The organism is Streptomyces sp. NPDC057697 (genome assembly GCF_042799335.1).
In the GTDB taxonomy this organism is placed as follows: domain Bacteria; phylum Actinomycetota; class Actinomycetes; order Streptomycetales; family Streptomycetaceae; genus Streptomyces.
On the sequence record NZ_JBHVJA010000004.1, the window covers coordinates 171955 to 227968 of the forward strand.

The following is a 56014-nucleotide window of genomic DNA, read 5'->3' on the forward strand; positions in this document are numbered from 1 at the left end:
GTCTTGGCGGCACGGCGCGTGACGCCCCAGCCGCCGAGCAGACACGGAACCACCCCGGACAGCACGCTCGCCCCGACGTGCCAGAGGTGGAATCCGGCCGTGGCCCCGTGCAGGTCGAGTCCCGTGGTCGTCCACTGTGCGAGGGCGGTGCTCGCGACGACAGGGGCCAGCGGTACGGCCAGCGCGCCGGCCGCAGCGCCGAGCACGACCAGTTCCGTGCGCAGAATGAATCTGATCCGATGGCGAGGGATCCCGAGGATCGCCCACAGGGCATGATCGCGTCGCTGGGTCGTCAAGGTCAGACCGACGGTGGATGCGACGATGCCCACGGCGGCAAGCACGGTGAAGAAGACGATGTTGCCGCCGAGCGCGATCGACGCGGAGACCATCCGCGCATCACCCGCCGCCCGCGCTGTCGAGACGGCGGTGAACATGGCGATGACCGAGCCCGCTGCGCATGCCGCACCGACCACTGCGCACAGGAACGTCCACAGCCACATGGACGCCTGCATCCGAATGTCCGACAGGACAAGTCGCATCACGACGCCTGCTCACCCGCTTCGTCCTCCGACTGCGCCGCGAGGACGGCATCGCTCACCGCGTGGGAGTCGCCACCAGGAATGACGGCGTGCACTTGCCCGGACCCCAGCACCACGACCTGGTCAGCACGTGCGGCCGCATGAGGGTCGTGTGTGACCATGAGGACCGTGGTTCCCTGCGCGGGAAGTGCCTGCAGCCAACTGAGCACGACGTGACCCGACTTGAGGTCGAGCGCGCCGGTCGGCTCGTCGGCGAAGACGATCCGCGGCTGATTCGCGACGACCCGGGCCACCGCGACGCGCTGGCGTTCACCTCCGGAGAGCCGGTCGGGGCGCCGCCGCGCGTGCTGCGCGATACCGAGCCTCGACATGGCGTCGCCGACCCTCGACGCGGGCACCCGATGGCCGGCGAGTCGCGCCGGCAGGGCAATGTTGTCCTCGACCGTCAGCGAGCTGACGAGGTTGTACTCCTGGAAGATGAATCCGACGTTCTCACTGCGGAATGCGGCCTGCTTGCGAGGGGGGAGCGACAGGACATCCGTTCCCAGGACCTCGATGGAACCCGCGGTCGCTTGCTCCAGACCGGCAATGCAGAGCAGAAGCGTCGACTTGCCCGACCCGGATGGGCCGACGATGGCCGTCAGCCGGCCTTCGGGAATGTCCAGGTCGATATCGTGCAGGACGCGCGCCGTCTCGCGTCGACGGCCCGGAACGGGGAAGTCCATATGAAGGCCGCGCAAACGGATGCACGGCACGGGAGCAGCGGCTGAGATAGGCATGCATCGAGCTAAGCAGGGCACGGCGGGAGCCACACGGGTGCCTGCACTGCTAAAAGGTAGACCTAGGTCTACCTTTTACGCGACCCACGGTATGTGACAATGGCGGTCATGGCGCAGATTCGTATTTCCCGGAGGATGCTGACGGAATGCATCGCGGCAATGGCTTTTCCGATTCTGCTGCTTTCCGTTCTCGTTGCGCCGGTCTCGGCCCCGGTGGTGGCGGAGGCGGACCGTTCGAGAGCCCGGTGGTGCGGCGTCGAGACGATGCCCCTGAAACCCTCTGACCAGAGCTGGGCCCAGTGGGTGGCACCCCGGCTGCGTTCACGGTCGATGTGGCACACCGACCTCCCGGTTTTCGTGACCGCCGTGCTTCTGTCCGCGCTGTCACTGCTGGTGGCCTTCTTCGGATTCGTCGGCGCTGCCGTTCTGGTGTTCTCGCCCGTCTTCTGGCTTTTCGGCATCGCCGCGCAGGTCGGTCCATTCACCCCTGAATCCGTTGGGGAAACCCTTCTGGCGATGCCCGCAGGCATCGTTCTCGGCGCGGTCACCACTACCGTACTGACCGGCACATCATTTCTTCGCGACCTTCTCCTGCGCGCCTTCTCCAGGAGCCGGGATCCGGATCTGCTCGCGAAACTGGAGGAGCTCCGGACCAGTCGGGCTTCGCTGACCGCGGCCTTCGAATTCGAGCGACAGCGCATCGAACGCGATCTGCACGACGGCGCCCAACAGGAACTCGTCGCCGTCGTCATGCGTCTCGGGATGCTGGAAGCCACGGCCACGGCCACGACCGCAGCCGCCGACCAGGAACGAATCGTGCGGCTGGCACGGCAGGCCCAGGCTCACGCGGAGCGCGCACTCGAACGGCTGAGGGACACGGTGCGCGACATTCATCCCCGTGAACTGAGCGACCTCGGTCTCATCGCCGCCGTCCGGGAGCTGGCCGCGCGATCGCCTTTGCGGGTCGAATTGAACAGCACCGGCGATGACGCCCCGCTTTCGTCACCGACTGCGACCGCCGTATACTTCATGGTGTCCGAAGCCCTGACGAACATCTCGAAACACGCAGGTGTGGGAAGCGCCCGGATCGACCTACGATGCGCCACGACCGACGTACACGTGCGTGTGCACGACGATGGTGTCGGCGGTGCGAGAATCCATGCGGGCTCCGGGCTCGCCGGACTGCGCGAGCGAATGCGAAGTGTCGGCGGGAATCTCGAAATTCTCAGCCCACCGGGTGGCGGGACGCTGGTTGTGGGGTCCGCCCCCAGCCAACCCCCATGGTGATAAACAGAAGCAGGACGTTCCCCGGGGAGGGGGCCATGAGAATTGTTCTGGCAGACGACAGCGTGCTGATAAGAGCCGGCATCCGGGAGATTTTGACCTCCCACGCTCATGATGTCATCCGCGAATGCGAGGACGCCGACGAACTGGTTGCCGCAGTCGACGCGCTGGTGCATGCCGGAACCGCCCCGAACATGGTGATCACGGATGTCTGCATGCCCCCCAAGAACACCGACGACGGACTGCGTGCCGCGATCGATCTGCGCTCCCGGCACCGGGACCTGCCGGTGTTGGTCCTCTCCGCCTACGTCACGGGCCCCTATGTGAGGGAGCTTCTGAACGGCCCGGGTGCCGACGGAGCCGTCGGGTACCTGCTCAAGGAGAAAGTGGGCAGAGTCGCCGACTTCCTGCGAGCCGTCGAGACGGTCTCCGCAGGTGGCGTCGTGATCGACCCCGAGGTTGTCCGCCACGTCACCCGTGCGGACTCGCCACAGGGGCCGCTTGCCCGGCTCACCGCTCGTGAAAGGGAAGTGCTCGCCCATATGGCCGAAGGGCGCTCCAACGCAGAAATCGCGAAGGAGCTGTTTCTTTCCGGCGCTGCCGTGAGTAAGCATGTGGCGAACGTTTTCGTGAAGCTCGGCATGCCTCCCGACGAGGACAACCGACGCGTCAAGGCCATTCTGGCCTGGTTCGAATACAACTGAGGACTGGCCCCCGGGCACCGTCCAGCAGCTCCCACAGCTCCGTGAGCCCCGCGCCGGTGCCGCAGGTCCCAGGAGCGCTCTCAGCACGTTTCGGCCCCCCGAATCCTGGTCCCTTCGGGGCCCGTCGGACACTCCCGGCGACGACTCCCTCAGCGCCCGCCGGAAGGTGTCCAGGTGGATCGCCGGCGCCACCGGCACATCGACGAGCGCCGGCGCCGACCGCTCGGACGGGAACAGCGGCGCGTGCGGGTCGGACGGGCCGTCGGGGAACAGCCCCGGATCTCCTCGCCCTCGCCCTTCACCAGGAACCGCCCCCTGCCCCTGGTCCCAGAACACCTCGCCCAACCGGACCTGGCACAGCTCCGAGGCCCGCACACCGGAGAGGTACGCGGTCCGGCGGGTTCTCGGCGGACGCCACCATGCCCGCCTCGACAAGGATTCTTTCGTCGCCGGCTCCTGAGTATCAGCCGCATGTGTGTGGAGCTCGACGAATCGGTCTTGTCGCTCGATGTTCAGGATGAGACCGCAAAGACGGCGCGGCGATACGGAGGTACCCATGGCGGAGACAACCGCGTCGTCGGTGATCACGGAAGAGGAGACCTGAACGCCGAGCCGGATCAGAGGGGCAGCCCGGGCCTCCCGCGACGGGCCCTGCCCACCACGACCGGACGCGGCACCGGAATCATGAACTTCGGCGGCCAAGCAGCCGGCGTAGTAGCCCCATTCACGATGGGCCGGCCGGCGGACACGTTCTTCTGCAGTGCCGCATTCGGCTTCCTCGTCATCACCACGCTGCTGACCGCAGTGACCGCACTCCGGGTGCCGCGGGTCGAACAATCCACTTTCCTGACAGCCGTCGCGAAGCAGCCAGCCCGTACTCGAAAGACAGGATTCCCACCATGGTCAGCGAAACCGAACTGGTCGCCAGGATCACCAGCCGCGCGAAAGACATCGGCGTCCAGGTCTGGCTGCATGCGGCCGATCTGGACGGCGCACGGCAAGTGGGCATCGACGCCGCGGAACCGGTGGTCACCGCATCCGTGTTCAAGGTCCCTGTCGGGCTGGAACTCGCCCGGCAGGCGGCCGATGGCGCCGTCGATCTCGCCGAGCGAGTCACGGTGGCACCGGGACGCTCGACCTCCGGTTCGTACGGCCTCGCCACGTTTCACCAGGAGGTCACGATGTCCTGGCACGACCTGGCTGTGCTGATGATCGGTGTCAGCGACAACATCGCCACCGACCTCATCCTCGAAAGGGTGGGCAAAGCTGCGGTTGCCGAGTCCTTGGAGCGACTGGGGCTTCCGCAGACGGCGATCCCGCACGATTGTGCGGAGCTGTTGCACACGATCGAGGAAGACCTCGGGATCGAATACCGGGACGACGAGCGGATCCTGGCCGCGTTGCCGGCCGAACGGATCCGCGGGCTGCGCGCACTGACTCCCGAAGCGACCTGCCGGACCAGCGCACAGGAGGCCACTCGCCTGCTGGGACTGATCTGGCGCGACGAAGCCGCGCCTGCTGCGGCCTGCGCGGATGTCCGGCGCTGGATGGAACTGCAAGTGTGGCCGCACAGGCTGCGTTCCGGCTTCGGCGACGAGGTCAGGATCAGCGGCAAGACCGGCACCCTTCCCACGGTGCGCAACGAGATCGGCGTGGTCGAGTACCCCGACGGGGGCCGGTACGCGGTGGCCGTTTTCACCAGGGCCGTCGACGCTCGGTCGAGGGTCCCCGCGCGCGACGCCTTCATCGGATTTGCGGCCGCCCAGGCGGTGGACTGGCTCCGGCAGCGATGAGCGCCGAACACGCACATACCGGCGATGCGCACTGCGGCACCCGGCCTCCTCGCCCCAGCCACGAGACCCCAGCCACGAGACGCGTCGCCGGTCCTGCACCGGCCCGTCAGCGCACCGGTCGGGCCGGGCGGAGTCTGAGCATCGCGGCGAAACGCTGCTCGGCGTCGTTCAGACTGATCCCGGCGATCTCTGCCACTCGTCGGAGCCGAAACCGGAAAGTATCGGGTGCGCATCGAGCGAGGCCGCAGCGGACAGCCAGGCCATCCAGCCAGGCAGACAGGGCAGCGGCATGAGTCGTACCGTCTTCCCGACCATACGCGCGCAGTCGTTCAGCCGGCCCGGAGAGAAAACCTCTCTCATCGCTCAGTACGTCCGCCATCTCCAGCAGGAGCGCTTCGACCTGGACGCGTCTACCGCTCCGACCGCGAGGCCGCCGACGCCCTTGACCCGTTCTGCATCGAAACCGGAATCGCCCTCGACCACCACTGGCACCTCACACCTGGTGGCCGGGCCCATCCGGCTCCCTCGTATCCGGGGTAAGAACTCCACGCCTGTCCGTCGAGGGTCCGTCGCCCGCACGAGATGACCGGGCAGAGCAACCTGCGTACGCGCGAACAGCAAGCGACCCGTCCGCCTCCGCTGGGCACACGCCTGATCCGCGGTCACCCGAGGAAGATCGGCTCACGTCGGCGCAAGCTGCCGCCAGGGAGGACCGTCCTGGCCGTGCCGCGGTACGACCACTGGCTCGGCCGAGTCACGGCGTGGCGCGCTGTCGCCGGGCCCTGCTTCGGTGTGCGGTTTCCTCGACCATCGCTGCCAGCATGTCCGTCGCAGCGCCAGGATGCCGGTTCCTGGCGGTCGCGAGCGACAACGACCAGGTCAGGTTGTCACTGCCCGGTCCGATGATGCGCAGCGTGGGGCCCGGATGGTCATAGGCGTCGGGCAGGATCGCCACACCCAACCCTTCGCGCACGTACGCCGTGGCCACCTCGGCGTTGGTCACTTCGATGGAGATGCGGCGGGACTGCCCGGCCGCGGTGAACGCACGGTCGACGATCGATCGGCTGCCGTAGCCGATCGGGAAGTCGACGAAGACGTCCTCGGCCAGCTCGGCCAGGGCCGCTGCTCCGCGCCCCGCCAGGGGATGTGCCGGGGCCACGACGAGGTGCATGCCGACGGATAAGAGCGGGGTCAGCCGCAGGCGGTGACCGGCGGGACCGGGTTCGGACAGCAGGGCCAGATCGAGACGGCCGGCGGCCAGGTCGTCGGCGAGGTCGCGGGAACCGCCCGGCCGGTGGCTGAGCCGCACGCGCACCCGTGGATGATCCGCGTGCATCCGGGCCAGCGCGGCGGGAAGATCGATGTCGGGCAGCGAGGACGTCACCCCGACACGGACCTCGCCCTGGATCCCGCCCTGTACCTCGTCGACGGCGTCGATGGCGGCTCGGGCCGCCGCGAGTGTGTCGAGGGCCCGGGGAAGCAGGACGTGACCAGCCTCGGTCAGGGACACCTCGCGGGAGGTGCGGTGGACGAGTTCGGCCCGCAGCTGCCTCTCCAACGTCTTGAGTCCGGCCGAGACCGCGGATTGCACCACGTGCAACCGTGCCGCGGCCCGGGTGAAGTTCCGCTCCTCCGCCACGGCGACGAAGTACTCCAGTTGCCGAAGCTCCAGACCGATCACGATCGTTGATTGTAATCAGCGCCGTTCGTCGTTGGACGCGAACGGCGCTGAGGACGAGGCTCGGTGGCATGGGAGAAACTGAACCGAGAGCAAGCGTGCGCAACGGCCGGGTTCTGATCGTCGGTGCCGGGATCGCGGGACCGACCCTGGCGTTCTGGCTCGCCCACCACGGCTTCACCCCGACGGTGGTCGAGCGGTCGCGGCAGGTGCGCGGGGGCGGTCAGGCGATCGACGTGCACGGCAGGGCCGTCGACGTGCTGACGAAAATGGGGCTGCTCGACGCCGCGCGCGCCGCCCGGACCGGTATCCGGGGCATGGACTTCGTCAACGCCCGCGGCCGGACCGTCGCCCGGACCACCGCGTTCAGTCTCACGGGCGGAGCCGCGGACGACCCCGGCATCGAGTTGATGCGCAGCGACCTGGCAACGTTGCTGCTGGACAGCACCCGTGCCACCACCGAGTACGTCTACGGTGATCACCCGGTGGCACTCGAACAGACCGGCACAGCGGTCACCGTAGGGTTCGCGAGCGGCTCGGTCCGGGAGTTCGACCTGGTGGTGGGCGCCGACGGCATCCGGTCCGCCACCCGGTCGCTCGCGTTCCCGGCGGACAGCCACCGCCTGCACCGGCTCGGGCGCTACATCGCCATCGGGGACGTCCCGAACTTCCTGGGCTACGACCGCTGGGAGACCTTCTACGCCGCGGGACCGGATCGTCGGGTCTGCTACTTCGCCGGCGCGGGTTCCACGCGCGTGATGTTCACCAGAACCGACCCGGACCTCGACGTCGACCAGTACGACGACGAGGGCCTACGGGCGCTGCTGCGCTCCCACTTCGCCGGTGACGGCTGGCAGACCGACCGCCTGCTCGACGAGATCACGGCCACCCCCGATTTCTACTTCGACGATCTGCGCCAGGTCCACATGGACTTCTGGCACCTCGGACGGGTCGCGCTCGTCGGAGACGCCGGCTACTGCGCCTCGCCCTCCTCCGGTCTGGGAACGACCCTGGCCGTCGTCGGCGCCTACGTCCTGGCCGGTGAACTGGCCGCCGCCCACGGCGACCACCACCTCGGGTTCGCCCGCTACGACCGGCGGATGCGGCCCTTCGTCGCGGACTGCCAGGAACGCGCGCGCCGCGGCGGGAACCTCTACGTCACCCGCCCCCGATTCTGGCTGCAGATGCAGCAGATCAGGCTGTCCAACCTGCCCCCGCTCCGACGCGTCATGACCGGTCTCGCCGCCGGCAGTAAGGAACGCATCGGCATGGGCATCACCCTCCCCGGCGACGACCGGAACACTGGGTCGCCGATCCCGTGACGCCCGGTACTGCCCCAGCTCGCGCGGTACCCGCAGAACTCGGGCGGACATGGGGACACCTGCCCGGCGGTCGCCGCCGTAGCGCATTGATCAGCTCCCGGTCGGCGCTGGGCCGAAGCACCGCCTCGGTGGGTACGTCCCTCTTCCCGCTGAACGGCAGGCCCCCGACGGCATCCACGAGGCGTTCCCGAGGCTCGCCTGCCGTGTGGTCGCCGGATCCCTGCCCAACCGCTCGGCCGGTTCCTCGTCCGTCATGGCCCGCGTGCGCGTGAGCCGGATGATGCGGAGCCGAGCCCGGAGGTCCCGCTGAAGGCGTGGGACGTGGCGGTGGGCGATGAGGCAGAGGGCGGGGCCGAGGCGGTGGAAGGCTTCGTGGACGCCTCCGCGTCGTCCGGCGGATGCGCGGGCGCGGCGGAAGCCGTGCGGCCGCCGGGGTCGCACGACCGCGTCAGAGCGGACGGGGCAGCCCGATCGGGTTGGGGAACGGCAGCAGTTTCGCCCCCAGCACCTGCCGGGCCGGCAGCTCCAGGGCGGCGAGCAGTTCGTCCGCCGCGCTCTCGGCGAGGGGGTGCAGCAGCCGGGCGGCCAGTCGGTCGGTGGTGTCCTCGACGAGATCCCGTTCCCGGTGGCCGCGCGGTGTGGCGGCCGACTCCGCGTCGATCAGCCCGCGCGAGCGCAGCCGTTCCTCGGCGTCCGCCCACTCTGCCTCGCTCCAGCCCCGGTCGAGCCGGATCCCCTCGCGCGGGACCCGGTCCGTCGCGGCGGCGAGCACCAGCGCCTCGGGCGCGTCGAGACCGTGGTCCGCGAGCGCCGCGACATGCGCGTCGCCCCGGAACTCCCGTAGCGCGGTGGTGAGTTGCCACAGGCTCTCCACCGGATCGGTGCGGTCGCACAGCGGGCGGTTCGCGGCGAACAGCGGACGGGCGAGCGGGGACGCGTCCGCCACCATCGCGGCCAGTGGCGGAACGAGCCGTCCGGCCAGGGAGTCGATGCCGGGAATCAGGCGGCGCAGCGCACCCGCGGCGAGCCGGGCGCGCAGCTCGATGAGCCGCTCGGGGGTGACGACCCGCCATGCGCCGGGCAGCGACCGGGCCACCATCCCCGGCGCGAAGACGCCCAGGGCTGCGGTGGCGGCCTCGGGTCCGATCCGGCCCATCGGGGCCGTACGGGTGGCGAAGTACCCCATCCAGAAGCCCTTGAGGCCCACGGACCGGCCGATGCCCCGGCACTCCTCGTCGAAGTAGACCACTGCGTGGAGGGGCTCGGTGCGCAGCCACAGGGTGCGGGGTCTCGACTCCATGGGGCCAACCTAACGCGCGGTACGGCGGTCACGCCCGCCCGCGCGCCCCGGGGCATCGTCGGCGCGGCGGCTCAGCCGTCGGCGCCGGAGTGCCGGGCCACGATCGCCGCGGCGTCGGTGCCACGCGGCAGGATGCCGTACTGGTGGCCGCGGTCCTCGCCGAGCCGGGCCGCCACGAACGCCTCGGCCGACGGCGCCGGCGCGTGGCGCAGCATCAGCGAGGCCTGGAGGGCCAGCGCCATGCCCTCGACCGAGGCGCGGGCCCGGGTCTGCGCCGCGAGCGGGTCGCGCAGATCCTCGGTGAGCTGTCGGCGGACCCGGCGCACATGGGTGTCCAGGACGGGACTGGCACCGGCCGTGATCTCCAGCTCGGCCCAGAAGGCTTCCAGCGACCGGGGAGTCCGTCCGATGCCGCGCAGCACATCGAGGGCGATGACATTGCCCGAGCCCTCCCACACCGCCATCACCGGCTGCTCGCGGTAGCGCCGGGCCAGCGGCCAGTCCTCCGTGTAGCCGTTGCCGCCCAGGCATTCCAGCGCCTCGTAGGCGTGGTGCGGTCCGCGCTTGCAGATCCAGTACTTGGACACCGCCGTGGCCAGCCTGCGGAACATCTCCTCGGACTCGCCGCCACCGCTCTCGTAGGCGTGGGCCAGGCGCAGCGAGGTCCAGGTCGCGGCCTCGGTCTCCAGCGCCAGGTCGGCGAGGACCGCCGTCATGGCCGGCTGGTCGGCCAGCCGGGCGCCGAAGGCGCTGCGGTGCCGTGCGTGCCAGATCGCCTCCGCGACCGACTGGCGCATGCCGGCGGTGGTGCCGAGCACGCAGTCGAGCCGGGTGTGGTTGACCATCTCGATGATGGTCGGCACGCCCCGGCCGGGCTCGCCGACCCGTACCGCCCAGGTGCCGTCGAACTCCACCTCGGAGGAGGCGTTCGACTTGTTGCCCAGCTTGTTCTTCAGCCGCTGGATGCGGACGGTGTTGCGGGTGCCGTCGGCCAGGACGCGCGGCACGAGGAAGCAGGTGAGTCCGGCCTCGGCCTGGGCCAGCACCAGGAAGGCGTCGGACTGCGGGGCGGAGAAGAACCACTTGTGGCCGGTCAGCAGATGGGCCCGGCCCTCGGGGTCGGAGGCCAGGGGCACGGCCCGTGTGGTGTTGGCGCGTACGTCGGAGCCGCCCTGCTTCTCCGTCATCCCCATGCCGAAGGTGAGCCCGGACTTCTCGCCCGGGGCGATCAGCCGGGGGTCGTACGCGCGGCTGAGCAGGCCGGGCAGCCAGTCCCGGCCCACGTCCGGGTCGCGCTGGAGGACCGGGACCACGGCGTGCGACATGGACATCGGGCAGGCGTGGCCGGGTTCGATCTGGGCGAACAGCATGAAGGAGGCCGCCCGTGCCACCGCCGCCCCGGGCTTGGGGTCGGCCCAGCCCGCGGTGTGTGTGCCGTGCGCGACGGCCGCGCCGATGATCTCGTGGTACGCGGGGTGGAAGTCGATTTCGTCGACGCGGTTGCCGTACCGGTCGTGGGTGCGCAGCACGGGCGGCGAGGTGTGGGCGAGCTCCGTGGCGGTCTGGAAGTGCTCGGAACCGACCAGGGCGCCGATCTCGTGCAGCTCCGGTTCGTGCCAGGCCGCGCCGAAGGTACGGACGGCCTCGGCGAGCGGGAGGTTGGTGCCGTACTCGTCGAGGTCCTTCCGGGGCGGTGCCTGGTTGGTGACCTCGTGGGTGGGGTGCGGTGCGGGGGCTCCGGGTTGCGGCTCGGTCCGGTGCTGGGTGACGGTCATGGCGTTGGTCCTGTCCTGGATCGGCCGGTCGGCGGCCGGGAGTGGCGGGGGAGGCGGTACGGCGGGGCGTGCGGCGCGTGTTCAGGCGCCTTCGGCTCCGACCGCTCTGAGGCACAGCGCGGTGATGCTCTCCACGACCGGCCCCGGGTCGGTCCGCGCACCGACCGGCGAGAGCGGCCCGAGCAGTGCCTCGCCGACCGCGCCGATCACGGCGGCGGCCGACAACTGGGCGTTCTGCGGGGGAAGTTCACCGGTGGAGATCCCGGCGACGATGACCGTCTCGGCCAGTGCGTGGTAGCCGCGGCGGTAGGTGAGCCGCTCCTCCTCGACGAGCGGGTCGACCGGCTCGGCCAGCAGGGCCCAGGCCGTGCGGGGACTGCGCAGTGCCCGGTACGAGAAGACCTCGACGAGCGCGCGCAGCTGCTCGGTGACGCCGCTCCGTGCCTGCACCGCCTCCCGCACCGCGTCGAGCTCATGGCCCGCGACATGCCGGAAGACCGCGGCGAGGAGCTCCTGCTTGGAGGCGAAGTGGTTGTAGACGCTGCCGGTGGCGACACCGGCCCGCCGGGCGAGCGCGGAGATGCTGGCCGCCGGGTAACCGCCCTCGGCGAGCAGCTCCCGCGCGGCGTCGAGGAGCCGTTCGCGATGGGCGAGCCGGGTCGCCTCCGTGCGGGCGGTGGATCGGTAGGCCATGATGATCTGAACCTCGATTCATATCTTCTGCTGTCCAGCCAACCACTGTTGTCCGCCGGGTGCAACGGCATGCGCGGAACCGTACGGGCCGGGACGGGAGCCACGCCGTCGCGCGGAGCGGGCGGGCGGGCCGCCGTCCGGCGGACGTGGCGCGCCACGGGCGTGCCACGGGTGCGATGCCCGCACGTCGCCCCGGGTTCACCGGATGGTTCCGGAATCAAGCAATCCTCCTGGTGGCGGCCCCACGCTCCGGCCCCGGACCGTCGCCGCCCCGCACGAAGGAGAACGACGCGTCATGTCCCACCCCGTACCCGAATGGGCCGACCCCCGGGTCCCCGCGGAATCGCTCGACCCCCAGGGCCTCAGCCGCCGGGCACTGATGCGCCGCGCCGGCCTGTTCGGCGCGGCCTTCGCCGCCGCCTCGCTGCCGCTGCCCGCTCTGGCCGACAGCCGAGGAGGTCACTCCCACGGGCACGGTCACGGCCACGGGCGCGCCCCGGACCTGGTCTATCTGGTCGGCGACCATCACAACCACTCCGTGTACAGCCACGACGCCAAGTACACCTTCTCCCAACTCGCCTCCGCGGGGCAGAAGTTCGGTCTCGACTGGATGGTCTTCACCGAGCACAGCAACATCGGCCACGCCGAGTTCGGCGCCGCGCAGGAGCACCGGGAGATCCTCAAGGCCCGCGCCGACAACAAGCGCATGCTGATCTTCCAGGGGCTGGAGTGGTACATCCCCGGGGCCGAGCACTGCACCGTCTTCTCGCCGCCCGGACGGCACGAGGTCGACCTCCTCACCCGCTTCGAGGAGGCCTTCGACGGCAAGCTGCTCGGCTACACGGCCGGTGCCCCGTCGCACCCCGACACCCCGCGCAACGAGGCGCACGCCGTCAAGGCCCTCAAGTGGCTGGCCGAACAGCGCCGCACCCGGTACGTCGACGACGTGCTGGTGCTCGCCAACCACCCCATGCGCCTCGGCATCGACTCCCCGCACGAGATGCGCGCCTGGCGCGACGCCGCCCCCGAGATCATGATCGGCATGGAGGGTGCCCCCGGCGCCCAGGCCGGAGCGATCCCGGGCTGGCACCCCGACACCAACGTCCGGGGCGAGTACAGCAACGCACCGTCCGCCGACTCCTGGCCCGGCTACCCGCGCGAGGCCTATGTCACCTACGGCGGGTTCGACTGGGCCACCGCGACCGTCGGCGGCCTGTGGGACGCGATGCTGGCGGAGGGCAAGCTCTTCACGATCACCTCCAACTCCGACGTCCACCGCGTCGCCCAGGACACCTGGGTCAACGGCGACTGGCCGCCCGGCCGTGACTTCGACAACACCGGCCACCTCCCCGACCCGTACAACACCACCGAACCGCAGCCCGGCGGCGACTTCTGGCCCGGCCAGTTCAGCCGTACGCACGTCGGCGTCACCCGGTACGGCTACCGGGACGTGATGGAGGGCCTGCGGGCCGGCCGCGTCTGGGTCGACCACGGCCATCTCATCGACGGCATCGACGTCAAGGTGCGCGGCGAGCACGGCAACAGCGCCACCCTCGGCGGCCGGCTGCGCGCCCGGCGCGGCGAGCGGCTCACCCTCACCGTCACGGTGACCGCCGCGTCCCGCCGCAACCCCTACGGTGTGCTGCCCCGCCTGGAGCACGTCGACGTGATCCGCGGAGCGGTCCGCGGCCCGGCCGCCGACCGGGACGACTGGCGCGCCCCCGACACCCGGCTCGCCCACACCGCCGACGTCTCGGGCCGCCGTGGCACCTACACCCTGCGCATCCCGGTCGGCCGTGCGGACGAGCCGTTCTACCTGCGGCTGCGCGGCAGCGACGGCAAGCGCCACGGCAAGGGCTTCCTCGGCGCGGCGATCGACCCGCACGGCCCCCTGCCGCACGAGCCGGGCCGGGGCAACCCGTGGCTGGACACCTGGTTCTACACCAACCCGGTCTTCGTCGACGTCGTGCGCTGAACCGGTACGGACGGCCGGGGCGGCCCGGAGGCGGCCCCGGCCGAGCTCAGGCCCCCAGCGCGGCGGAGACCACGGCCCTGGCCTCCTCCTGCACCCGGCCGAGATGGTCGGCGCCCAGGAACGACTCCGCGTAGATCTTGTACACGTCCTCGGTGCCCGAGGGGCGGGCGGCGAACCAGGCGTTCTCGGTGGTCACCTTGATGCCGCCGATCGGCGCGCCGTTGCCGGGAGCCTCGGTCAGTACGGCCGTGACCGGCTCACCGGCCAGTGTGTCGGCGGTGACCTGCTCGGGGGAGAGGCGGGCCAGCACGGCCTTCTGCTCGCGGTCGGCGGGGGCGTCGATCCGGGCGTACGCCGGCTCGCCGAACCGGGCGGTGAGTTCCGCGTAGCGCTCGGAGGGGGAGGCGCCCGTCACCGCGAGGATCTCCGAGGCGAGCAGGGCCAGGAGGATGCCGTCCTTGTCGGTCGTCCAGACCGATCCGTCGCGGCGCAGGAACGAGGCCCCGGCCGACTCCTCGCCGCCGAACCCGAGCGAGCCGTCGGCCAGCCCGTCCACGAACCACTTGAAGCCGACCGGCACCTCCACCAGCGCACGCCCCAGCCCGGCGGCGACCCGGTCGATCATCCCCGACGAGACCAGCGTCTTGCCGACGCCCGCGGAAGCCGGCCACTGCTCGCGGTGCGCGTACAGATAGTCGATGGCGACGGCGAGGTAGTGGTTCGGATTCATCAGTCCGGCGTCCGGCGTCACGATGCCGTGCCGGTCGGCGTCGGCATCGTTCCCGGTCGCGATCCGGTAGCGGTCGCGCTGCCCGATCAGCGAGGCCATCGCGTACGGCGACGAGCAGTCCATCCGGATCTTCCCGTCCCAGTCCAGCGTCATGAACCGCCAGGTGGGGTCGGTCAGCGGATTGACCACCGTCAGGTCGAGCCGGTGCTGTTCGGCGATCCGGCCCCAGTACGCCACCGAAGCGCCGCCCAGCGGGTCGGCACCGATCCGCACCCCGGCCGTCCGGATCGCGTCCAGGTCGAGCACCGACGGCAGGTCGGAGACATAGGTGCCGAGGAAGTCGTACGTCCCGGTCGTCGACGCCGCTCGCGCGCGGGCGTACGGCAGCCGCCGCACGTCCTTCATCCCGCCCGCGACGATCTCGTTGGCGCGCTCCTGGATCCAGCCGGTGGCGTCGGACCCGGCGGGGCCGCCGTTCGGCGGGTTGTACTTGAACCCGCCGTCGCCGGGCGGGTTGTGGGACGGGGTGACCACCACACCGTCGGCGAGACGACCCTTCCGGCCCCGGTTGTGACCCAGGACGGCGTGCGAGACCGCCGGGGTCGGGGTGTAGCCGTCGGCCGGATCGACCAGCACGGTCACGTCGTTGGCGGCGAACACCTCGACGGCGGTGACCCGGGCCGGCTCCGACAGCGCATGGGTGTCGGCACCGAGGAAGAGCGGCCCGTCCGTGCCCTGCCGCGCCCGGTACTCGCAGATCGCCTGGCTGGTCGCGGCGATGTGGTCCTCGTTGAACGCGGTGGCCGTGGACGACCCCCGGTGGCCGGAGGTGCCGAACGCCACCCGCTGGCCGGGCTCGGCCGGGTCCGGGTGCAGTGTGTAGTACGCCGTCACCAGCCGGGCAACATCGATGAGATCCTCCGGCCGGGCCGGCTGTCCAGCTCGTTCGTGCGGCATCTGCCACTCCTCCGTATCGGTCGGTCGTTCGGTCGTCCCCCGCCACATTTTCGCGGGTGGCGCGCACCGCACCGCGACTGCCCCGCCCGGAGGGTGCCCGAATCCCGCTGGTGGTTCCGGCGGGTCCCGGCATAGGTTCGTCCACGATCACGGAGAGTTCACCGAACCGGCGGGGTTTCCGGCCGGACCAGGGGGAGAAGAGATGGCACCGAACGATGCCGCGCCGGACGGCCGGATCCTGCTGCGCGAAGCCACCGCCGAGGACGCCGGACCGCTGACCGGGCTCTTCCTCGCGTCGCGCGCCGTGTCCATGCCGTACCTGCCGAAGGTGCACAGCGACGAGGACACACTGGCCTGGATGACCCATGTCGTGCTGCCGGAAACGACGGTGCGGATCGCCGAGACCGGCGGCGGGGAGCTCCTGGGCTTCGCCTCACTGGACGGAACCGAGCTGGAACACCTCTATCTCCACCCCGACGCGCGGCGCCGGGGCATCGGCTCCCTGCTCCTGGCCCACGTCCGCGAACTCGCGGGCGAGGAACTCACGCTGTACGTCTTCCAGCGCAACACGGACGCCCGCGCCTTCTACGAGCACCACGGGTTCACCGCGATCGCCTTCGACGACGGCGGCCGCAACGAGGAGAAGGAACCGGACGTCAGATACCGGTGGACGGCGAACGGCTGATCCGCTCCACCACCGGGGAGGGAGATCCGGGCGGGCCGCAACGCCCGCATGGCGGCCCGCCCGGCCCGGACGCGCGGTCTCGCCGGCGCCGGGGAACCGGCGACCCCGCGGGGCCGCGCGCCGAGCCGCCGCACCCCGTCGGACCGGGCACCTCCACGGCCGCCGGGACCGTCCGTCCGGGCGGCCGGTCCGCCCGCCGGGCCGCGGCAGGATCGCGAGGGGCCGGGCCCTGCGGCAGAGTGGGCACATGGACGATCTGAATGCCCTCGCCGACGAGCACCTGACCGCGGCCCGAGCCTCCGCGCACGGCCGCAGCGCCCACCGCCTGCTGCACGAGGAGCCTCTGAGACAGACCGTCATCGCGCTCACCTCGGGCTCCGCACTCGACGAGCACAACGCCCCCGCCGCGGCCTCGCTCCAGGTGCTCCGCGGCCGGGTCAGGCTCACCGCGGCCTCCGGCGACGTGGAGCTGAGCACCGGCGGCCTCCAGCCGATCCCGCAGGAACGGCACGGGCTGCTGGCCCTGGAGGACTCCGTGGTGCTGCTGACCGCCGTCAACGACTGACGGCGCCGCTCCCCGCCCGGGTGGCCGGGGCCGTCCGTATCCGTTCCAGGACCCACAGCACCAGGCTGCCCGCGGCGAGCGCGCCGCCCAGGAGACAGACACCGTTCCAGCCCGCCCGCGACCAGACCACCGAGGCGAGCGCGGCCCCGGCCGCCCCGCCCATGAAGAAGAGGGTCATGAACGCGGAGTTGATCCGGTTGCGGGCCTCCGGGCGGAGCGCGTAGATCACGTTCTGACTGCTGTTGAGTCCCGCCTGCTGGGCGATGTTCAGCAGGATCACCCCGACCGTCAGCCACAGCGGCGAGGACTCACCGGCCAGCAGCGGCAGCCAGGCGAGCGTCAGGAGCGCGCCGGCCGTACCCGACACGGCCTGCACCCGGCCCCGGTCGCCGAGGCGGGCCGCGATGTTCATGCCCACCACCCCGATGACGCCCACCAGGCCGAACAGACCGATGGCGGCCGCGTTCCAGCGGAAGGGCGGCCGGGTCAGCAGGAACGTCAGCGCGGTCAGCTGCACGCTGTAGGAGGCCATGGAGAACGCGCCGATGGCCGCCCGCCGACGGAGCAGCGGCTCCTGCCGCAGCAGGGCCAGCGTGGAGCGCAGCAGCGCGGTGTACGGGATCGCGGCCGCGCCGCCCGGCTCCTCGGGCAGCCGGGGAAGACGGCGGTGCAGCAGCACCGCCATGACGGCCATGAGCAGCGCGTTCACCCAGTACACGGTCCGCCACCCGCCGAGCTCGGACAGTGCCCCGGCGGCCAGCCGGCCGAACAGCCCGCCCAGCAGCACGCCGGACATGACGACGCCGACGATCCGGCCGCGCTCGGCCGGAGCCGCCAGGGCCGCCGCGAACGGCACCACGACCTGGGCCCCGACCGAGGCCAGCGCGGTCAGCAGGGTGCCCGCGATCAGCAACGGGCCGGTGGGAGCCGCGGCCGTCACCAGGAGGAAGAACGCGGTCAGGGCGAACAGGCCCACCGCGAGCCGCCGTCGGTCCAGGACGTCCCCGAGCGGGACGAGCAGGATCAGCCCCAGCGCGTACCCCGCCTGGGCGGCGGTCACGATCAGCCCCGCCGCGGTGACACCGATGTGCAGATTCACCTCGATGATGTCCAGGAGCGGCTGTGCGAAGTAGTTCCCGGCGCAGGAGAGGGCGGCGGCGAGAGCCATCAGCAGAACCGGGCCGCGTCCGAGCGACGGCGGAGCGGGCACCGCGACGCGGGGTACGGCCGGGCCGCGGGTTTCGTGAGTGGAGTGGACCATGTGCCCCAGCCTCCGGGATCGGACATCCATGAGTCCAACACATGTTTTTCATTCCATCGATCGTGGTTCACGATGGATGGATGGAACTCCAGCAGATGCGGTACGTCGTCGCGGTGGCGGAACTGGGCAGCTTCACGCGCGCCGCGAAGCGGTGTCTGGTCGTCCAGTCCGCGTTGAGCCATCAGATCGCCCGGCTGGAGAAGGAGCTGGGAGCCCGGCTCTTCGACCGCACCAGCCGCCGGGTGCGGCTCACCTCGGCGGGTGAGGTGTTCCTGCCGGAGGCCCGGCAGGCGTTGGACGCGGCGGAGCGGGCCCGTGCCGAAGTCGCCGCGACCGCGGGAGAGGTCAGCGGGCGGCTCGCGGTGGGGGTCATCCCCACCGTCTCCGCGGTCGACATCCCGGCCGCGCTGCGGACGTTCCACCTGAGCCACCCGAAGGTGCGCATCGTCCTGCGGGAGGGGGCGAGCAAGGACCTCGTCCAGGAGGTGCGGGACGGGACGCTGGACGTGGCGTTCCTGGGAGTACTGCCCGGCTACCGGCCGAAGGGCGTGAGCGATCACCAGCTCGCCACGGGCGAACTGGTCGCCGTCGTGGCACCGACGCACCCCCTGGCCGGGCAGCGGGAAGTGGGACTGGACCGGCTGGCGCGGGAGTTGTTCGTCGACTACCCCGACGGCACCGCGGCCCGTGCCCAGTCGGAGGAGGCGTTCGCGGCGAGGGGCCTCACCCGCGAGGTGGCCTTCGAGGTCAACGGCACCGACTTCATCGTCCGGCTGGTCCGCAGCGGGCTCGGCGTCGCCATGCTGCCGACCGCCTTCGCGGCAGAGCTGACCGGGGTCCGTGTGCTGTCCGTCCACGACGCCCCCGCCCGCACGGAGCGCCTGGTCTGGAGCCGGTTCCGCCCCACCCCGGCCGCCGCGGCGTTCCTCACGGGACTCGGCGTCGAGCCCGGCACCGGGACCGGATGACCGACGGGTGCCGGGCGCGGCCCGGCGGCGGTGAGCGGCCGGACGCGGGAACAGGCGCGGGGGGACCGTGACGAGGGCCGCCGCGAGGCCGGGGACCGGGCGACCAGGCCGACGCGTGCCCGCGGGCGGCGACCTCCTGCCGGAGCCGGGCGACCGCGCACCTGGCGGCTTCGCGCCATCCGGGCCGAACGGGCCACTGGGTGGGGTGTCACGGGGGTCCGGTGGGCAGGTACTGGTGCAGGACCCCGGAAAAGGCGGGGTACGGCGACCGGTGGCGAGGGGCGTGTGACGTGAGCGAGCGGACCGAATGGCAGTTCTCCGACGACCGTGGGCAGTTGTCGACTTCCGGGCGGCGCCCGGAGCGGGTGCTCGCCTACGTCCAGGCCGGGGCGACCCTGTGGGACCACGGGATACGACCGAGCGCGATATTCGGCTCCGACCACGACGACCGGACCGTGCCGGACACGGCGAAGACCGGTTCGCTCCCGGTCTCCGAGGTCGCCTACCTCGGCGCGGGCAGCACCCTCGACGTGGACACGCTGCTGAGCGGTGAGCCGGACCTCGTCGTGGCGGTCAGTTACGGCGGCGGACACGTCTACGGGCTCGCCGCGGAGACCGCCAAGCATCTGGAGGAGCACGTCCCGGTCGTGGTCATCGACGTGGGACAGGCGCGCGGACTCACCGAGATCGGGGACCGGTTCGCCCAGCTCGCCCGCTCGCTCGGCGCCGAGGAGCCCGAGGTGGCGACGGCGGAGCTGGACGCCGCGCGGCAGCGGCTGCGCACCCTCGCCGCCGCCGGGGACGGGCCCCGGGTCGTCGCCCTGTCCCCGGCCGGACAGGAGCAGACCCACCTCGCCCGCCCCCGTATGTGGCCGGAACTGCGTGCGCTGGCCGGGCTGGGCGTCGACGTCGTGGAGCCGGCCGAGGGGCCCGGCGCGAACTGGTCCACGGTCGGCTGGGCGGAAGCGGCGGCGCTGCGCCCCGCGGTGGTCCTCGCCGATGTCCGGGTCAATGCCACGCCCCTCGGTGAGCTGCGGACGAACCCGCACTGGTCGGCGATGGAGGAGGCCGCCCGGGTGGTGCCGTGGAACCCGGAGCCGGTGTGCAGCGCACGGGCCCACGCACGTTTCCTGACGCTCGTGGCGGACGCGCTGGAGGCGGCCGGGAGCTGAACGCCGGGGCCCACGGGCGCCGAGGGCGGTGTGCGGACGGTCCACCCCTCCCGTTCCCGTGGCTCCGGACCGGGGCCGCGGCCTCCGGGTCCGGCATGACTGCCCCCTGGTGTTCATGATCCGGGGGCGTCACGGGCCCGGAGGCACCGAGGGCTGCCTGCGTGCGCCCTGAGCACCGGCTCCCCCCGAGCCTGAAGAGCTCTTCGTACCGTGGACGTGGCAACTCGGCGCCCTGGCGAGGCGGGACGAGGGCGTGAGGCAGGGGCCCGTACCTTATCGGCACGGGCGGCACCGGCGGCGTCGACGCTCTCCACGGCCCGGACGCCGTCGCCCAGCCCCCACCTCGCCCCGACACCCAGTGACCCCGCACGCCCGGCCGCTCCCCGTACGGACGTGTCCGATCGCGCGGGACGTGCCTGTTCGCCAGGCTGGTCAGGACCACCCCGCGCCGATTCCGTACGTCCCCGAGGAGCAGGCATGCAGCAGGACAAGCACCCTTCCTACGGTCCCGTCGTCTTCCGGGACCGTTCGGCGGGCTACGCCTTTCTGACCCGGTCCACCGCATCGAGCGAACAGACGATCGACTGGGATGACGGCAACAGTTACCCCGTCATCGACGTGGAGATCTCCGCCGAGAGCCACCCCTTCTTCACCGGGAAGGCGCGCGTCGTCGACTCGGAGGGACAGGTCGCCAAGTTCGAGCGCCGGTACGGGGGCGAGAGCGGCTCCTGACCGCGCGAGGACCCGAGCCCCCGGCCCCGTACGAAGGGGCCGGGGGCTCCGTCCGTTCTTCTCCCGACACCACCGGCGACCGGCTCCCGACACCACCGGCGACCGGAGAGGAACGGGTCGCGCCTCCCGGTCCCCGATCCGGGCCCGGGGCTGCGGACGGCCGGGCTCCTTTGCGAGGATGGCGGGCGGATCGAAGCCTTCGGCGGCAGTCGGCAGTCGGCAGTCGGCAGTCGGCGACGTGGCCGATGGTCGCCGCAGCCGGGGCAGGCACGGGCTCCATGGGTGCGGAGGCCGCGCCGCCTGCCAGGACAGCTCCGTCACCGCATCGTAGGAGACCCCATTCCCATGCTCGACAGACTCGACCTGCTGGTCATCGGCGAGTGCGTCGCCGACATCGTCCGGCTGCCCGGCGCGCCCGACCAGGTCCACCCGGGCGGCAGCCCGGCCAACGTCGCGTACGGGCTGGCCCGGCTCGGTCACGGCGCCACGCTGCTCACCCAGCTCGGCCCCGACGACAACGGAGGGCTGATCAGGGACCACCTCGCCGGGGCCGGGGTCGAGGTCCGCACCGACGACGCGACGGCCCCGACCCCGTCCGCCGCCGTCACGCTGGACGGGGCGGGGCGGGCCACGTACACCTTCGAGATCGGCTGGACGCTCGGCCCGGTCTCCCTGGACCGGTCGCCCCACCATGTGCACACCGGTTCCATCGCGGCGGTGATGGAACCGGGGGCGTCCACCGTCCTCGGTGCCGTCGAGTCGCTGCGGACCGCCGCGACCGTCAGCTACGACCCCAATGTGCGGCCCGAGCTGATGGGGGACCACGACCTGGCCGTCCGCAGGGTCGAGCGGTGCGTCGCGCTCAGCGACGTGGTCAAGGCCAGCGACGAGGACCTGGAGTGGCTGTATCCGGGCCAGGAGCCGGAACGGGTCGCCGAACGCTGGCTGGCCACCGGTCCCGCGGTCGTGCTCGTCACGCGGGGCGGCGACGGGGCACTGGCCGTACTGCCCGGCGGGCGGGTGACGGTCGACGCGCTGTCCACCGAGGTCGTCGACACGGTGGGGGCGGGTGACGCCTTCATGTCGGGGACCCTGCACGCCCTGGCCGCACACGGGCTGCTCGGCCCGGACGGCCGGGAGCGGCTGCGCTCGCTGGACCGGACCAGGACGGCCGATGTCCTGCGGCACGCGGTGGCCTCCGCCGCGGTGACCGTCGCGCGGGCGGGCGCCAACCCGCCGGACGCGACGGAGCTGGCGGCGGCACTCGACCGCGGTTGAACACCGCCGGGCCGAGAGGGGGAGTGCCCGAGGACCCTCCTCAGCCGGGCGCCGTCAGACGCGGGCTGCTGTCGTCGTCGAGGAACTCCACGACGGCGAGCACGAACAGCGCGCACAGCGCGGTCCAGACGATGACCAGGTCCGTCGGCCGGTCCCACACCACCAGGACCACGGCGGCCACCACGACCACCGCCCAGTTCAGCGGGCGCCTGGCCCGGTGCACCCACCGGCCGACCGGGCCCCCGGTGAACCCGGCGGCGTCCCGTACCGCGCCGATGCCACCGCTCCACATCGCGTCGACCCGGGTGGCGGCGCGGCCCTCGCCCGTGAGCCACGCGGCGAGGGCCACCACGACGCCGAGCGTGACCACCAGGCGGACCAGCGCGCGCATCCGGCCGACCAGGGCGTCGAAGACCGAACCGGCCGCCGGCTGCGACACCTCGGAGGGCAGACTGTCGAGATAGAAGGCCCGGCCCAGCCAGACAGCCAGGCCGAGCACCGCCGCACCGGCCGCCATCGCGAGCGCCGCCGTGACCAGCGCCCGGCGTCGGCGCACCGCGAGGAGCACCCCGCCCGCCGCGAGGACGAGCGTGACCGGCGGCAGCCAGAAGCCGATGAGCTGGAGGGCCCGGAACCATTTCTTGGCCTTGCCCACGGAGTCCGAGGTCAGCACCGTGAAATCGGTGTGGATCTCGGGGAGCTTCGCAGCGACGCCCAGACCCCGGTCGACGAGCCGCTGCTTCACCCGGTCGATGACCGGTGCGAGATCGACGGTGACGGTGTCGGCGGTGAGCTTCACCGCCCCGCCGCCGCTGCCGGACAGCGCCTTCAGGGTGGCCGACTGGGCGGCGCGGTTGAGGTCGGTCCAGATCCTGGCGAAGGCGTCGCCGGCCACGAACCTCTCCGTGGTCCCGTGCACGAAGTTCGAAATGCCGGTGGTGAGGGGGCCGTTCAGCTTCGACAGGGCCTTGTCGAGCACCGGCCGGTCGGCGGGGGAGACATCGGCCAGGAGGGTCTTCACGTTCAGGTGCCGCATGACGGCACCGGTGACGCGATCGGTCACCGCGGCCTGCACATCGGGGTCCGAGGCGAGCGGCGACATCATCGCCACATAGTGGTCGGTGTCGCCGATCTGGCTCTTCGCCCAGGTGGAGACGATGCTCAGCGGCGTGAGCACGGCTGCCACCAGGACGAGCAGCGCGGCGAGGACCGAACGGGCGCGCGGCCGGTGCCGGGCCGGGGCACGGGCCTCCAGCTCGGCCACCCTGCTGCGCAGCGCCGCCAGTTCGGCACCCTGGTCCGGGGGCTTCGGCCGATCACGGTCCGGTTCCATCTCCCCAGGGGACGGCCTGCCGCCGCGCCCGGCGCGGCGGAGTGCTGTGGACGGGTGAACGCGGTCACCGTGACGTGCGGTCCCGTTGGGCCCACCGGACGCGGCGATGACCCGTTCGGCTCATTGGCCGCATCCTCACGGGGGCTACTGCCGTTCGACAACCGGTAGACCTGATCGATTACGGAGGAGGGGGCGGACATGACGCGGGTCGACGGGGACGTCGCGGTGACGGGGCTGGGGCTGGTGACCCCGGCGGGTTCGGAGGAGCGCACGTTCTGGGAGGGGCTGTGCGCCGGGGTGTCCATGGCCCGCGGCTGCGAGGAACTGGCAGGTCTGCCGGTCGACTTCGGCTGCCCGGTGGACGGGATCGACCTGGACGAGGCGGTCGGCGGGCGTTCGGTGTGGCGGATGGCGCGGTTCGTGAAGATGGCGCTGGTCGCCGCCCGCCGGGCGGTGGCGGACGCCGGACTGTCGCCGGAGCGCTGGGACGGCGACCGGGTCGGGGTGGTGCTCGGCGTCGGCGTGGGCGGGGTGTCCGTGCTCGTCGACAACGTACGCAGGCTCGACGACGGCGGGGCGGGCGCGGTGTCGCCGCTCCTGGTGCCGATGATGATGCCCAACGCGGCCGCCGGGGAGGTGGCCATCGCGCTGCGGGCCCACGGCCCGAGCCTGGCCTCGGCGACCGCCTGCGCCTCGGGGGCGACGGCCCTCGCGATCGCCCGCGACCTGCTGCTGGACGGCCGGTGCGACGTGGTGGTGGCGGGCGGTGCGGAGGCCGTGCTGACCCCGCTGGTGGTGAGCGCCTTCGCCGGGATGGGGGCGCTCTCGCTGCGCACCGGCGATCCCGCGGGAGCGTCGCGGCCGTTCGCCGCGGACCGGGACGGGTTCGTGGTCGGCGAGGGCGCCGCCGTGCTCGTACTGGAGCGGACGGGCCACGCCCTCGCCCGGGGCGGTCGGCCGCGCGCCCTGCTGGCCGGGTCGGGGTCCGGCACCGACGCCCATCACCCCACGGCCCCGGACCCGGCGGGGCGGGGCGCGCGCAAGGCCGTCGAGGCCGCGCTGGGCGAGGCGGGCTGGGCGGCCCACGAGGTCGACCACATCAACGCCCACGGCACCTCGACGGTGCTCAACGACGCGATGGAGACCGCGGTGATCTCCGGTCTCTTCCCCCACCGCCCCTCGGTGACCGCCCCGAAGGGGGTGCTCGGCCACACCCTCGCGGCGGCCGGGGCGATCGAGGCGGCCGCCACCGTCCTGACCCTGGAGCACGGACTGGTCCCGCCGATCGCCAATCTCGACGCGCCGCCGGACGGATCGCCGCTCGACTGCGTGGTCAAGGAGCCCCGGATCCAGCGGGTCGAACGGGCGCTGAGCCACTCCTTCGGCTTCGGCGGACACAACGTCGTACTCGCCTTCCGCCGCGTCGACGCGGACGGCCGGTGACCCTCGGATCCCGGTGTCCTCGCCATTGCTTGATCGTTATATTTTCATGACCGCAACGATCGACAGCCCCTCCTCCGAACGGTCCACGGACCTCCTCACCGCTGTGCTCCTCGGCACCGACTTCCGCCGGGAGCACGGTTTCTGGCAGCGGCTGATCAGTACGAAACCCTTCCGCCGCCCCGGCGACCGCACCGCCGAGCAGCGCCTGGCTCTCACCTACGAGCGGCTGCGCGTCCTCAACGACTGCCTGGACAGCGCCGCCCGGCTGGCCGCCGACCCACGCGCCCTCGCCGCCCTGCACGAGTGGCTGGGCCCGGTGGACCCGGCACTGACCACGGTGGCGGGCATCCACTACAACCTGTTCCTCGGCAGCCTCCTCGACCACGGGGGCGACGGCGACCGCGACCTGTCGGACTACCTGCGGCTGCGGCGCATCGGCACCTTTCTCTGTACGGAGGTGGCACACGGCAACGACGCCGCGGCCGTCGAGACCACGGCCGCGTACGACCACGAGCGCGATGGATTCGTCCTGCGCACCCCGCACGCCGGGGCCCAGAAGTTCATGCCCAACACCGGTCCGGCCGGCGGCCCCAAGACCGGGCTGGTGGCGGCGCGCCTGCTCGTCGGCGGCGTCGATCACGGGGTCTTCCTCTTCCTCGTCCCCCTCACCGACGCCGCGGGGGCCCGGCCCGGAGTACGGATCCGCAGCCTCCCCACCCGCACCGGGAGCCCCGTGGACCACTGCCTCACCGCCTTCGACCAGGTCTTCGTGGGACGCGACGCGCTGCTCGACGGGGATCACGGACGCATCGGCGCGGACGGGCAGTTCAGCAGCGCCATCGACAACCGCAGGCGCCGCTTCCTCGCGTCGATCGGGCGCGTCACCTCCGGGAAGATCTCGATGACCGCCTGCGCGGTCGGCTGCGCGCGCGCGACGCTCGCCGTCGCCGTCCGCTACGGCGGCCACCGCTACATCTCGGGCCCCCGGGGCTCGCGGCAGGTCCCGGTGATCGCCCACCGCAGCCACCACGGTCCGCTCGCCACCGCCATGGCCACCGTCTTCGCGATGAGCCTGCTGCACCGCAGGGCCCTGGACCGCTGGGCGGGGGGCGAGCAGCCGGCGGAGGCGGAGCGGCTGGTCGCCGTCGCCAAGGGGTGGATCACCTGGCAGGCCAGGACCGTGATCGTCGAGTGCCGCGAACGCTGCGGGGCCCAGGCGCTCCTGGAACACAACGGCATGAGCGAGCTGGTCACCGGGGTGGAGGGCGCCATCACCGCGGAGGGCGACAACCTCGCCATCCACGCCAAGGCCGCCGCGGAGATGCTCTTCTCCGCCGCACCGGCCGGTCCGCGGGCTGCCCCCGGAGCCGGGCCCGGCGCACTCGACGACCCGGAATTCCACCGGAGGCTGCTCGCGGAGCTGGAGCGGATCTGGTTCGACCGGGCCCGGGAGCGGATGGGCCTGGCCCCCCACGGCGACCCGCTGGCGCGGTGGAACGCGGCGTCCGGACCCGCCCTGCGCGGGGTCGAGGCCCACGCCCAGCGGCAGGCGGCCGAGGCGTACGCGGAAGCGGTGACCGCGCTGCCCGACGGACCGGCCCGCGAACGCCTCGACGAGCTGCGACGGCTCTTCGCGCTCGACCGGATCGCCCGCGGCGGCGGAGACCTGCTGGCCGCGGGCCTGCTGACCGCCGACCAGGTCGAGGAACTGCCGGGTCTGGTGGAGCAGCTCATCGCCGTGGTCGCCCCCCGTCTGCCCGGCCTCGTCGAGTCCTTCGCGCTGCCGCCGGAAGTCCTCGCCGACTGGCCCATCGCCCGTTCCGACTACGTGGACGCCTACGACGATCCGGAAGCACCCTGGCACGGCGACGCGGGCCCGGTCGCGGTGCGGGACGAGCGGTGAGAGCCATGACGAGAAAGGGAACAGCTGTCCGGGGGTGCCGGGTCAGGGAGGCCGCCGGAGCTCTCGGAGTCCGCGTGGTCCTGCTGGCCTACTGGGGTACGGCGTCCGTCCTGGCGCGGTGGTGCGGGGAGCGCGGAGAAGACACTGCCGAATCGGTTCGGCACAAGGCGTAACTGGAGGCACTCCACCCAGTTGATTCGGCGTCGGGACGGTGTCCCCATCGGCCCGGCAGCCGGCCCGAACGATGGAGAGAAGGCTCATGAGTACGATTCATCCCAAGATCACCGAGGTTCTGACACACACCTTCAAAGTGCCTGTCGGCGAGATCCACCCGGGTTCCACCATGGACAGCCTGGAGATGGATTCCCTCGCCGTCGCCGAGTTCGCCGTTCTGATCCGGGAGACGGCCGGCGGCGACCGGGACTTCGACCAGCTCGCCAAGGACGCCACCCTGGCCGACATCTCGCGGTTCATCCACGCGGCGGCCCACGGCGGGGCGCGGCGGGTGGGCGGCGCGGCAGTGATGAGCAACGCCCGATGAACAGGCCGGCCATCGCCGTCACCGGCCTGGGCATGATCACACCGGTCGGCAATGACACCGAGTCCACCTGGGCCGGCGTGTGCGCGGGCGTGTCACCGGCCCGTACCGTCGCCGAGCTCGAAGGGTGCGCGATCGACTTCGCCTGCGTGGTCGACGGCATCGACCTGGACGCGGCGATCGGCGGCCGGGCGTCCTTCCGGATGGGGAAGTACGTGAAGCTCGCCGTGCTCGCCGCCCGGGAGGCGGTCGCCGACGCCGGGCTCGACCCGGCCCGGTGGGAAGGGCCCCGGGTCGCCGTGGTCGTCGGCACCAGTAGCGGGGGCTCCGCCTCGCTGACCGAGCAGGCCATCGTGTTCGACCGGCTCGGAGCCGGGGCCACCTCGCCCTCGGGCATCCTGCTCACCATTCCGAACATGCCCGCCGCCGAGATCGCGATCCAGCTGCGGGCCACCGGACCCAGCATGGCCCCGTGCACCGCCTGTTCGTCCGGGGCCACCGCGCTGTCCGTCGCCCGTGACCTCCTGGTCACCGGGCAGTGCGACATCGCGATCGCCGGGGCCACCGAGTCGATCGTCTACCCGGTCGCCATGGCCGGATTCGCCAGATCCGGGGCCGGGGCCCGCGCGGACGGCGACCCGGCCGGGCTGTGCCGGCCCTTCGCGGCCGACCGGGCCGGTCTCGTCATGGGCGAGGGCGCGGCCGTCATGGTGCTGGAGCGGGCGGACGACGCCCAGGCCAGGGGCGCGGCACCACGGGCACTGCTCGCCGGTACCGGCGCCACCACCGACGCCCACCACCCCATCAGCCCGCACCCCTCCGGCGCGGTCGCCCAGGCCGCGGTGGAGGCCGCGCTGCGCGACGCGGGCTGGGCGGCCGAGGACGTCGAGCACGTCAACGCGCACGGCACGGCGACCCCGGTCAACGACGCCACCGAGGCCGCCCTCATCGCCCGGGTCTACCCGCACCGACCGCCCGTCACCGCTCCCAAGGGCGTGCTGGGCCACTGCATGGGGGCGGCCGGAGCGATCGAGGCCGGGCTCACCGTCCTCACCCTCCAGCGCGGAGTCGTACCACCGATCGCCAACCTGGACGCCCCGGCGCCCGAGTTCGACATCGACTGCGTCACCAAACAACCGCTGCGGCAGCCCATCCGGCGCGCCGTCAGCCATTCCTTCGGCTTCGGCGGACACAACGCCGTGATCGCTCTTCAGCGTCCGTAGGCATCCGGCCAGGTGGTGCGACGGGGAACACAGCCCGGCGTACCACCGGCCACACCCCTCATGAGCTGGGCAGAAGCCCGTGATAGCTTGCCGGAGCCAGTCGAACTCCACGTAAGGGGTCAGGGAATCCGGTGCGAAACCGGAACTGACGCGCAGCGGTGAGGGGGACGGGCGGGGCCAAGGCCACTGGGACCACCCTCGGGTGTCCTGGGAAGGCGTCCCGTCCGAAGGAACCCGAGTCCGAAGACCTGCTGGCGGCCGCGACCCGGCACCGGGCCACGGCATTCCGTACAGCGGGCTCCGCGTATGAGCCCTCAGACGCAGAGGGACCCCGTGCCGTCCATAGCCAGCCCCGTCCGCACCATGGCCCTGCTCTCGGCGGGAATCGTCCTGCTGACCGCCTGCGGAGGCGGAACCGACGAGTCGGCCGCGAAGCGCGGCCGCACCGACGGATACCCGGTGACGCTGAAGAACTGCGGGCGCACCGTCACCGTCGACGCCGCGCCCCGGCACGCCGTGTCGGTGGACCAGGGATCGACGGAGATCCTGCTCTCCCTCGGCCTCGCCGACAGGATGGCCGCCACCGCGACCTGGTCCGACCCGGTGATGAAGGGCCTGGAGAAGGCCAACGCCGGGGTGCCCAGGATCTCGGACAACCGGCCGTCGTCGGAGAAGGTCCTCGACCAGGAGCCCGACTTCATCAGCGCGTCGTTCGCGTCCACGCTCGCCAAGGGCGGCGTCGCACCGCGCGAACAGTTCGAGGCACTCGGCGTCCCCACCTACGTCTCGCCCGCCGACTGCACCGGCAAGGACAACAGCGGCGGTGGCGACGGCGCCCGGACCGCACCCCTGACCATGGACGGCGTCTACCAGGAGGTGCACGAACTCGCCGAGGTGTTCGGCGTGCCGGAACGTGGCGACGCGCTCGTCGCAGGGCTGCGGGCCCGGGTGAAGAAGGCTGCCGAGGGCATCGACGCTTCCGGGACGAGTCGCCTGTACTGGTTCTCCGACTCCAAGGCCCCGTACCTGGCCGGCTGCTGCGGAGCACCCGGGATCATCACCAAAGAACTCGGCGCGAAGAACGTCTTCGACGACACCCACGAGGAATGGCCCCAGATCAGCTGGGAGACGGTGGCCGACCGCAACCCCGACGCGCTGGTCATCGGCGATCTCTCCCGCAAGGCCCAGACCGCGGAGAGCGCCGCCAAGAAGATCGAGTTCCTGGAGTCCAACCCCGTCACCAGGAACATGGACGCCGTCCGGCACAAGCGGTACATCCTGCTGAGCGGCCAGGCCATGAACCCGACCATCCGGACGGTCGAGGGCGTCGAACGCGTCGCCGCCGGGCTGCGCCGCTTCGGGCTCGCCGGATGACGGCGACCGAACGGGCCACGGCGGTGGCCGGGCCGCCCCTTCCCGGCAGCCCCGTCCGCACAGCGGGCGCCGGACGGCGACTGCGCGGCGGGGCGCTGTGGGCCGGTGGCATCGCGCTGCTGGTGCTCTCCGTCGCGGTCGCCGTCACCATCGGCCCCGCCCGGATATCGGTGGCCGACGTCTGGTCCGCGGTCGCCTCTCATCTCGGCCTGGGCCGCTCCGGGCTCTCCCCGATCAGGGACGGGATCATCTGGAACCTGCGCATGCCCCGCACCCTGCTCGCCGCCGTGTGCGGTGCCGGGCTCGCGGTGTGCGGCACGGTCATGCAGTCCCTGCTGCGCAACCCGCTCGCCGACCCGTTCGTCCTCGGTGTCTCCTCCGGGGCGTCCACCGGCGCGGTCGTGGTCGTCGTCCTCGGCGTCGGCGGGGGAGCGGTGTCGGTCTCGACCGGCGCGTTCGCCGGGGCGCTGTGCTCGTTCGCCCTCGTGCTGCTGCTCAGCCACACCCTGGGCGGCACGACAGACCGGGTCGTGCTCTCCGGTGTCGCGGCCATGCAGCTGTTCTCCGCGCTCACCTCCTTCGTCGTGATGACCTCCGCCGACGCCGAGCAGACGCGTGGCGTGCTGTTCTGGCTGCTCGGCTCGCTCAGCGGCGTCGGCTGGACCGATGTCTGGATCTGCGCCGCCGTGCTCGTCGTGACGCTGCTGGTCTGTCTGGGCCACGCCCGTACCCTCGACGCCTTCGCGTTCGGGCAGGACGCCGCCGCCGCGCTCGGCGTGCACGTCGGGCGCACCCGGATCGTGCTGCTGTGCACGACCGCGCTGCTGACCGGCGTACTCGTCAGCTCGGCCGGTGCCATCGGCTTCGTGGGCCTGGTGCTGCCGCATGCCGCCCGCGCCCTCGCGGGTTCCGGACACCGGCGGCTGCTGCCGGTCACGGCGCTGGCCGGGGCCGTGTTCCTGGTCTGGGTCGACACCCTCGCCCGGACGGTCCTCGACCCGCAGGAAGTGCCCGTGGGCGTGGTCACCGCGCTGATCGGCGTGCCCGCGTTCGTCCTGGTCCTCCACCGCACCCGGAGGACCGCATGACCGGGGCGCCCACCGGCGGGCTGCGTGCCGAACGGGTCAGCCGGACGGCGGGCGGCCGGCTCATCCTCGACGGGGTCGACCTCGCCCCGCGGCCCGGCGGCACCCTGGGGCTGATCGGGCCGAACGGCTCCGGCAAGTCGACCCTGCTGCGGGTCCTGGCCGGGGTCCTCGCCCCGGGCACCGGGGTGGTCACGCTGGACGGACAGCGGCTCGACGGGATCGGCCGCCGCGCGGTGGCCCAGCGGGTCGCCATGGTCGACCAGCACGCCGTGACACAGGTCGAGCTGAGCGTCCTGGACGTGGTGCGGCTCGGGCGCATCCCGCACCGCAGGGCCTGGTCGGCGCCGACCCCGGCGGACGAGGAGGCGGTGCGCGACGCACTCGCGCGGACCGGCCTCGCCGACCGCGGCGACCAGTCCTGGCACACCCTTTCCGGCGGTGAGCGCCAACGCGTCCAGATCGCGCGGGCACTGGCCCAGCAGCCGCGCGAGCTGCTGCTCGACGAGCCGACCAACCACCTCGACATCCAGCACCAGCTGGAACTCCTCGCGCTGATCGCCTCGCTGCCGCTGACCGGTGTGATCGCCCTGCACGACCTCAATCTGGCCGCGATGTTCTGCGACCGGATCGTCGTCCTGAAGGCGGGGCGCGCGGTGGCCGCCGGAACCCCGTCGGAAGTGATCACCGAGGAACTGATCGCCGACGTTTACCGGGTCACGGCGCGCGTCACACCGGACGGCCCGGACGGGCGGCCCTCGGTGCGCTTCCTGCCGGGACGTCCCGCAGGGGCGTAGGGTCTTTCGTTCGGATCGGGCCGGATCAGGGAGCGGGGTCCGGTGCCGCGCATCGCACGGCCGACGCCCACGACCGACGCCAACGCGGCGAGGTGCGGCACCGGCGCACGCGAGCCCGGCGTGAGCCGAACGAGAGGTCGCAGTGAGTGGATCGAAAATCCCGTCTGCCCGGCGGAGCCCGGCACACACGCTCGCCGTGCTGTCGGGGTCGCCCCGATGCCTCCGGTACCGGGGCGGCCCTCCATCTCGGGGTCGCACGCACCGGACGCCGCCGGGCCCCCTTCGGGCGGACGACGCCACTTTCGACACACGCCCTGGCCGTTCGAAGGCGTGCCCCGGCAGGGGCGAGGGCGGACCCCGGCACCGTGCGGGTCCGCCCTCGTGATCCGGGCGCGGCCGTTCGCCGCGCCGTGCGGCAGGGGGTCAGCGGCGACGTCCCCGGCCGAGATCGCCGCCGGTGTCCTTGCCGCCGATGTCCGTGCCGTCCGCGTAGTCGATCTGCTCCTTGCGGAGTTCGGCGGAGACCTCCTTCTGCTCGGTGACCTTCTTGGTCTCCATGCGGATCCGCTCGACGGGCACGGTCTCCTTGCGCGTGGTCGCGCGCTCCGCGTGCAGGGTGACCTCCACGTCCTGCTCACGGATGGCAGGGTGTTCCGCGGCCCTCTCGCCGGGCTGGAGGGGTTCACGGATCAGGCGTACCTCCTCGTGCGTCACGGGCACCGTCCTGGTGACGTTCTCGGTGACCACGTACTTGTGCAACCGGGCCGTGCCGCTCTCGTACTCCTCGGTGCCGACGCGCAGTTGCTCCTCGGAGCGGATGATCTCCTCCTTGCCGCCCAGGTCGGCGGAGGACCGCTCGGCGCCCGCTCCGGCGCCGGCGAGGGGCCGCGAGGTGGCGGCCGCCCCGGTGTCGCGGTGCTTGCCCATGCCGGTGCCGCCGGTCATGCCGGGTGAGGTACGGGCCGTGCCGGAGGCGCCGGTGCCGGTCATGGCCGACTTGTCGGACCCGGTGGTGCGCCCGGTGCCTGCCGCGCCCATGGCACCGGCGGCCCCCGCCGCTCCCATGGCCGTGGTGCCCGTGCCGGACGTCGTGTCCGCGCGCCCGCCGAGCTTGGCGCCGGTGTTCCTGGCGAGGCCGTAGTGCTTGTAGAGCTCCTCCTCCTCGGCCACGGACAGATGCGCGTCCGCGTCCACCCGGGGGGCTTCCTTGACGCGGTCCTTCGGATGCGAAATGTGCAGATCGGATCCCACGCGGCGGGCCCCGGCGAGCGGAACGAAACTCTCCTTCATGCCGAACAGGCCGGTCTTCACCGTGATCCAGTCCGGGCGGCCGGTGTTGTCGTCGACATACACCCGGCCCACACTGCCGACCTTCTCGCCATCGGTGTCGTACACCGTGAGGCCGTCCAGCTCTCCGGAATCCGTGAAACCGTCAGCGGCTCCCATAACCGATTCCTCCTCGTCCGGGCGCGTCCTGTGGCTGGGGCCATCAGAGGAGGCGCGTCCGCATTCCATCGCGCCTCACCCGGATGGACGCTGCAACTGCCGGGGCCGGGGTGGCCGGCGGCCGTATGCCCGGCGGTTCGGCGGTGACCGCCTGCCGCGGTGGTGGGGCGCCGCGTTCTCGCGTTAGCCCATTCGGGTGAGGCGAGAGCGGCTGTGTGCCGTTCATCCGCCCGCCGACGCACCGTCGCCGTAGGGGGGCGATTGCCGGGAGACCTCCGCCCCCCATCGGCCGCAGCCGCAGCCGCAGCCGCATCCTCCACCGGAATCGCAACGGCTTGCGATTCCCCGCGCACCGGTCGGTCGGCGGACACCGACGAAGGGGACCGGCCCCGGGACGGAGCACCGCACGGTCCCGGTCCCGGGGCGAGGCTCCCGGCGCCCCGCACGCGTACTCCCCTCACGGCGCGGACGGACGGTCCGGCTCCGGGCCGTCCGTGCCGGGGGCCGAGCACCCGAGCGGGACGGTCCGCACCGGCACATATGATCGACGGGCCGTATGCCGACCGTCGTCCTGCCGTGCCACCGGGGGTGCCCCATCCGTTCCGTACGCAGCCGACTGCCCGCACAGCGCGGTGAACTGCTGGCCCGGCAGGAGGGCGGTGCGGAACTGCACCATCTGGTGTGGCGGCTCGGGCCGGGGTGGCGGGTCTGCGGCAGCGCCGTGCTCGGCGGCGGCATCGGCCCGCGCGGCTGGATACTCAACGCCCAGGTGCCCGGAGGCTATCCGCGCTTGGACCCCGACCGGCACCTCGCCGAGATCGCCGCCGCCGAACGCCTCACCGGACCCGGCGCCGGACTGATGACGGCCGCCGATGTGACCGCGTACACGGTCGCGGCCGACGAGGGCGTGACGGCGACCGCCACCTGCGGACTCGGCGTACGCGGCTGGGCCGCCGCCCCGCTGGACGGAACCGACGGGCCGCCCCGTCCGGGGACGGTCAACATCGTCGTCACGCTCCCCGTGCCGCTCTCCGACGCCGCGCTCGTCAACGCCGTCGCCACGGCCACCGAGGCCAAGGTGCAGGCCCTGCTGGACGCGGGCCTCGACTGCTCGGGCACGCCCACGGACGCCGTCTGCATCGCCGCCCCCGCCCCCGGACCCGCCCCCGCCGAACCCTTCGCGGGGCCGCGTTCGCGCTGGGGCGCACGACTCGCCAGGGCCGTGCACGCTGCCGTGCTCGAAGGCGCGCTCCGGCAATCCTGGGACACCACAGTGCCGCGAGCCGAATCGGGCGCGGCCGACGAAGGGAGCCCCTCATGACATCGAGTGGAGCCGGAGCCCGCCCGCAACGGCCGGTCGTCGCCGTTCTCGGCACCGGAATCATGGGAGCGGGAATGGCCCGGAGCCTCCTGCGCGCCGGACTCGACGTACGCGCCTGGAACCGCACGCGGTCCAAGGCCGCCCCGCTCGCCGCCGACGGCGCCACGGTCACGGAGACGGCCGAGGAGGCGGTACGCGGCGCCGACGTGGTCCTCACCATGCTCAACGACGGGCCCGCCGTCGCCGCCGCACTCGCCGCGGCGTCCGGAGGAGTGCACGCCGGCCAGATTCTGCTCCAGAGCTCCACGGTCGGGCCCGAGGCCGGCGCCGATCTCGCCCAGCGCGCCGCGGACCTGGGCCTGGTCTATCTCGACGCGCCGGTGTCCGGCACCAGACAGCCCGCGGAACAGGGCGCGTTGACGGTCTTCGTCTCCGGTCCCTCCGCCGTTCGCGCGACGGTCGACCCCGTGCTGGACGCGATCGGGCAGCGCACGGTATGGGTCGGTGAGGTCCCGGGAGCGGCCTCGCGGCTGAAGCTCGTGGTCAACACCTGGGTGATCACCATGGTCAACAACATCGCGGAGTGCCTCAACCTCGCCGAAGGGCTGGGCGTCGACCCCCGGGCGTTCCTCGACGTGATGAAGGGCGGCCCGCTGGACACCGCCTATCTCCAGGCCAAGTCCGCCGCCGTCCTCTCGGGCGACCTCGCCCCGAGCTTCGCCCTGTCCACCGCGCTCAAGGACACCCGCCTCATCCTGGACGCGGCGCGGTCGTCCGGGGTGCGGCTGGACCTGGTGGAGGCGTCGGCCGACCGTTTCGTGCGCGCCGAGGCGGCGGGGCACGGGGGCGAGGACATGATCGCGACCTACTACGCGGGCCGCGCCCCGGAGAAGGACGGCGGCTGAGCCCGCACGGACGGTACGGCACCGGTCCCGGCCGGTGCGACAGCCGTGGGCCCGGCGGCCGTCGCACCCGCCACCGGGCTCACTCCTCCACGAACATCCCGCTGCGGAGCTTCCGCAGGATCCGGCTGATCAGCCGCGACACATGCATCTGGGAGATGCCGAGTTCCGCGCCGATCAGGGACTGCGTCATCTCCTGGCCGAAACGCATGTCGATGATGCGGCGCTCGCGCTCGTCGAGGCAGCCCAGCAGAGGCGCGAGCACATGCAGGTTCTCGACCGTCTCCAGGGCGGGGTCCGGACCGCCCAGGACATCGGCGAAGGTGCGACCCGGCGCGTGGCGCCGCCCCGCTTCCGACGGATCGGCCGGCATGTCCAGCGAGCCCGCCGCGTATCCGTTGGCCGCCACGATGCCCTCGGTGATCTCCTCCTCGCTCAGCCCCATGTGCTCGGCCAGCTCGGGGACCGTGGGTTCGCGGTCGAGTTCCGTGACGAGCGACTCCTTGGTCTTGGCCATGTCGACCCGCAGCTCCTGGAGCCGGCGCGGGACGTGCACGGCCCAGGTGGTGTCGCGGAAGAATCGTTTGATCTCCCCGGAGATGTACGGGACCGCGAAGGAGGTGAACTCGACCTCGCGGGAAAGCTCGAACCGGTCGATGGCCTTGATCAGACCGATCGTGCCGACCTGGACGATGTCCTCCATGTCGCCGCCGGCCCGGTTGCGGAAACGTCCCGCGGCGAACCGTACGAGGGAGAGGTTCATCTCGATCAGGGTGTTCCGCGCGTACTGGTGGGCGGGAGTCCCCTCCTCCAGGTCCTGGAGGCGGGCGAAGAACAGCCTGGACAGCTCGCGTGCGTCACTGGGCGCGATCTTCCCCGCGTCCTCGATCCACGGCAGGTCGCCGATCTCCCCGTCCGACGCGGCCTCCGGTGCCTGGCGGGCACTCTCCACTCGCTCCGCACCGGTGTTCCGCGCAGTCTGCGCCGTCATCTCGTCACGCTCCCCTGGTCGTAGCCCATGAGGTGTAAGCGCCTGCCCCCGGATGGAAGTCCCATGCGGGAAAGCGGAAGTTGATCGGATCACATCCGCGTCGATGGCCGAGAATCGTCGTGATCCCCCGTCATGTTCCCGCGGGTGGAAGCGCGGACAGCGCAACCGCCCCACCGGTACGGGGGAGCCCGGTGGGGCGGTCGCTCAACAGACTGCCACAGCAGACGGGCAAGGAGGACCGACCGGCGCATATCCAGCGGTAGTTGAGTCGAAATCGACGGTGCCGCGACATCGGCGTCGGGGGCCCGGCGCCCTTGGACGAACAGCGCCCCGCCTCCGTTCGACGGGCCGGGACGCCCCGGCACCACCGGTTCCGCGGGGCCCGGCTGCCATCATGAAGGAGGACCGCATACATGGCCGAGAGGGGCACGGGTGATCTCCGAGCCGGAATTGGTGGGCGAGTTCGGCGAGGGCGGGACGGGCGATGTGGTGGGCGGCCCCGGCCCGGGGCCCGCGAGGGAACCCCGCCCGCGCCGCCCGTGGCTGTGGGCGCTGAGCGGAGCCCTGGTGGCCTCGGCCGTATGGGCGGGCGCCGTGTACCTGTACCCCTTCGGCGACCGGAAGCCGGACCTGCACGGCTACCGGCTGGACGGAGATCCGTGCCCGGACATCCGGCTGAAGGCGGTCGGCGCGGCGATAGCGCCGAAGGACGACACGTCCAGGCTCGATCCGGAACTCCTCGACGGCTCGGTCCTGGACCGGGCGGATTGCTACATCTCCCTCGGGTCGACGGCCGCCGGGAAGCCGCTCGACAGCCGCTGGTCCGTCGACTACACCGTCGAGATCACGGTCGTGCTGCACAAGAGGACCGACCCCGCGGCCGAATTCGAGGCGACGCGCGGAGTGACCGATTCCGGTATCGGCACCGATGTGAAGGTGGAGAGCGTTCCGAACCTCGGCGACAGCGCGTACGTGCTGACACAGGACGACGGCACCATGGAACTGCGGGTGCGGGAGGGCGGCGCGGTCTTCTCACTGGGCCTCTCCTCCTCCGCGCAGTTCATCGGCGTGAACGGCGAAGTCCCGTCCGATGACGGACCGGACACCTCGGATCTGTCCCCGTACCAGTCCGCGATGATCAGCGACATGCGTGATCTGATGGCGGGCCTCAAACACTGACACCGCCGCCGTCCGGCACCACCCGGCCACGGTTCCCGGCCACGGCGGGTGTCCGCCGCATCGTTGCGGTCCCGTGAACCCTCCGGCCCCGGGGAATACCCGTTCGGACGAGGGACTTCCTGCTGCTGTGGGGACCGGGGCGGCCCGGCCGCCCGTCCCGTGAAACAGGAGAGGAAGCCCATGTCCAAGGCATACGTGTTCACCCGCAACGGCGGACCGGAGGTGGAGGCCCTCATCGACCGGGACGCGCCGGTACCGGGCCCCGGGGAACTGCTCGTCGCGGTCCGGGCGGCCGGGGTCAACCCGGTCGACTGGAAGCTGCGCGAGGGATACCTCAGGCCCGGCAGCGCGCCGCAGTCCTTTCCCACCGTCTTCGGCAGCGAGGCCGCCGGGGTCGTCCGGGCCGTCGGCCCGGACGTCGAAGGCTTCGCGATCGGGGACGAGGTCTTCGGCAACCCGGTGAGCGGCGGCTACGCCGAGTACACCCTGCTGCCCGTCGCGGTGACCGCGCACAAACCGGCCGGGCTGTCGTTCACCGACGCCGCGGCGCTGCCGGTCGCGGCCGCCACCGCGTACGACGGCATCCGCCAGCTGGGCCTCGCTCCCGGCTCGACCCTGCTGGTCACCGGCGCCGGGGGCGGCGTGGGTTCCGCGGCGGTCCAGCTCGCCCGGCACGGCGGCGTCCATGTCATCGGCGTGGCGAGCACGGCCAAGAAGGAGTTCGTCGAGTCGCTCGGCGCGGTGCACGTCGCATCCGGCCCCGGACTCGCCGACCGGGTGCGGGCGGCGGCCCCCGACGGCGTGGACGCGGTCTTCGACCTGGTCGGGGGCGACACCCTGAGGGCGGCGGCCACCCTGCTCGCGGACCCGGCCGCGCTGATCAGCGCCGGGGGCAAGCCGCTGGCCGAGGAGCTGGGCGGGGCGGCCGTCGTACGGGCCCGCACCGCCGCCGTCCTCGACGAGGTGGCGAACCTCGCCGTGACCGGCGCCCTGCGGACCCATGTGACCCGGACCTTCCCGCTCGACGCGGCGGCGGACGCGCTGCGCGCGGTGGAGGACGGACACACGCTCGGCAAGATCGTGATCGAGGTGGGCGCGTGACCACGTCCCACGCCACCGACGGCGCGCACCCGCTGGACAGCCCCGTCCGCTCCGCGCTGACCGGCCCGCACGCCCATTTCGCCGAGCGCCGCGGCCGTGTCCTGCGCTACCCGGCGGACGTCGCCCCCTGGGTCGCGATGCCGGACGCCCCGGAGGCCCGGGACTGGGACGACGCGGCGGCGCTCGCCGGACCCGGCGGCGCCGTCACCGTCACCGCCTTCCGCGAGCCGCCGCCGGACGACTGGGAGAGGGTCTTCCACGCCGAAGGCGTCCAGCTCGTCGACGCCGGGGTCGCCGCGGAACCCTTCCCCGAGGCCGTACGGCTGGGACCGGCCGATGTGCCCGAGATGCTCGCCCTGGTCGAGCGCACCCGGCCGGGACCGTTCCTGCCGCGCACCGTCGAGCTCGGCACCTACCTCGGCGTACGGCGTGACGGGGTGCTGGTCGCCATGGCCGGTGAACGGCTGCGTCCGCCGGGCTGGAGCGAGATCAGCGCCGTCTGCACCGACGAGTCGGTGCGCGGACAGGGGATCGGCACCGGGCTCGTGCGCGCCGTCGCCCACGAGATCAGGGAGCGCGGCGAAACGCCGTTCCTGCACGCCGCCGGCGACAACACCAACGCCCTGCGGCTCTACGAGACCATGGGCTTCGAGCTCCGCCGCCGGACGTCCTTCCTCTCGGCGCTGGTGCCGGCGTGGCTGCCGTCGCCCGGCGGCGACCGCGACGCCCGCGCGGCGGCCGTGCGCTGATCCGCGTACGGGACCTTCGGCCCGGACACCGGGGGCCGAAGGTCGCGCCGTGCCGCGCGTCGGGACCTTCGGCGCGGCCCGAGGGGCCGTAGGACTCGTGTGCCGCCCCCTCGGCACCGGGTGGACTGGAAGGGAACGTCGGCACCGGGCCGGCAGATCCCGGGAGGTGCCGGCCGTGACGAACGGGCTTCGGACCCAGCTTGCCGCACGTGGAGCGGGGCTCCCGGGGGCGGAAGCGGGGGAGGCGGCCGTTCACGCGCCACGGGTCGGCAACCGCGTGCTGTTCGGCGGGCTCGCCCTGCTGATGGTCGTGGTCGTCCTGCTGGACCTCTGGACCGGCGAGGACCTGCGCCTGGTGCCCCTGCTGGTGGTCGTGCCCGCACTCGTCTCCGTCTTCGGCACGATCCGGCAGACCGTGGGCGTCTCCGTCCTGATCATGATCATTGTCGTCGGATCGCATCTGGCGACCGACGGCACGCTCGGGGACGTCGTCACCGGGGCCGCCTTCACCGTGCTGGTCTGCTGCCTGGGGATCGGGGCCTGTGCGCTGCGGATCCGCCACGCCACGGAGATCGCCAGGCTGCGCTCGGCCGCCGTCGCGCTCCAGCGTCAGATCCTGCGCCCGCTGCCGATCCTGACCGACCAGGTCCTCGCCCACGGCATCTACACGCCGATCGAGGAGGACCGGCTGGTCGGCGGCGACATCTACGAGGTCGTCCAGTCGCCCTACGGGACCCGGGTGATCATCGGGGATGTCCAGGGCAAGGGCCTCGCCGCGATCGGGGCGGGCTTCGCCGTGCTCGGGGCGTTCCGCGAGGCGGCCATCCGGGAACCCGCCCTGACCGGTGTGGCCGACGCCCTGGAGGACGCGGTCGCCCGGCACAACGTGTTCTCCGCCCAGACCGGCGAGACCGAACGCTTCGTCACCGCCCTGGTGCTCGGCTTCGACGGCGGTGACCGGGTCGAGGCCGTCAACTGCGGACATCTGCCGCCCCGGCTGCTGCACGACGGCGTGGCCGTCGCCGTACCGCTGCGCCGCACCTCCGTCCCGCTGGGCCTGGCGGAGCTGAGCCGCGAGCCGAGGGCCGCGGAATGGCTGGACTTCCCGCCCGGCGCCACCCTGCTGCTCTGCACCGACGGTGTCACCGAGGCGCGCGACGCCTCCGGCGCCTTCTATCCGCTGGACGCCCGGCTGGGCCGCTGGGCGGAGCGGGCGCCGTACGAGGTGCTGGAGGCGCTCGACGCCGACCTCGGCTCCTTCTCCGGAGGCGTACGACGGGACGACGTCGCCGCGCTCGCCCTGCACCGGGCGGCGGTCGGCGGACCCGGCCGGTCCTCCGACGGCGGCCATGGCGCCCGCAGGGCCGCCGAGGTCTTCAGCGGCCGCTAGGACCTGTCGTCGCACTGCCGCCGCCTGCCGTGCGGTCTACGGCACGCACGCTCGCCGCGTGGTCGGAACCGGCCTTGTGCACCCGGTACGGGAATGCTCCTCCGCCTTGCGACCGCGTGCACCGGACACCGCGCGCACCGGACACCGCGCGCATTGGACACCGTACGGCCCGGCCTCCGGCCGGACGGCGGCAGTTCGGAGACAGACCCCGGGCGCCGCGGAGGCCGCCGCTCCACGATCGAATGTCCCGTCGCGACTTGTGTCGCGGCGGGACATTTCTAGGTGTACGGTGCACATATGAATCCGGAACGGAAGACCCCGGAGCGGCGGAGCCGCAAGGCCCGCAGGACCCGGGACACACTGGCGCAGGCCGCGTTCGAGCTGGTGCTCGACCGGGGTCTGAAGCAGGTGACGGTCGAGGAGATCGCGGAACGCGCGGACGTCGACCGGCGCACCTTCAGCCGGTACTTCACGAGCAAGGAAGCCGCCGTCCTGGACTCGCTCCGGGGCGACGGCGACCGGATCAACGACGCCCTGCGGGCCCGCCCCGCCGACGAGCCCCCGCTCACCGCCTACCGCAGGGCCGTCGAGGACTGGCTCGAACATCCCGGCGCGCAGGCCTGGCACCGGCGCGAGCGGATCTTCGACCTGCTGGTCCTCGCCGAACAGGAGCCGACCCTCTACGCGGCGTTCCACCACATCCGGGTGGACGCCCAGGAGGACTCGGTCGCCATCGTCGCGGACCGGCTCGGGGTCGACCCGCGACGGGACATCCGTCCCGCCGTCACGGTCGCCGCGGGCGCCGGGGCACTCCTCGCGGCCCAGGCCGCCTGGGCACGGGCCGGGCAACCGGACGACCTGCCCCGACTCATCGGGCAGGCCTTCGACGCCCTCGCCGGGGAACTGCTCGCGCAGCCTCCCGCCGGGCGGGCGCCGCACAGCACCACGGAAGGAAGCACAGACTCATGAGCACCACCACCCCCGCCGACCAGGAGTTCGCCGGCCGGACCGCCCTCGTCACCGGCGGAGCCTCCGGCATCGGACTGGCCCTGGCCCACCGGCTGGCCGCGAGCGGCGCCTCCCTCGTCGTCGCCGACTACGACGAGGCCGGGGCCCGCAAGGCGGCGGCCGAACTGGAGAACGCCGGCGCCAAGGCCGCCGCCGTGGCCATGGACGTCACCGACCCCGCCTCCGTCGAGGCGGGCGTACGGTTCGCCGTCGACACCTTCGGAGCCCTGCACCTCGCCGTCAACAACGCGGGCATCAGCGGCCCCAGCAACCCCACGGGCGAGTACGCGGTCGAGGACTGGGACCGGGTCGTCGCCACCAACCTCAGCGGTGTCTTTTACTCGATGCGCTACGAGCTCCCGGCCATCGTCGCGGCGGGCGGCGGCGCCATCGTCAACATGTCGTCGATCCTCGGCACCAACGGCTTCGCCGGATCGCCCGCCTACGTGGCCGCCAAGCACGGGGTCGTGGGCCTCACCAAGACCGCGGCCCTCGAATACGCGACCCGCAACGTCCGGGTCAACGCGGTCGGCCCCGGCTTCATCGACACACCGCTGCTGCGCAGCACCGACAGCGCGGCCCGCGACCACCTGGTCTCGCTGCACCCCGCCGGACGGCTCGGCAGGGCGGAGGAGGTCGCCGAACTCGCGGCGTTCCTGCTCTCCGACCGCGCCTCCTTCATCCACGGCAGCTACCACCTGGTGGACGGCGGCTACTCCGCCTCCTGAGCGGCGGAGGGGGGAAGCGGGGGAGCAGTCCAGGAAGCAGCGAACATGAGGAGAATTCCATGAAGGCCGTCCAGTACCGCACCGTGGGTGCGGCCCCCGAGGTCGTCACCGTGCCCGACCCGGAGCCCGGCCCCGGCCAGGTGCTGCTCAAGGTCACCGCCGCGGGCGTCTGTCACTCCGACATCGCCGTGATGAGTTGGCCCGCCGAGCAGATCCCGTTCCCGCTGCCGCTCACCCTCGGCCACGAGGGTGTGGGCACGGTCGCCGCTCTCGGCGACGGGGTGCGCGGGCTCTCGGTCGGCGATCCCGTCGCGGTCTACGGCCCCTGGGGCTGCGGTACGTGCGTCAAGTGCGCCGAGGGCAAGGAGAACTACTGCCTGCGTGCCAAGGAGCTCGGCATCACTCCGCCCGGACTCGGCTCGCCCGGTGCCATGGCCGAGTACATGATCGTGGACGATCCTCGCCACCTGGTGCCGCTCGGCGGTCTCGACCCGGTCCAGGCCGTGCCGCTCACCGACGCGGGCCTGACCCCGTACCACGCGATCAAGCGGTCGCTGAACAAGCTGGTGCCGGGCGCCACCGCCGTGGTCATCGGCACCGGCGGCCTGGGTCATGTCGCGATCCAGCTGCTGCGGGCCATGACGGCCGTGCGGGTCATCGCCCTGGACGTCAGCGAGGACAAGCTCGCCCTCGCCCGCGCCGTCGGCGCCCATGAGACTGTCCTGTCCGACCAGGACGCCGCGGCGAGGATCCGGGAACTCACCGGCGGGACCGGGGCGCAGGTGGTCCTCGACTTCGTCGGGGCGCCGCCCACCGTCGCCACCGCCGGGGCGGCCGCCGCCATCGACTCCGACGTGACCATCGTCGGCCTCGGGGGCGGGGCGCTGCCGGTCGGCTTCGGCTCCCTGCCGTACAACACCACGGTGAGCTCCCCGTACTGGGGATCGCGTGCCGAGCTCGCCGAGGTGCTCGACCTCGCCCGCGCCGGCTCGGTCGAGGTCCATGTGGAGACGTACACCCTGGACGAGGCGCCGCTGGCGTACGAGCGGCTGCACCACGGAAGGATCAACGGGCGCGCCGTCATCCTTCCCCACGGCTGACCGGCTCCCTCCCGCCCCCGCCGCCGCGGGCCGTCGCACGCTGCGACGGCCCGCTCGGTCATCCTCGCGGCCGATGCGCACCACGCCGTCCCCGGTCAGGCTGTGCGGATGGAATTCGTCGCGCTGATGACCCTGCCCGGACTGGTGATCGGGCTGACCGCCGTCGCCTTCCTCGATCAGCTGATGCTGCGGGCGGGGCGGGCCGGTCTGCTCCCCTGGCGCAACGGCGCGCGACGGGGGCAGGTGTCGGCGACGGGGTTCGAGCAGCTGCACGCGAGCTTCTCGCCGGGGAAGCAGAGCGAGCTGAAGGAGCGCCGGAGCGCCCTGCTGATGCGCGACGACGAGGAGGACGGCGCCCCGCCGCACCGCTCCACCGTCGACCTGGACGGCGGCCGTGCCGTCATCCGCCTGCCGGGCGCCGCCGCCCGGTAGGGCCCCGCCCAGCCGCGCCCCGGCCGTCCGGGCTCACCGTGCGGCGACCAGGGGCCGCAGCGGTGTGCCGCGCAGCCGGGTCACCGCCGGGGCGCACCGCCGTGCCGCGATCGTCAGCAGCCAGGCGACGAGTGCGCCGGTCACCAGCCCGGCCAGTACATCGTGCGGGTAGTGCACACCGATCCACACCCGGGACGCGGCCATCAGCAAGGCGGCGGGCACCGCGACGGCGCCGAGCCGCCGGTCGGTCAGCCAGACCGCCGTCGCCGCGGCCGCCGCGACGGCCGCGTGATTGCTGGGGAAGGACCAGTCGCCGAGCGCCGGGCACGCCTCCACCGTCACGACATGGAGGGTCTGGCACGGCCGCTGCTCGTGGAAGAGCGACTTCACCAGGTCGTTGGCGAGATAGCCGGCCACCACGACGAGCGGGGCGCAGAGCGCCATGGCGGTGCGGGCGGGGTCGGCGGCGGAGCGGGCGCGCCACCAGGACGCGAGCATCAGCACGGCGAACAGGGCGAGCCCGTAGGCGGACCAGAGGCGGACGACGGAGTCCAGCGCGGCGGGGGAGCGCTGGGCCAGCTCCGTGACCCAGGTGTACAGACCGCCGTCGGTCGAGGCGGCGGTGGAGGCGAGCGGCATCAGCTGTTCTCCCCTTCGGGGGTGCGCCTGCCCCGGGAACGGAGCAGTTCGGCGGTGATCGGGACGAGGGAGGCCACGACCACGAGGGCCACGATCGGCAGCAGATAGCGGTCGACGTTCGGCACCGAGGAGCCCAGGCCGTACCCCGCGAGGACCAGCCCGACGGTCCAGACCACTCCGCCCACGGCCTGCCAGAGCGTGAACAGCGGGGCCGGGACGCCGAGCGCCCCGGCCAGCGGGTTGAGCACCGTGCGCACGACGGGCACGAAACGGGCCAGCACGATCGCCCGCGCGTGCCCGTATCTCGCGAGGAGCTCCTCGGCGCGGGCGGCGCCCTCGCGGAGCCGTCCGGCGCGGCCGCGGGCGAGCAGGGCCCGGCCGCCCCGCCTGCCGATCCAGTACCCGGCCTGGGCGCCGAGCAGCGCGCCGGCCACGGCTGCGATCAGCACCTGCGGCAACGACAGCCGCACCGGACCGTGGGTGCCGGACACGCAGAGGAGGCCCGCGGTGAAGAGCAGGGAGTCGCCGGGGAGGAAGAAGCCGACGAGCAGTCCCGTCTCGGCGAAGAGCACGACGGCGATGCCGAGAGCGCCGAACGCGGCGAGCAGCGACCCCGCGTCCAGCAGGTTCACCGCCTGCGGCGCGGACGCCAGTGGGAATACGGACACGGTGGAGGGTCTCCCATAATGGTGAGCGGGCGGCCCCGCGGCGCGCCCGGACTGACTACAGTGATGTAGACGGTCTACATCACTGTAGACGACCGAACGGGGAGGAGAGTTCCCATGTCCCAGGCGAAGGGGATACCGAGCGGGGAACCCGGCCCCGGACCGCACGGAGAACCGGTGCCGGACACCGCCCCCCGGCCCCGGTCACGGCCCGCCGCCGCTCCGGAACGCCGGCCCGCCGGAGAGCTGGAGTCCACCATCCTGGCGGCGCTGTGGGCGGCCGGAACGCCCCTCACCCCCGGGCAGGTCCAAGGCGCCCTCGGTACGGAACTCGCCCGCACCACCGTCACGACGATCCTGTCGCGCCTGTACGAGAAGGGCACGGTCGCCCGCACCCGGGCCGGTCGCGGATTCGCCTACACGCCCACCGAGGACGAGCCCGGCCTGACCGCCCGCCGCATGCACAGCGAACTGCGGAAGCAGGAGGACCGCGGCACCGCACTGGCCCGGTTCGTCTCGCAGCTCACCGAGGAGGACGAGCGACTGCTCCGGGACCTGCTGGACGGGGAGGCCCCATGATCTACGCCGTATGGGTTCCGCTGCTGATCCCGTTCCTCGCGGTACCCGCCGCCCGTCGGCTGGCGGACGCGCTCCCGCCGGTCCGCGCCGTACGGCTGCTCGCCGCGACGGGCATCGGCCTCGCCTTGTGCAGCGTTCTCGCCCTGGCCCTGCTCGTGGTGCCCGGCGCGACCCGTTTCCCGGCGGTCTCGGCCCTCGGCGAACTCGTCCGGCCGCTCTCCGAGGCCACCCCGGCCGTCGCCGTCCCCCTGGCGGCCGCCGCCCTCGCGCTCCTCATGGGCTGCGCCGCCGCGGTGGCACGCGCCGCCCGGCGCCACTGGGCGGAGCTGCGCCCGGCCGGGCGGTTCGACGGGTACGCCCACGGCGAGCTGGCCGTCCTGCCCGACAGCCGCCCCGACGCCTACGCGCTGCCGGGCCGTCCCGGTACTCCCGGGAGGATCGTCGTCACCACGGGCATGCTGCGCGCCCTCGGCCCCGCGGAGCGCGCCGCCCTGCTGGCACACGAACGCGCCCATCTCGAAGGCCGCCACCACCTCTACCTCGCCGCCGCCGAAGCCGCGGCGCTCTGCCATCCGGCCCTGCGCTCCCTGCGCGGCCCGATGGGCTACGCCCTGGAACGCTGCGCCGACGAGGCGGCCGCCACCGCGGTCGGCGACCGGCGGGTCGCCGCGCGGGCCATCGGCCGGGCCGCCCTCGCCGCACGCGCCGCCGAAGGCGCCCGGCGGACCCGCCCCCGGGCGGCGCTCGCCGCCGCGGCCGGTCCCGTACCGCGCCGAGTCGCCGCGCTGCTCGGCCGGAACACCGCCCGGCCGCGCGTCGGGCGCGCCGCGGCCGCGGCGCTGCTGGTCTGTCTGGCCGTCTCCGGAGCCGCCGCGCTCGACGCGACGAGCGATCTGCACAGCAGCATCGAGGCGGCCCAGGGCGAGGCCCCGCACCACTGACCTCACGGGATGCTCCGGCCGCCCCGGGCCCTTCCGGCCCCGGCCATCGCGGCCCGGTCCGTTCGGCCGGTCGGTGAACGACCCGCTCAGGGCCCGTCCCGGCCGGGCGTCACCAGGTGCTCTCTCAGCCGGTCGAGGAAGACCCGCTGGCCCGTGACGAGCCGCTCCGCCGCCTCCCGCGAGGTGCACCAGGCGAACTCGTCGACCTCCGGGAACTCCCGCAGCACGCCCGACCCCCTGGGCCACTCCATGGTGAACGTCCCCGGGACCGCCGTGGCGGGATCGAGGTCCGCCTCCAGCGCCCACACCGTCACGGTCTTGCCGCCGGACTGACGCGTCTCGCCCAGCGGCACCCACGCGCCCTCCGGCGCCGGACGACCGAACTCCTCCGCGAACTCCCGGCGCGCGGCGGCCGCGGGCTCCTCGTCGGGGCCGTACTCCCCTTTGGGGATCGACCATGCCGCGCTCCTCCGGCCCGCCCAGAACGGGCCGCCCATGTGCCCGATCAGCACCTCGAAACCGGCGTCCCCGTCGGCCGCCGTCGCACCGGCACCCGCCCCCTCGGGCCGACGGAACAGGAGAAGGCCCGCGCTGCGCCTGGTGCGTTTCCGGGATGACATGCCGTCAAGTCTGCGCCCCGGCCGGGGCGCGATGCCGCGCACGACACCCCCCTGCCGGTGATCACTGCCGTCATCGAGCCGACGCGTCCTGTTCGCCGCGAGGTTCCCGACGCCCCCTGGTGCGCGCTCGTGCGCGCGGCCATGCTGTCCGCCGACAGCGCCCGTTGCCCGTACCGGGCCGCGCAACCATCGGGATTCCAGGAGGACTTGTGGGCCTTGGCACAGTCGGCAGGACGACTCGGCCGCGAGGGAGGGCGGTGCGACGGAACGGCACGGCCGCGCGCCCGCTCGCGCTGCTCACGACGGTGGCCGCCATGACCGTCGGCATGATCTCTCCCGCACTCGCGGACCCGACCCCCGACCCACGTCCCCGCACCTTCGCCGAGGTCCTCGGCCCGGTCGCGCCGCCGCCCGCGAGCAATGCGGCGGTCGCGGCACCCAGGTCGGTCGTGGACGGCGACGGGATCGAGACCGCGCGTGCGGAACGCCCGGTCGCCCCCGGGGTCCGCCTCAGCTCGTACGACCGGCTGGAGTCCGACAAGTGGCTGCGCGTCGACAGCCTCTCCGTCGACCTCGCGGGCAGCGGCGTACGCGCCGACTACCTCTCCTCCGGCAAGGTCTCCGAGCGGCACACCGTCTCCGAACTCGCCGCCGCGCACGACGCGGGCCGCGGCCGCCGGACCGTCGCCGCGATCAACGCCGACTTCTTCGACATCAACCAGACCGGCGCGCCCGAGGGGATCGGCATCAAGGACGGGGTCACCGTCCAGTCGCCCGCCCCCGGGGTCGACCGGGCCGTCGGCATCGGCCCCGACAGCGCCGGCCGCATCCTGAACCTCTACTTCGAGGGGAAGCTCACCCTGCCGGGCGGGCAGCGCCCCCTCGACGCCTACAACGCCGCCAATGTGCCGACCGGCGGGGTCGGCGCGTACACCTCCGCCTGGGGAACCGCCGACCGCGCCCTGACCGTCGACGACGCGGCCCCGGTCGCCGAGGCGGTGGTACGCGACGGCAAGGTCGTCTCCGTCTCGCGCACCCCCGGATCGGGCGCCGTCCCCGACGACACCACCGTCCTGGTCGGGCGCGAGGCCGGGGCCACCGCGCTCGACGCGCTGAAGCCCGGCGACCCGGTGTCCCTGACCTACCGGGCACGCACCGACGACGGGGCCGTGCCGCGCACCGCGGTCGGCGGCCGGGAACTCCTCGTCGTCGACGGGGTCGCGCAGAACCACGACGGCGAGGGCAACAACACCGCCGCGCCCCGCACCGCCGTCGGGTTCTCCAAGGACGGCCGGACCATGCAGATACTCACGGTCGACGGGCGGCAGGCCGACAGCGGCGGCGTCACCCTCACCGAACTCGCCCTGATGATGCGGCGCGCCGGTTCGTACAGCGCGCTCAACCTGGACGGCGGCGGATCGTCGACCCTCGTCGCCCGCACGCCGGGCAGCGACGCGCTCCGCGTGGAGAACAGCCCCTCCGACGGCAGCGAACGCACCGTTCCCAACGGTCTCGCCCTCACCGCGCCTGCCGGCAGCGGACGGCTGAAGGGCTACTGGGTCCAGCCCCGTACCCCCGCCGGCTCCGCCCCCGGCGTCGACCCCGTCAAGGGCGGCCACCCCGACCGGGTCTTCCCCGGCCTCACCCGGCGCCTCACCGCGACCGGGTACGACGAGACGTACGGCCCGGCGCGCGGCACCCCCCGCTGGCACACCGCACACGGCTCCGTCGGCACCGTCGACGGCACCGGGCTCTTCACCGCGCGCCGCAGCGGCACCACCGACGTACGGGCCGAGCACGGACCGGCGCGCGGCAGCACGACCCTGAACGTGCTCGACGAGCTGGCCCGGATCGAGTCCACCACCCGGCGGGTGGGCCTCGCCGACGCCGCGGCCACCGGCACCTTCGGCATCGTCGGGCTCGACGCCCACGGCACCAGCGCCCCCGTCGAGCCGCGCGACGTGAAGCTCGACTACGACCGCGCGCTTTTCGACGTCCGCGACGACGGCCGGGGCTCCTTCACCGTCACCTCGCGCACCGGTTCCGGAGCCGGACGGATCACGGCGACCGTCGGCTCCACCAGCACCGTCCTCGGCGTCGGCGTCGGCCTCACCGAACAGGCCGTCTCCTCCTTCGACGACGCCGGGTCCTGGACGTTCAGCCAGGCACGGGCGGCCGGATCGCTGGAGGCCACGCCCGACGGCCACACCGGCACCGGACTGCGGCTCGGCTACGACTTCACCCGGTCCACCGCGACCCGCGCCGCCTACGCCGCCCCGCCCCGGCCGGTCCCCGTGCCCGGCCAGCCCCAGTCGTTCAAGCTGTGGATCAAGGGCGACGGCAGGGGCGCCTGGCCGACCCTGCACCTCAAGGACGCGGCCGGCTCCGACCAGCTGCTGCGCGGACCGTACGTCACCTGGAACGGCTGGCGGCAGGTCACCTTCGACGTGCCTCCGGGAGCCGCCATGCCGCTCTCCGTCTCACGCTTCTACCTCGCGGAGACCGGCGCGGCCCAGCAGTACACCGGTGAGATCGTGATCGACGACCTCACCGCCCAGGTGCCGCCCGCCGTCGAGCTCCCCGAACAGGCCGCGCCCGCCGACCCGCTGATCGACCCGGCGGCCGTGACCGGGCGCCGGGACTGGCGGTTCGCGGTGATGTCCGACGCCCAGTTCGTCGCCCGCGACCCGGACAGCGAGATCGTCGCCCAGGCACGGCGCACCCTGCGCGAGATCAAGGCGGCGGGCCCGGACTTCCTGGTCGTCGACGGGGACCTCGTCGACGAGGGGTCGCCCGCGGACCTGGCCTTCGCCCGCCGCGTCCTCACCGAGGAACTCGGCGACTCTCTGCCCTGGTACTACGTACCGGGCAACCACGAGGTGATGGGCGGCAGCATCGGCGACTTCGTCACCGAATTCGGGCCCGCCCAGCGGACGTTCGACCACAAGGGCACCCGCTTCGTCACACTCGACACCTCCAGCCTCAGCCTGCGCGGCGGCGGCTTCGCCCAGATCAAGGAGTTCCGCGCCCAGCTGGACGCGGCGGCCAGGGACCGGACCGTCGATTCGCTGATGCTGATCGAGCACGTGCCGCCGCGCGACCCGACGGTGCAGAAGGGCAGTCAGCTCGGGGACCGCAAGGAGGCGGCCCTGGTCGAGCAGTGGCTGGCCGACTTCCGCCGGACGACGGGCAAGGGCGCGGCCTTCATCGGCGGCCACGTCGGGGTCTTCCACGCCTCGCACGTCGACGGGGTGCCCTATCTGGTCAACGGCAACTCCGGCAAGGCGCCCGCCGGCCCCGCGGACGACGGCGGATTCACCGGCTGGTCGCTGGTGGGCGCCGACCGCGTCGGCCAGGGAGCACAGGCCGCCGCGAGGCAGCGGCCCTGGCAGGGCGGGCCCGACTGGGTCTCCGTCCAGACCCGCGCGCATGTGGACGCGCTGCGGGTCGACGCGCCCGAGGTGCTCGGCACCGGAGGCCGTACGAAGATCACCGCGACGGTCCGCCAGGGGACCCGCGAGGTACCGGTCGGCTTCCCGCTGGCCGCGGACTGGACCGGTTCACCGAACGTCCGCATCGGCGACCGGAGCGGCGTCCGCCACCGCCACACGGCGCTCTTCGACCCGGTCACCGGCACCCTCACCGCGCTGCGGCCGGGCACGGTCACCCTCGCCGTGACGGTCAACGGCACCACACGGACGGCGCGGGTCAGGATCGCGGCCGCCGGAGCCGCACCGGCGGCCTGACGGGCCACGAGCCCGCGCGCCCCGGGCCGCCCCGCACCCATCACCCGGTGCGGGGCGGCCCGCCGCCTACAGCTTGCGGTAGCCGTACGCCTCCGACGCCGCGGCCTCCACCGCCGCGATGTCGCCGCCCGCCGACGCCGTGACCACGGCGGCCACGGCACCCTCCACGAACGGCGCGTCCACCAGCCGGGAGCCGTCCGGCAGCTCGTCGCCCTCGGCCAGCATCGACTTGACCGTCAGCACCGCGCTGCCCAGGTCGACCAGCAGCGCGACGCCCGCGCCCGAGTCCACCGACCGGGCGGCCTCGGCGATCAGCTCCGCACTCGTGCCGAGGCCGCCCGCCGCGGTCCCGCCCGCGGCGGCCACCGGGGCGGTGGCACCGCCCGCGGCGAGGCCCCTGGCCAGCTCGGCGACGGACGCGGCCACCGGGCCGCTGTGCGAGACCAGCACGATCCCCACCTGGTTGCCCTCGCTCATGCGGCGCTCCCGTCCGCCGCCACGGTATCGGCGAGTGCGGCGACCAGCAGGGCCGAGGACGTCGCCCCGGGATCCTGGTGCCCGATGCTGCGCTCACCCAGATAGCTCGCCCTGCCCTTGCGGGCCTGCATGGGCACCGTCGCCCGCGCTCCCTCCTCGGCCGCCTCCCGGGCCGCCCCGAACGAGGTGCCGAGCGCCTCGGCGGCCGGCAGCAGCGCGTCGAGCATCGTCTTGTCCCCGGCCTGCGCCCCACCGAGCTGTGCCACAGCCGCGACCCCGGCCCCGAACGCCTCCGCCAGCTGCTGAGGGGTCACATCGGGGGCGTCGCCCAGGGCCTTGCCCGTGCGCCGCAGCAGCGTCCCGTACAGCGGGCCGGAGGCGCCGCCGACCGTCGAGATCAACTGCCTCCCGGCGAGCGTCAGTACGGCCGCCGGAGTCGTCGGCGGCTCCTTGTCCAGGGCCGCGGTCACCGCCGCGAAACCGCGCTTCATGTTGCTGCCGTGATCGGCGTCCCCGATCGCGGAGTCGAGGTCGGTGAGGTGGTCCGCCTCACGGCTCACCAGAGCCGCGGACGCGGTCATCCAACGGTGGAAGAATTCGGCGTCGAGCACATGAACTCCTTGTCGCTCCAGCGTGACGGGTGCGGTACCGGCGGGATCAACGGCCCCAGCGCAACGCAGGCGTCTCCACCGGCGCGTCCCAGAGCCGCAGCAGCTCCTCGTCCACCTGGCAGAGCGTCACCGAACAGCCCGCCATGTCGAGCGAGGTCACATAGTTCCCCACGAGCGTACGAGCTGCCACGACGCCCCGCTCGGACAGCACCCGCTGGACCTCGGCATTGAACCCGTACAGCTCCAGCAGCGGCGTCGCGCCCATGCCGTTGACCAGCACGATCACCGGTCCGGTCGGGCGCAGGTCGTCGAGGACGGCGTCCACCGCGAAGTCCGCGATCTCGCGCGAGGTCATCATGGGCCGCCGCTCGCGCCCCGGCTCGCCGTGGATGCCGATGCCCAGCTCCAGCTCACCGGGCGGCAGGTCGAACGTGGGGGAGCCCTTGGCCGGTGTGGTGACGGCGCCGAGCGCCACACCGAAGCTCCGCGACGCCTCGTCGACCTGCCGGGCGACGGCCGTCACCCGCTCCAGCGGCGCGCCCTCGTCGGCCGCCGCCCCGGCGATCTTCTCGACGAAGAGGGTGGCGCCCGTGCCCCGGCGCCCGGCCGTGAAGAGGCTGTCCGTCACCGCCACGTCGTCGTCGACCAGGACCTGGGAGACCTGGATGCCCTCCTCCTCGGCGAGCTCCGCGGCCATCTCGAAGTTCAGCACGTCACCGGTGTAGTTCTTGACGACGAACAGCACCCCCGCGCCGCTGTCCACCGCGGCCGCGGCCCGCACCATCTGATCCGGCACGGGCGATGTGAACACCTCGCCGGGGCAGGCGGCGGAGAGCATCCCGGGTCCGACGAACCCCGCGTGCAGCGGCTCGTGCCCGGAGCCGCCGCCGGAGACCAGCGCCACCTTCCCGGCGACCGGTGCGTCGCGGCGGACGACGACGCGGTTCTCGACGTCCACGGTGAGCTCGGGGTGGGCGGCGGCCATACCGCGCAGTGCGTCCGCGACGACGGTTTCGGGAACGTTGATCAGCATCTTCAACGGTATCTCCTAGCGAAGTGGGAACGTCCGGCACCGAGCGGGGCACACCCCGGAGCGGGCCGGATCCGCCGAGTCGCCGCCGACTCTACTGATCGGGTGTCATGTTGTGTCGGAGGCGGCCGAACGGATGCCGGGCCGTGGCAGAAGAGCCCGTCCCCGGGGCCCCACCGGACGCGCGGAAGCGGCCCGGCGGCCGAACTGCCGGTCGCCCGGCTCCCGGTGCCGGGCCGGAAGGCGGCGGCGTGCGGCTACTGCCCCTCGATCTCGACGAGCGGGGGGTGTTGGTACCAGGTGCAGAAGACGGAGATCTCGCGGTCGCCCTGGGTGAAGGTCACCCGGATCCACTGCGCGGTCTTCCACACCTGCATCTGCCAGCCCGACTCGGGTGTCGCCGAGACCAGGTCCGCCGAGGCGCGCTTGATGCCGAAGACGACCCGGCCCCCGTCGACGGTGTAGCCCTTCACCTGGGCGTCCCCGCTCGACGCCCCGGCTTCCGGGGCGGTACCCCGGGTCGGGCCGGTGCCCTGCGAGGCACCGGCCGACGGCCGCACGGTCACGGGCACCTCGCGGGCGTCGTCGTCCTCGGTGCCGCGGGGTGCCGACCTGCCGGGCTCCGGGGACTTCGTGGGACGGTGGGTCAGGGAGGGCCGAGGCTTCGCCTCCTCGGCCGCGGCGCGGGCCGCGTCCGCGATCGGAAGGGCTCGGGGCGGGTCGTACACGGTCCCCGAAAGCACCGTGTGGACACCCCACCAGGACAGCGTGACGGCGGCCCCCGTGGAGAGCGCCCAAGCTATGCCGTGAATCAGTCCTCGTCGCATCGCGGACCATAGTGCACCATGGGTGCTCCCGGTATACCACTGGGGGAGCGATTCGTTGAATAGCGTACGGTTTTGCCATGCCCAGCGCGCTCGTCGTCGAGGACGACCGGACCGACGACGTACCCCTGTCGTGGCGGCGGAAGCCGGGTGAGCCCGCCGCCGGGCCGCGCCGTACGCGGGAGACCCCGCGGTGAGATGGGCGCTCGTCAAGGTCTGTGTCGCGGTCACCGTGATGGTGGTGGTCGCCTTCGCGGTCCCGCTCGGCCTGGTCGTCAAGGAACTGGCCGCGGACCGCGCGTTCTCGAACGCCGAACGGCAGGCCGCCGCCATCGGCCCCACGCTCTCCATCACCACCGACCGGGAGCAGCTGAGCCGCGCCCTGCTGTCCACCGACGCCGGTGCGACGGGACGGCTGACGTTGCACATCCCGGCCGTCGACGACCGGTCCGAGCTGGAGATCGGCCATGGCCGTGCCGTGCACGACGAGGTCGAGGCCGTCCGGGCGCTGGGCCGCTCGGGCATCTCGGAGGTCCCCGGCGGCTCGGCGCTGCTGGCGCCCATCGCCCTGGACTCCGGTGAGATATCGGTCGTCGAGGTGTTCGTGTCCGACGCCGATGTCAACCACGGCGTGACCACCGCCTGGATCGTGCTCGCCGGTGTCGGCGTCGCCCTGGTCATCGGCTCGGTCGCGGTCGCGGACCGGCTCGGCGTGCGACTGACCCGGCCCGCCGAGCGGCTCGCGGGCGCCGCGCTCCAACTGGGCGAGGGCAGGCTCGGCGTGCGGGTCCCGGAGGACGGGCCGACCGAGCTCAGGCAGGCCGCCGTCGCCTTCAACTCCATGGCGGACCAGGTGGTGCACCTGCTCGCCAACGAACGGGAGCTCGCCGCGGACCTCTCGCACCGGCTGCGCACCCCGCTGACGGTGCTGCGGCTCAACGCCGCCTCGCTCGGCCGCGGACCCGCCGCGGACCAGACCCGGGCCGCCGTCGAGCAGCTGGAACGCGAGGTCGACACGATCATCCGCACCGCACGCGAGTCCGGACCCCGGACCGCACCGGGGGTTCCCGTGGCCGGATGCGACGCGGCCGAGGTGATCCGCGAGCGGATGGCCTTCTGGTCCGCGCTCGCGGAGGACGAGGGGCGTGCGGCAGGCGTCGCGGGCGTCGAGCGTCCCGTACGCGTCCCGGTCGCCCGCGCCGATCTCGTGGCCGCGCTCGACGCGCTGCTGGGCAACGTCTTCCGGCACACACCGGAGGGCACCGCCTTCTCCGTGGACGTGCACGACGGCGGGGACGTGGTGATCGTGCTCGTCTCGGACGCGGGACCGGGCATCCCCGATCCGGGCGCGGCGCTCGCCCGGGGCAACAGCGGCGGCCGCGCCGGTTCGACCGGGCTCGGCCTGGACATCGTGCGCCGGATGGCCGAGGCCACCGGCGGCGATGTCCGCATCGGTCACTCCGTGCTCGGCGGCACCGAGATACGCGTCTGGATCCAGCTCGACGGTAAACGCCCCGAGCCGGGACGCCGCCGCCGTCGCGCCGGGGCCCGCCGGGGCCGACCGCCCCGGCCGGCCTCTCCGGTACGGGACCGCCGGGGCGCCGCCCGCTGACCCGCCCCGGCCGTCCCCTCCCGTACGGGACCGCCGG

At 73.0% G+C, this 56014-nt stretch carries 50 protein-coding genes and 1 riboswitch (1 of these 51 cut by a window edge); of the genes, 32 read left to right on the plus strand and 18 right to left on the minus strand.

Annotated features, from left to right (window positions below; translation table 11 throughout):
* Window positions 1-500, minus strand: partial view of an FtsX-like permease family protein gene (locus tag ACFVFH_RS13960; protein WP_383767164.1) — the 5' end (the start) only. 799 nt of this gene lie to the left of the window's left edge; the window shows 500 of its 1299 coding nt (coding positions 1-500); its start codon is at window positions 498-500; the stop codon falls past the left edge of the window.
* 38 nt (window positions 501-538) lie between these two features.
* Entirely contained in the window at window positions 539-1318 is a 780-nt protein-coding gene (locus ACFVFH_RS13965) for an ABC transporter ATP-binding protein (RefSeq protein WP_383767166.1), read from the minus strand.
* 108 nt (window positions 1319-1426) lie between these two features.
* Between ACFVFH_RS13965 and ACFVFH_RS13970 the strand changes: the two genes are divergently transcribed.
* From ACFVFH_RS13970 to ACFVFH_RS13980, 3 genes are all read left to right on the plus strand, one after another.
* The gene (locus ACFVFH_RS13970) at window positions 1427-2605 is read left to right on the plus strand and encodes a sensor histidine kinase (protein WP_383767168.1); all 1179 of its coding nucleotides are present in this window, start codon (window positions 1427-1429) and stop codon (window positions 2603-2605) included.
* Window positions 2606-2640: 35 nt separating this feature from the next.
* Window positions 2641-3306 (plus strand): LuxR C-terminal-related transcriptional regulator, encoded by a 666-nt coding sequence (locus ACFVFH_RS13975; RefSeq protein ID WP_383768020.1) that lies wholly within the window; start codon window positions 2641-2643, stop codon window positions 3304-3306.
* An 899-nt stretch (window positions 3307-4205) separates the two neighbouring features.
* Entirely contained in the window at window positions 4206-5099 is an 894-nt protein-coding gene (locus ACFVFH_RS13980) for a serine hydrolase (RefSeq protein WP_383767171.1), read from the plus strand.
* Between the two features lie 754 nt (window positions 5100-5853).
* On the opposite strand, the gene ACFVFH_RS13985 is transcribed toward ACFVFH_RS13980, so the two are convergent.
* Window positions 5854-6780, minus strand: a complete 927-nt coding sequence (locus ACFVFH_RS13985; RefSeq protein WP_383767174.1) for a LysR family transcriptional regulator — start codon at window positions 6778-6780, stop codon at window positions 5854-5856.
* A 68-nt stretch (window positions 6781-6848) separates the two neighbouring features.
* On the opposite strand from ACFVFH_RS13985, the gene ACFVFH_RS13990 reads away from it, so the two are divergent.
* Entirely contained in the window at window positions 6849-8099 is a 1251-nt protein-coding gene (locus tag ACFVFH_RS13990; RefSeq protein ID WP_383767176.1) for an FAD-dependent monooxygenase, read from the plus strand.
* A 448-nt stretch (window positions 8100-8547) separates the two neighbouring features.
* Here ACFVFH_RS13990 and ACFVFH_RS13995 read toward each other — a convergent pair whose 3' ends face one another.
* The 3 genes from ACFVFH_RS13995 to ACFVFH_RS14005 form a co-directional block, all read right to left on the minus strand.
* A complete protein-coding gene (locus ACFVFH_RS13995) occupies window positions 8548-9399 on the minus strand; it encodes a hypothetical protein (RefSeq protein ID WP_383767179.1) in 852 nt (283 codons plus the stop codon).
* 71 nt (window positions 9400-9470) lie between these two features.
* A complete protein-coding gene (locus tag ACFVFH_RS14000) occupies window positions 9471-11174 on the minus strand; it encodes an acyl-CoA dehydrogenase family protein (RefSeq protein ID WP_383767182.1) in 1704 nt (567 codons plus the stop codon).
* Window positions 11175-11255: 81 nt separating this feature from the next.
* Window positions 11256-11867: a TetR/AcrR family transcriptional regulator gene (locus tag ACFVFH_RS14005; protein WP_383767185.1), complete on the minus strand. Its 612-nt coding sequence runs from the start codon at window positions 11865-11867 to the stop codon at window positions 11256-11258.
* A gap of 295 nt (window positions 11868-12162) precedes the next feature.
* On the opposite strand from ACFVFH_RS14005, the gene ACFVFH_RS14010 reads away from it, so the two are divergent.
* Window positions 12163-13842: a PHP domain-containing protein gene (locus ACFVFH_RS14010; RefSeq protein WP_383767188.1), complete on the plus strand. Its 1680-nt coding sequence runs from the start codon at window positions 12163-12165 to the stop codon at window positions 13840-13842.
* Between the two features lie 46 nt (window positions 13843-13888).
* On the opposite strand, the gene pgm is transcribed toward ACFVFH_RS14010, so the two are convergent.
* On the minus strand, window positions 13889-15529 hold the full coding sequence (gene pgm / locus ACFVFH_RS14015) for a phosphoglucomutase (alpha-D-glucose-1,6-bisphosphate-dependent) (RefSeq protein ID WP_383767191.1): 1641 nt from the start codon (window positions 15527-15529) through the stop codon (window positions 13889-13891).
* Window positions 15530-15731: 202 nt separating this feature from the next.
* On the opposite strand from pgm, the gene ACFVFH_RS14020 reads away from it, so the two are divergent.
* Window positions 15732-16214, plus strand: coding sequence for a GNAT family N-acetyltransferase (locus ACFVFH_RS14020; protein ID WP_383767194.1), 483 nt, complete (start codon window positions 15732-15734; stop codon window positions 16212-16214).
* Window positions 16215-16461: 247 nt separating this feature from the next.
* The gene (locus ACFVFH_RS14025) at window positions 16462-16779 is read left to right on the plus strand and encodes a cupin (RefSeq protein ID WP_383767197.1); all 318 of its coding nucleotides are present in this window, start codon (window positions 16462-16464) and stop codon (window positions 16777-16779) included.
* Here ACFVFH_RS14025 and ACFVFH_RS14030 read toward each other — a convergent pair.
* Window positions 16769-18040, minus strand: a complete 1272-nt coding sequence (locus ACFVFH_RS14030) for an MFS transporter (RefSeq protein ID WP_383767200.1) — start codon at window positions 18038-18040, stop codon at window positions 16769-16771. The two genes, ACFVFH_RS14025 and ACFVFH_RS14030, sit on opposite strands and share 11 nt — an antisense overlap.
* 80 nt (window positions 18041-18120) lie before the next feature.
* Between ACFVFH_RS14030 and ACFVFH_RS14035 the strand changes: the two genes are divergently transcribed.
* The 4 genes from ACFVFH_RS14035 (at window position 18121) to ACFVFH_RS14050 (ending at window position 22190) form a co-directional block, all read left to right on the plus strand.
* Window positions 18121-19008, plus strand: a complete 888-nt coding sequence (locus ACFVFH_RS14035) for a LysR family transcriptional regulator (protein ID WP_383767203.1) — start codon at window positions 18121-18123, stop codon at window positions 19006-19008.
* Window positions 19009-19298: 290 nt separating this feature from the next.
* Window positions 19299-20180 carry an ABC transporter substrate-binding protein gene (locus ACFVFH_RS14040; protein WP_383767206.1) on the plus strand — a complete coding sequence of 294 codons (882 nt, stop codon included), beginning with the start codon at window positions 19299-19301 and terminating at the stop codon, window positions 20178-20180.
* A 477-nt stretch (window positions 20181-20657) separates the two neighbouring features.
* Complete coding sequence (locus tag ACFVFH_RS14045) at window positions 20658-20912, plus strand: type B 50S ribosomal protein L31 (protein WP_383767209.1); 255 nt, start codon at window positions 20658-20660, stop codon at window positions 20910-20912.
* 345 nt (window positions 20913-21257) lie between these two features.
* On the plus strand, window positions 21258-22190 hold the full coding sequence (locus ACFVFH_RS14050; protein WP_383767212.1) for a carbohydrate kinase: 933 nt from the start codon (window positions 21258-21260) through the stop codon (window positions 22188-22190).
* Window positions 22191-22230: 40 nt separating this feature from the next.
* Here the strand turns inward: ACFVFH_RS14050 and ACFVFH_RS14055 are convergent, their stop codons facing one another.
* Window positions 22231-23523 (minus strand): hypothetical protein, encoded by a 1293-nt coding sequence (locus ACFVFH_RS14055; protein ID WP_383767215.1) that lies wholly within the window; start codon window positions 23521-23523, stop codon window positions 22231-22233.
* Between the two features lie 198 nt (window positions 23524-23721).
* Here ACFVFH_RS14055 and ACFVFH_RS14060 point away from each other — a divergent pair, with 198 nt between their 5' ends.
* The 7 genes from ACFVFH_RS14060 to ACFVFH_RS14090 all read left to right on the plus strand — a co-directional run bounded on the left by ACFVFH_RS14060 (window position 23722) and on the right by ACFVFH_RS14090 (window position 31886).
* Window positions 23722-24966 (plus strand): beta-ketoacyl-[acyl-carrier-protein] synthase family protein, encoded by a 1245-nt coding sequence (locus tag ACFVFH_RS14060; RefSeq protein WP_383767218.1) that lies wholly within the window; start codon window positions 23722-23724, stop codon window positions 24964-24966.
* A 46-nt stretch (window positions 24967-25012) separates the two neighbouring features.
* On the plus strand, window positions 25013-26869 hold the full coding sequence (locus tag ACFVFH_RS14065) for an acyl-CoA dehydrogenase (RefSeq protein ID WP_383767220.1): 1857 nt from the start codon (window positions 25013-25015) through the stop codon (window positions 26867-26869).
* 259 nt (window positions 26870-27128) lie between these two features.
* Complete coding sequence (locus ACFVFH_RS14070; RefSeq protein WP_383767222.1) at window positions 27129-27410, plus strand: acyl carrier protein; 282 nt, start codon at window positions 27129-27131, stop codon at window positions 27408-27410.
* Window positions 27407-28630, plus strand: coding sequence for a beta-ketoacyl-[acyl-carrier-protein] synthase family protein (locus ACFVFH_RS14075; RefSeq protein ID WP_383767224.1), 1224 nt, complete (start codon window positions 27407-27409; stop codon window positions 28628-28630). Before ACFVFH_RS14070 ends, ACFVFH_RS14075 begins: the two co-directional genes overlap by 4 nt.
* 80 nt (window positions 28631-28710) lie before the next feature.
* Window positions 28711-28901: riboswitch (cobalamin riboswitch) on the plus strand.
* A gap of 35 nt (window positions 28902-28936) precedes the next feature.
* The gene (locus ACFVFH_RS14080) at window positions 28937-30004 is read left to right on the plus strand and encodes an ABC transporter substrate-binding protein (protein ID WP_383767227.1); all 1068 of its coding nucleotides are present in this window, start codon (window positions 28937-28939) and stop codon (window positions 30002-30004) included.
* Window positions 30001-31092 (plus strand): FecCD family ABC transporter permease, encoded by a 1092-nt coding sequence (locus tag ACFVFH_RS14085; RefSeq protein WP_383767230.1) that lies wholly within the window; start codon window positions 30001-30003, stop codon window positions 31090-31092. Before ACFVFH_RS14080 ends, ACFVFH_RS14085 begins: the two co-directional genes overlap by 4 nt.
* A complete protein-coding gene (locus tag ACFVFH_RS14090) occupies window positions 31089-31886 on the plus strand; it encodes an ABC transporter ATP-binding protein (protein ID WP_383767232.1) in 798 nt (265 codons plus the stop codon). Before ACFVFH_RS14085 ends, ACFVFH_RS14090 begins: the two co-directional genes overlap by 4 nt.
* Before the next feature lie 423 nt (window positions 31887-32309).
* On the opposite strand, the gene ACFVFH_RS14095 is transcribed toward ACFVFH_RS14090, so the two are convergent.
* Window positions 32310-33332 carry a PRC and DUF2382 domain-containing protein gene (locus ACFVFH_RS14095; protein WP_383767235.1) on the minus strand — a complete coding sequence of 341 codons (1023 nt, stop codon included), beginning with the start codon at window positions 33330-33332 and terminating at the stop codon, window positions 32310-32312.
* A gap of 556 nt (window positions 33333-33888) precedes the next feature.
* Between ACFVFH_RS14095 and ACFVFH_RS14100 the strand changes: the two genes are divergently transcribed.
* The gene (locus ACFVFH_RS14100; protein ID WP_383767237.1) at window positions 33889-34653 is read left to right on the plus strand and encodes an adenosylcobinamide amidohydrolase; all 765 of its coding nucleotides are present in this window, start codon (window positions 33889-33891) and stop codon (window positions 34651-34653) included.
* On the plus strand, window positions 34650-35558 hold the full coding sequence (locus ACFVFH_RS14105; protein WP_383767240.1) for an NAD(P)-dependent oxidoreductase: 909 nt from the start codon (window positions 34650-34652) through the stop codon (window positions 35556-35558). The genes ACFVFH_RS14100 and ACFVFH_RS14105 overlap by 4 nt, the downstream gene beginning before the upstream one ends.
* 79 nt (window positions 35559-35637) lie before the next feature.
* On the opposite strand, the gene ACFVFH_RS14110 is transcribed toward ACFVFH_RS14105, so the two are convergent.
* Window positions 35638-36546, minus strand: a complete 909-nt coding sequence (locus ACFVFH_RS14110) for a SigB/SigF/SigG family RNA polymerase sigma factor (protein WP_383767243.1) — start codon at window positions 36544-36546, stop codon at window positions 35638-35640.
* Between the two features lie 432 nt (window positions 36547-36978).
* Here ACFVFH_RS14110 and ACFVFH_RS14115 point away from each other — a divergent pair, with 432 nt between their 5' ends.
* The 8 genes from ACFVFH_RS14115 (at window position 36979) to ACFVFH_RS14150 (ending at window position 44233) form a co-directional block, all read left to right on the plus strand.
* Window positions 36979-37725: a hypothetical protein gene (locus ACFVFH_RS14115; protein WP_383767245.1), complete on the plus strand. Its 747-nt coding sequence runs from the start codon at window positions 36979-36981 to the stop codon at window positions 37723-37725.
* A gap of 180 nt (window positions 37726-37905) precedes the next feature.
* Window positions 37906-38826, plus strand: coding sequence for an NADP-dependent oxidoreductase (locus ACFVFH_RS14120; RefSeq protein WP_383767247.1), 921 nt, complete (start codon window positions 37906-37908; stop codon window positions 38824-38826).
* A complete protein-coding gene (locus tag ACFVFH_RS14125; protein ID WP_383767250.1) occupies window positions 38823-39575 on the plus strand; it encodes a GNAT family N-acetyltransferase in 753 nt (250 codons plus the stop codon). Before ACFVFH_RS14120 ends, ACFVFH_RS14125 begins: the two co-directional genes overlap by 4 nt.
* A gap of 175 nt (window positions 39576-39750) precedes the next feature.
* A complete protein-coding gene (locus ACFVFH_RS14130) occupies window positions 39751-40965 on the plus strand; it encodes a PP2C family protein-serine/threonine phosphatase (RefSeq protein ID WP_383767253.1) in 1215 nt (404 codons plus the stop codon).
* A gap of 297 nt (window positions 40966-41262) precedes the next feature.
* Entirely contained in the window at window positions 41263-41934 is a 672-nt protein-coding gene (locus tag ACFVFH_RS14135; RefSeq protein ID WP_383767256.1) for a TetR family transcriptional regulator, read from the plus strand.
* On the plus strand, window positions 41931-42701 hold the full coding sequence (locus ACFVFH_RS14140) for an SDR family NAD(P)-dependent oxidoreductase (protein WP_383767259.1): 771 nt from the start codon (window positions 41931-41933) through the stop codon (window positions 42699-42701). Before ACFVFH_RS14135 ends, ACFVFH_RS14140 begins: the two co-directional genes overlap by 4 nt.
* 59 nt (window positions 42702-42760) lie before the next feature.
* Window positions 42761-43801: an NAD(P)-dependent alcohol dehydrogenase gene (locus ACFVFH_RS14145; RefSeq protein ID WP_383767262.1), complete on the plus strand. Its 1041-nt coding sequence runs from the start codon at window positions 42761-42763 to the stop codon at window positions 43799-43801.
* A 108-nt stretch (window positions 43802-43909) separates the two neighbouring features.
* Window positions 43910-44233, plus strand: a complete 324-nt coding sequence (locus tag ACFVFH_RS14150) for a DUF6191 domain-containing protein (RefSeq protein WP_383767265.1) — start codon at window positions 43910-43912, stop codon at window positions 44231-44233.
* Window positions 44234-44266: 33 nt separating this feature from the next.
* Here ACFVFH_RS14150 and ACFVFH_RS14155 read toward each other — a convergent pair whose 3' ends face one another.
* Window positions 44267-44872: a phosphatase PAP2 family protein gene (locus ACFVFH_RS14155; protein WP_383767268.1), complete on the minus strand. Its 606-nt coding sequence runs from the start codon at window positions 44870-44872 to the stop codon at window positions 44267-44269.
* The gene (locus ACFVFH_RS14160; RefSeq protein ID WP_383767271.1) at window positions 44872-45540 is read right to left on the minus strand and encodes a DedA family protein; all 669 of its coding nucleotides are present in this window, start codon (window positions 45538-45540) and stop codon (window positions 44872-44874) included. Before ACFVFH_RS14160 ends, ACFVFH_RS14155 begins: the two co-directional genes overlap by 1 nt.
* A gap of 114 nt (window positions 45541-45654) precedes the next feature.
* Here ACFVFH_RS14160 and ACFVFH_RS14165 point away from each other — a divergent pair, with 114 nt between their 5' ends.
* Together ACFVFH_RS14165 and ACFVFH_RS14170 are read left to right on the plus strand one after the other, a co-directional pair.
* Window positions 45655-46116 (plus strand): BlaI/MecI/CopY family transcriptional regulator, encoded by a 462-nt coding sequence (locus ACFVFH_RS14165; protein WP_383767274.1) that lies wholly within the window; start codon window positions 45655-45657, stop codon window positions 46114-46116.
* Window positions 46113-47057 (plus strand): M48 family metalloprotease, encoded by a 945-nt coding sequence (locus ACFVFH_RS14170; protein ID WP_383767277.1) that lies wholly within the window; start codon window positions 46113-46115, stop codon window positions 47055-47057. The genes ACFVFH_RS14165 and ACFVFH_RS14170 overlap by 4 nt, the downstream gene beginning before the upstream one ends.
* Before the next feature lie 86 nt (window positions 47058-47143).
* Here ACFVFH_RS14170 and ACFVFH_RS14175 read toward each other — a convergent pair whose 3' ends face one another.
* Complete coding sequence (locus tag ACFVFH_RS14175) at window positions 47144-47677, minus strand: NUDIX domain-containing protein (protein WP_383767279.1); 534 nt, start codon at window positions 47675-47677, stop codon at window positions 47144-47146.
* Between the two features lie 314 nt (window positions 47678-47991).
* Between ACFVFH_RS14175 and ACFVFH_RS14180 the strand changes: the two genes are divergently transcribed.
* Complete coding sequence (locus tag ACFVFH_RS14180) at window positions 47992-51423, plus strand: phosphodiester glycosidase family protein (RefSeq protein ID WP_383768023.1); 3432 nt, start codon at window positions 47992-47994, stop codon at window positions 51421-51423.
* Window positions 51424-51489: 66 nt separating this feature from the next.
* Here the strand turns inward: ACFVFH_RS14180 and ACFVFH_RS14185 are convergent, their stop codons facing one another.
* The 4 genes from ACFVFH_RS14185 to ACFVFH_RS14200 form a co-directional block, all read right to left on the minus strand.
* Window positions 51490-51900: a PTS-dependent dihydroxyacetone kinase phosphotransferase subunit DhaM gene (locus ACFVFH_RS14185; RefSeq protein WP_383767282.1), complete on the minus strand. Its 411-nt coding sequence runs from the start codon at window positions 51898-51900 to the stop codon at window positions 51490-51492.
* Window positions 51897-52511: a dihydroxyacetone kinase subunit DhaL gene (dhaL, locus tag ACFVFH_RS14190; RefSeq protein WP_383767284.1), complete on the minus strand. Its 615-nt coding sequence runs from the start codon at window positions 52509-52511 to the stop codon at window positions 51897-51899. The genes ACFVFH_RS14185 and dhaL overlap by 4 nt, the downstream gene beginning before the upstream one ends.
* A 46-nt stretch (window positions 52512-52557) precedes the next feature.
* Window positions 52558-53550: a dihydroxyacetone kinase subunit DhaK gene (gene dhaK / locus ACFVFH_RS14195; protein ID WP_383767287.1), complete on the minus strand. Its 993-nt coding sequence runs from the start codon at window positions 53548-53550 to the stop codon at window positions 52558-52560.
* A 248-nt stretch (window positions 53551-53798) separates the two neighbouring features.
* Window positions 53799-54368 carry a hypothetical protein gene (locus ACFVFH_RS14200; protein WP_383767289.1) on the minus strand — a complete coding sequence of 190 codons (570 nt, stop codon included), beginning with the start codon at window positions 54366-54368 and terminating at the stop codon, window positions 53799-53801.
* Window positions 54369-54558: 190 nt separating this feature from the next.
* Between ACFVFH_RS14200 and ACFVFH_RS14205 the strand changes: the two genes are divergently transcribed.
* Window positions 54559-55977 (plus strand): sensor histidine kinase, encoded by a 1419-nt coding sequence (locus ACFVFH_RS14205; protein ID WP_383767292.1) that lies wholly within the window; start codon window positions 54559-54561, stop codon window positions 55975-55977.
* Window positions 55978-56014 lie beyond the last annotated feature (37 nt).

Excerpts from the sequence above, each read along its gene's own strand:
- ACFVFH_RS13965 (WP_383767166.1), bottom strand. The coding sequence starts at position 1,318 with ATGCCTATCTCAGCCGCTGCTCCCGTGCCGTGCATCCGTTTGCGCGGC.
- ACFVFH_RS13970 (WP_383767168.1), top strand. The coding sequence starts at position 1,427 with ATGGCGCAGATTCGTATTTCCCGGAGGATGCTGACGGAATGCATCGCG.
- ACFVFH_RS13975 (WP_383768020.1), top strand. The coding sequence starts at position 2,641 with ATGAGAATTGTTCTGGCAGACGACAGCGTGCTGATAAGAGCCGGCATC.
- ACFVFH_RS13980 (WP_383767171.1), top strand. The coding sequence starts at position 4,206 with ATGGTCAGCGAAACCGAACTGGTCGCCAGGATCACCAGCCGCGCGAAA.
- ACFVFH_RS13990 (WP_383767176.1), top strand. The coding sequence starts at position 6,849 with ATGGGAGAAACTGAACCGAGAGCAAGCGTGCGCAACGGCCGGGTTCTG.
- ACFVFH_RS13995 (WP_383767179.1), bottom strand. The coding sequence starts at position 9,399 with ATGGAGTCGAGACCCCGCACCCTGTGGCTGCGCACCGAGCCCCTCCAC.
- ACFVFH_RS14000 (WP_383767182.1), bottom strand. The coding sequence starts at position 11,174 with ATGACCGTCACCCAGCACCGGACCGAGCCGCAACCCGGAGCCCCCGCA.
- ACFVFH_RS14005 (WP_383767185.1), bottom strand. The coding sequence starts at position 11,867 with ATGGCCTACCGATCCACCGCCCGCACGGAGGCGACCCGGCTCGCCCAT.
- ACFVFH_RS14010 (WP_383767188.1), top strand. The coding sequence starts at position 12,163 with ATGTCCCACCCCGTACCCGAATGGGCCGACCCCCGGGTCCCCGCGGAA.
- pgm (WP_383767191.1), bottom strand. The coding sequence starts at position 15,529 with ATGCCGCACGAACGAGCTGGACAGCCGGCCCGGCCGGAGGATCTCATC.
- ACFVFH_RS14020 (WP_383767194.1), top strand. The coding sequence starts at position 15,732 with ATGGCACCGAACGATGCCGCGCCGGACGGCCGGATCCTGCTGCGCGAA.
- ACFVFH_RS14025 (WP_383767197.1), top strand. The coding sequence starts at position 16,462 with ATGGACGATCTGAATGCCCTCGCCGACGAGCACCTGACCGCGGCCCGA.
- ACFVFH_RS14030 (WP_383767200.1), bottom strand. The coding sequence starts at position 18,040 with ATGGTCCACTCCACTCACGAAACCCGCGGCCCGGCCGTACCCCGCGTC.
- ACFVFH_RS14035 (WP_383767203.1), top strand. The coding sequence starts at position 18,121 with ATGGAACTCCAGCAGATGCGGTACGTCGTCGCGGTGGCGGAACTGGGC.
- ACFVFH_RS14045 (WP_383767209.1), top strand. The coding sequence starts at position 20,658 with ATGCAGCAGGACAAGCACCCTTCCTACGGTCCCGTCGTCTTCCGGGAC.
- ACFVFH_RS14050 (WP_383767212.1), top strand. The coding sequence starts at position 21,258 with ATGCTCGACAGACTCGACCTGCTGGTCATCGGCGAGTGCGTCGCCGAC.
- ACFVFH_RS14055 (WP_383767215.1), bottom strand. The coding sequence starts at position 23,523 with ATGGAACCGGACCGTGATCGGCCGAAGCCCCCGGACCAGGGTGCCGAA.
- ACFVFH_RS14060 (WP_383767218.1), top strand. The coding sequence starts at position 23,722 with ATGACGCGGGTCGACGGGGACGTCGCGGTGACGGGGCTGGGGCTGGTG.
- ACFVFH_RS14065 (WP_383767220.1), top strand. The coding sequence starts at position 25,013 with ATGACCGCAACGATCGACAGCCCCTCCTCCGAACGGTCCACGGACCTC.
- ACFVFH_RS14070 (WP_383767222.1), top strand. The coding sequence starts at position 27,129 with ATGAGTACGATTCATCCCAAGATCACCGAGGTTCTGACACACACCTTC.
- ACFVFH_RS14075 (WP_383767224.1), top strand. The coding sequence starts at position 27,407 with ATGAACAGGCCGGCCATCGCCGTCACCGGCCTGGGCATGATCACACCG.
- ACFVFH_RS14080 (WP_383767227.1), top strand. The coding sequence starts at position 28,937 with ATGAGCCCTCAGACGCAGAGGGACCCCGTGCCGTCCATAGCCAGCCCC.
- ACFVFH_RS14085 (WP_383767230.1), top strand. The coding sequence starts at position 30,001 with ATGACGGCGACCGAACGGGCCACGGCGGTGGCCGGGCCGCCCCTTCCC.
- ACFVFH_RS14090 (WP_383767232.1), top strand. The coding sequence starts at position 31,089 with ATGACCGGGGCGCCCACCGGCGGGCTGCGTGCCGAACGGGTCAGCCGG.
- ACFVFH_RS14095 (WP_383767235.1), bottom strand. The coding sequence starts at position 33,332 with ATGGGAGCCGCTGACGGTTTCACGGATTCCGGAGAGCTGGACGGCCTC.
- ACFVFH_RS14100 (WP_383767237.1), top strand. The coding sequence starts at position 33,889 with ATGCCGACCGTCGTCCTGCCGTGCCACCGGGGGTGCCCCATCCGTTCC.
- ACFVFH_RS14105 (WP_383767240.1), top strand. The coding sequence starts at position 34,650 with ATGACATCGAGTGGAGCCGGAGCCCGCCCGCAACGGCCGGTCGTCGCC.
- ACFVFH_RS14110 (WP_383767243.1), bottom strand. The coding sequence starts at position 36,546 with ATGACGGCGCAGACTGCGCGGAACACCGGTGCGGAGCGAGTGGAGAGT.
- ACFVFH_RS14120 (WP_383767247.1), top strand. The coding sequence starts at position 37,906 with ATGTCCAAGGCATACGTGTTCACCCGCAACGGCGGACCGGAGGTGGAG.
- ACFVFH_RS14135 (WP_383767256.1), top strand. The coding sequence starts at position 41,263 with ATGAATCCGGAACGGAAGACCCCGGAGCGGCGGAGCCGCAAGGCCCGC.
- ACFVFH_RS14140 (WP_383767259.1), top strand. The coding sequence starts at position 41,931 with ATGAGCACCACCACCCCCGCCGACCAGGAGTTCGCCGGCCGGACCGCC.
- ACFVFH_RS14145 (WP_383767262.1), top strand. The coding sequence starts at position 42,761 with ATGAAGGCCGTCCAGTACCGCACCGTGGGTGCGGCCCCCGAGGTCGTC.
- ACFVFH_RS14150 (WP_383767265.1), top strand. The coding sequence starts at position 43,910 with ATGGAATTCGTCGCGCTGATGACCCTGCCCGGACTGGTGATCGGGCTG.
- ACFVFH_RS14155 (WP_383767268.1), bottom strand. The coding sequence starts at position 44,872 with ATGCCGCTCGCCTCCACCGCCGCCTCGACCGACGGCGGTCTGTACACC.
- ACFVFH_RS14165 (WP_383767274.1), top strand. The coding sequence starts at position 45,655 with ATGTCCCAGGCGAAGGGGATACCGAGCGGGGAACCCGGCCCCGGACCG.
- ACFVFH_RS14170 (WP_383767277.1), top strand. The coding sequence starts at position 46,113 with ATGATCTACGCCGTATGGGTTCCGCTGCTGATCCCGTTCCTCGCGGTA.
- ACFVFH_RS14175 (WP_383767279.1), bottom strand. The coding sequence starts at position 47,677 with ATGTCATCCCGGAAACGCACCAGGCGCAGCGCGGGCCTTCTCCTGTTC.
- ACFVFH_RS14180 (WP_383768023.1), top strand. The coding sequence starts at position 47,992 with ATGACCGTCGGCATGATCTCTCCCGCACTCGCGGACCCGACCCCCGAC.
- ACFVFH_RS14185 (WP_383767282.1), bottom strand. The coding sequence starts at position 51,900 with ATGAGCGAGGGCAACCAGGTGGGGATCGTGCTGGTCTCGCACAGCGGC.
- ACFVFH_RS14200 (WP_383767289.1), bottom strand. The coding sequence starts at position 54,368 with ATGCGACGAGGACTGATTCACGGCATAGCTTGGGCGCTCTCCACGGGG.